This is a genomic window from Bradyrhizobium sp., assembly GCF_035935975.1.
Classification (GTDB): domain Bacteria; phylum Pseudomonadota; class Alphaproteobacteria; order Rhizobiales; family Xanthobacteraceae; genus Bradyrhizobium.
Genome location: NZ_DASYWN010000013.1, coordinates 279,337 through 334,105 on the forward strand (window position 1 = coordinate 279,337; position 54,769 = coordinate 334,105).

At 65.6% G+C, this 54,769-nt stretch carries 56 protein-coding genes and 1 riboswitch (2 of these 57 running past the window's edge); of the genes, 24 read left to right on the plus strand and 32 right to left on the minus strand.

Annotated features, from left to right (window positions below):
• Positions 1–157: the 3' end of an alpha/beta hydrolase gene (locus VGR99_RS07000; RefSeq protein ID WP_326897591.1), read on the plus strand. The gene continues 749 nt to the left of window position 1, outside the view; the window shows 157 of its 906 coding nt (coding positions 750–906); its start codon lies beyond the left edge, outside the window; it ends in the stop codon at positions 155–157.
• A 148-nt stretch (positions 158–305) separates the two neighbouring features.
• Here the strand turns inward: VGR99_RS07000 and VGR99_RS07005 are convergent, their stop codons facing one another.
• The gene (locus VGR99_RS07005) at positions 306–764 is read right to left on the minus strand and encodes a nucleoside deaminase (protein ID WP_326897592.1); all 459 of its coding nucleotides are present in this window, start codon (positions 762–764) and stop codon (positions 306–308) included.
• A 121-nt stretch (positions 765–885) separates the two neighbouring features.
• Between VGR99_RS07005 and VGR99_RS07010 the strand changes: the two genes are divergently transcribed.
• Entirely contained in the window at positions 886–2,916 is a 2,031-nt protein-coding gene (locus VGR99_RS07010) for a pseudouridine synthase (protein WP_326897593.1), read from the plus strand.
• A 1-nt stretch (position 2,917) separates the two neighbouring features.
• Positions 2,918–3,478 carry a 16S rRNA (guanine(966)-N(2))-methyltransferase RsmD gene (gene rsmD / locus VGR99_RS07015; RefSeq protein WP_326897594.1) on the plus strand — a complete coding sequence of 187 codons (561 nt, stop codon included), beginning with the start codon at positions 2,918–2,920 and terminating at the stop codon, positions 3,476–3,478.
• An 87-nt stretch (positions 3,479–3,565) separates the two neighbouring features.
• On the opposite strand, the gene mutL is transcribed toward rsmD, so the two are convergent.
• Entirely contained in the window at positions 3,566–5,380 is a 1,815-nt protein-coding gene (gene mutL / locus VGR99_RS07020) for a DNA mismatch repair endonuclease MutL (RefSeq protein ID WP_326897595.1), read from the minus strand.
• 230 nt (positions 5,381–5,610) lie between these two features.
• Here mutL and VGR99_RS07025 point away from each other — a divergent pair, with 230 nt between their 5' ends.
• Positions 5,611–5,928 carry a ribbon-helix-helix domain-containing protein gene (locus VGR99_RS07025; protein WP_326897596.1) on the plus strand — a complete coding sequence of 106 codons (318 nt, stop codon included), beginning with the start codon at positions 5,611–5,613 and terminating at the stop codon, positions 5,926–5,928.
• Positions 5,929–6,201: 273 nt separating this feature from the next.
• Here the strand turns inward: VGR99_RS07025 and VGR99_RS07030 are convergent, their stop codons facing one another.
• The 4 genes from VGR99_RS07030 to VGR99_RS07045 are packed head-to-tail and all read right to left on the minus strand — an operon-like array spanning position 6,202 to position 9,173.
• Complete coding sequence (locus tag VGR99_RS07030; RefSeq protein ID WP_326897597.1) at positions 6,202–7,770, minus strand: GMC family oxidoreductase; 1,569 nt, start codon at positions 7,768–7,770, stop codon at positions 6,202–6,204.
• Between the two features lie 27 nt (positions 7,771–7,797).
• The gene (locus tag VGR99_RS07035) at positions 7,798–8,346 is read right to left on the minus strand and encodes a gluconate 2-dehydrogenase subunit 3 family protein (protein ID WP_326897598.1); all 549 of its coding nucleotides are present in this window, start codon (positions 8,344–8,346) and stop codon (positions 7,798–7,800) included.
• Positions 8,347–8,390: 44 nt separating this feature from the next.
• Positions 8,391–8,786, minus strand: coding sequence for a VOC family protein (locus VGR99_RS07040; protein WP_326897599.1), 396 nt, complete (start codon positions 8,784–8,786; stop codon positions 8,391–8,393).
• Positions 8,787–9,173, minus strand: coding sequence for a c-type cytochrome (locus VGR99_RS07045; protein WP_326897600.1), 387 nt, complete (start codon positions 9,171–9,173; stop codon positions 8,787–8,789).
• Positions 9,174–9,363: 190 nt separating this feature from the next.
• Here VGR99_RS07045 and VGR99_RS07050 point away from each other — a divergent pair, with 190 nt between their 5' ends.
• On the plus strand, positions 9,364–9,780 hold the full coding sequence (locus VGR99_RS07050; protein ID WP_326897601.1) for a hypothetical protein: 417 nt from the start codon (positions 9,364–9,366) through the stop codon (positions 9,778–9,780).
• Between the two features lie 61 nt (positions 9,781–9,841).
• On the opposite strand, the gene arfB is transcribed toward VGR99_RS07050, so the two are convergent.
• The 7 genes from arfB to VGR99_RS07085 form a co-directional block, all read right to left on the minus strand.
• The gene (gene arfB / locus VGR99_RS07055; protein WP_326897602.1) at positions 9,842–10,258 is read right to left on the minus strand and encodes an alternative ribosome rescue aminoacyl-tRNA hydrolase ArfB; all 417 of its coding nucleotides are present in this window, start codon (positions 10,256–10,258) and stop codon (positions 9,842–9,844) included.
• 118 nt (positions 10,259–10,376) lie between these two features.
• Positions 10,377–11,744, minus strand: coding sequence for a pitrilysin family protein (locus tag VGR99_RS07060; protein ID WP_326897603.1), 1,368 nt, complete (start codon positions 11,742–11,744; stop codon positions 10,377–10,379).
• Positions 11,741–13,132: a pitrilysin family protein gene (locus tag VGR99_RS07065; protein WP_326897604.1), complete on the minus strand. Its 1,392-nt coding sequence runs from the start codon at positions 13,130–13,132 to the stop codon at positions 11,741–11,743. The genes VGR99_RS07060 and VGR99_RS07065 overlap by 4 nt, the downstream gene beginning before the upstream one ends.
• A 204-nt stretch (positions 13,133–13,336) precedes the next feature.
• Complete coding sequence (locus VGR99_RS07070; protein WP_326897605.1) at positions 13,337–14,062, minus strand: hypothetical protein; 726 nt, start codon at positions 14,060–14,062, stop codon at positions 13,337–13,339.
• A gap of 112 nt (positions 14,063–14,174) precedes the next feature.
• Entirely contained in the window at positions 14,175–14,669 is a 495-nt protein-coding gene (gene lspA / locus VGR99_RS07075; RefSeq protein ID WP_326897606.1) for a signal peptidase II, read from the minus strand.
• Positions 14,670–14,677: 8 nt separating this feature from the next.
• Entirely contained in the window at positions 14,678–17,686 is a 3,009-nt protein-coding gene (ileS, locus tag VGR99_RS07080) for an isoleucine--tRNA ligase (RefSeq protein ID WP_326897607.1), read from the minus strand.
• 203 nt (positions 17,687–17,889) lie between these two features.
• Positions 17,890–18,861 carry a bifunctional riboflavin kinase/FAD synthetase gene (locus tag VGR99_RS07085; RefSeq protein ID WP_326897608.1) on the minus strand — a complete coding sequence of 324 codons (972 nt, stop codon included), beginning with the start codon at positions 18,859–18,861 and terminating at the stop codon, positions 17,890–17,892.
• A 230-nt stretch (positions 18,862–19,091) separates the two neighbouring features.
• Here VGR99_RS07085 and VGR99_RS07090 point away from each other — a divergent pair, with 230 nt between their 5' ends.
• Positions 19,092–19,487, plus strand: coding sequence for a response regulator (locus VGR99_RS07090; RefSeq protein WP_007596883.1), 396 nt, complete (start codon positions 19,092–19,094; stop codon positions 19,485–19,487).
• Positions 19,488–19,672: 185 nt separating this feature from the next.
• Here the strand turns inward: VGR99_RS07090 and VGR99_RS07095 are convergent, their stop codons facing one another.
• From VGR99_RS07095 to VGR99_RS07105, 3 genes are all read right to left on the minus strand, one after another.
• On the minus strand, positions 19,673–20,527 hold the full coding sequence (locus VGR99_RS07095) for a TIGR01459 family HAD-type hydrolase (RefSeq protein ID WP_326897609.1): 855 nt from the start codon (positions 20,525–20,527) through the stop codon (positions 19,673–19,675).
• A gap of 15 nt (positions 20,528–20,542) precedes the next feature.
• Positions 20,543–22,036: an EAL domain-containing protein gene (locus VGR99_RS07100; RefSeq protein WP_326897610.1), complete on the minus strand. Its 1,494-nt coding sequence runs from the start codon at positions 22,034–22,036 to the stop codon at positions 20,543–20,545.
• 144 nt (positions 22,037–22,180) lie between these two features.
• On the minus strand, positions 22,181–23,743 hold the full coding sequence (locus tag VGR99_RS07105; RefSeq protein ID WP_326897611.1) for a winged helix-turn-helix domain-containing tetratricopeptide repeat protein: 1,563 nt from the start codon (positions 23,741–23,743) through the stop codon (positions 22,181–22,183).
• A gap of 122 nt (positions 23,744–23,865) precedes the next feature.
• Between VGR99_RS07105 and VGR99_RS07110 the strand changes: the two genes are divergently transcribed.
• Entirely contained in the window at positions 23,866–24,699 is an 834-nt protein-coding gene (locus tag VGR99_RS07110) for a class I SAM-dependent methyltransferase (RefSeq protein WP_326897612.1), read from the plus strand.
• Positions 24,700–24,740: 41 nt separating this feature from the next.
• On the opposite strand, the gene VGR99_RS07115 is transcribed toward VGR99_RS07110, so the two are convergent.
• From VGR99_RS07115 to uvrC, 7 genes are all read right to left on the minus strand, one after another.
• Positions 24,741–25,796, minus strand: a complete 1,056-nt coding sequence (locus tag VGR99_RS07115) for a YihY/virulence factor BrkB family protein (RefSeq protein ID WP_326897613.1) — start codon at positions 25,794–25,796, stop codon at positions 24,741–24,743.
• 1 nt (position 25,797) lies between these two features.
• The gene (locus tag VGR99_RS07120) at positions 25,798–26,397 is read right to left on the minus strand and encodes a phage holin family protein (RefSeq protein WP_326897614.1); all 600 of its coding nucleotides are present in this window, start codon (positions 26,395–26,397) and stop codon (positions 25,798–25,800) included.
• A 90-nt stretch (positions 26,398–26,487) separates the two neighbouring features.
• On the minus strand, positions 26,488–27,447 hold the full coding sequence (gene prmB, locus VGR99_RS07125; protein ID WP_326897615.1) for a 50S ribosomal protein L3 N(5)-glutamine methyltransferase: 960 nt from the start codon (positions 27,445–27,447) through the stop codon (positions 26,488–26,490).
• Positions 27,447–27,929: a molybdenum cofactor biosynthesis protein MoaE gene (locus VGR99_RS07130; protein ID WP_326897616.1), complete on the minus strand. Its 483-nt coding sequence runs from the start codon at positions 27,927–27,929 to the stop codon at positions 27,447–27,449. The genes prmB and VGR99_RS07130 overlap by 1 nt, the downstream gene beginning before the upstream one ends.
• A 4-nt stretch (positions 27,930–27,933) precedes the next feature.
• A complete protein-coding gene (gene moaD, locus VGR99_RS07135) occupies positions 27,934–28,185 on the minus strand; it encodes a molybdopterin converting factor subunit 1 (protein WP_011090205.1) in 252 nt (83 codons plus the stop codon).
• Complete coding sequence (gene pgsA / locus VGR99_RS07140) at positions 28,182–28,799, minus strand: CDP-diacylglycerol--glycerol-3-phosphate 3-phosphatidyltransferase (protein WP_326897617.1); 618 nt, start codon at positions 28,797–28,799, stop codon at positions 28,182–28,184. Before pgsA ends, moaD begins: the two co-directional genes overlap by 4 nt.
• Positions 28,800–28,894: 95 nt before the next feature.
• Positions 28,895–30,955, minus strand: coding sequence for an excinuclease ABC subunit UvrC (uvrC, locus tag VGR99_RS07145; protein WP_326897618.1), 2,061 nt, complete (start codon positions 30,953–30,955; stop codon positions 28,895–28,897).
• 246 nt (positions 30,956–31,201) lie between these two features.
• Here uvrC and VGR99_RS07150 point away from each other — a divergent pair, with 246 nt between their 5' ends.
• On the plus strand, positions 31,202–31,825 hold the full coding sequence (locus tag VGR99_RS07150; RefSeq protein ID WP_326897619.1) for an outer membrane protein: 624 nt from the start codon (positions 31,202–31,204) through the stop codon (positions 31,823–31,825).
• 102 nt (positions 31,826–31,927) lie between these two features.
• On the opposite strand, the gene VGR99_RS07155 is transcribed toward VGR99_RS07150, so the two are convergent.
• From VGR99_RS07155 to VGR99_RS07170, 4 genes are all read right to left on the minus strand, one after another.
• Positions 31,928–32,143: a cold-shock protein gene (locus tag VGR99_RS07155; RefSeq protein ID WP_008544396.1), complete on the minus strand. Its 216-nt coding sequence runs from the start codon at positions 32,141–32,143 to the stop codon at positions 31,928–31,930.
• Between the two features lie 251 nt (positions 32,144–32,394).
• Positions 32,395–33,255: a 23S rRNA (adenine(2030)-N(6))-methyltransferase RlmJ gene (locus VGR99_RS07160; RefSeq protein WP_326897620.1), complete on the minus strand. Its 861-nt coding sequence runs from the start codon at positions 33,253–33,255 to the stop codon at positions 32,395–32,397.
• A gap of 177 nt (positions 33,256–33,432) precedes the next feature.
• Entirely contained in the window at positions 33,433–34,134 is a 702-nt protein-coding gene (locus VGR99_RS07165) for a ribonuclease T2 (RefSeq protein ID WP_326897622.1), read from the minus strand.
• Between the two features lie 119 nt (positions 34,135–34,253).
• Positions 34,254–34,715 (minus strand): hypothetical protein, encoded by a 462-nt coding sequence (locus tag VGR99_RS07170; RefSeq protein WP_326897623.1) that lies wholly within the window; start codon positions 34,713–34,715, stop codon positions 34,254–34,256.
• Positions 34,716–34,897: 182 nt separating this feature from the next.
• Between VGR99_RS07170 and VGR99_RS07175 the strand changes: the two genes are divergently transcribed.
• Together VGR99_RS07175 and VGR99_RS07180 are read left to right on the plus strand one after the other, a co-directional pair.
• A complete protein-coding gene (locus tag VGR99_RS07175; RefSeq protein ID WP_194477821.1) occupies positions 34,898–35,191 on the plus strand; it encodes a hypothetical protein in 294 nt (97 codons plus the stop codon).
• 88 nt (positions 35,192–35,279) lie between these two features.
• Complete coding sequence (locus VGR99_RS07180; RefSeq protein WP_326897624.1) at positions 35,280–35,810, plus strand: DUF3617 domain-containing protein; 531 nt, start codon at positions 35,280–35,282, stop codon at positions 35,808–35,810.
• Positions 35,811–35,916: 106 nt separating this feature from the next.
• Here the strand turns inward: VGR99_RS07180 and VGR99_RS07185 are convergent, their stop codons facing one another.
• The 3 genes from VGR99_RS07185 to VGR99_RS07195 are packed head-to-tail and all read right to left on the minus strand — an operon-like array spanning position 35,917 to position 38,594.
• Positions 35,917–37,305, minus strand: a complete 1,389-nt coding sequence (locus VGR99_RS07185) for an ATP-binding protein (RefSeq protein ID WP_326897625.1) — start codon at positions 37,303–37,305, stop codon at positions 35,917–35,919.
• An 18-nt stretch (positions 37,306–37,323) separates the two neighbouring features.
• Complete coding sequence (locus VGR99_RS07190) at positions 37,324–38,055, minus strand: response regulator transcription factor (RefSeq protein WP_326897626.1); 732 nt, start codon at positions 38,053–38,055, stop codon at positions 37,324–37,326.
• Positions 38,052–38,594 carry a MarR family transcriptional regulator gene (locus tag VGR99_RS07195; protein WP_326897627.1) on the minus strand — a complete coding sequence of 181 codons (543 nt, stop codon included), beginning with the start codon at positions 38,592–38,594 and terminating at the stop codon, positions 38,052–38,054. The genes VGR99_RS07190 and VGR99_RS07195 overlap by 4 nt, the downstream gene beginning before the upstream one ends.
• A gap of 339 nt (positions 38,595–38,933) precedes the next feature.
• Here VGR99_RS07195 and VGR99_RS07200 point away from each other — a divergent pair, with 339 nt between their 5' ends.
• From VGR99_RS07200 to VGR99_RS07220, 5 genes are all read left to right on the plus strand, one after another.
• Positions 38,934–40,016 carry a branched-chain amino acid aminotransferase gene (locus VGR99_RS07200; RefSeq protein ID WP_326897628.1) on the plus strand — a complete coding sequence of 361 codons (1,083 nt, stop codon included), beginning with the start codon at positions 38,934–38,936 and terminating at the stop codon, positions 40,014–40,016.
• A gap of 135 nt (positions 40,017–40,151) precedes the next feature.
• The gene (locus VGR99_RS07205) at positions 40,152–40,676 is read left to right on the plus strand and encodes a YegJ family protein (RefSeq protein WP_326897629.1); all 525 of its coding nucleotides are present in this window, start codon (positions 40,152–40,154) and stop codon (positions 40,674–40,676) included.
• 190 nt (positions 40,677–40,866) lie between these two features.
• Positions 40,867–42,387 (plus strand): histidine--tRNA ligase, encoded by a 1,521-nt coding sequence (gene hisS, locus VGR99_RS07210; RefSeq protein WP_326897630.1) that lies wholly within the window; start codon positions 40,867–40,869, stop codon positions 42,385–42,387.
• 114 nt (positions 42,388–42,501) lie between these two features.
• A complete protein-coding gene (locus tag VGR99_RS07215; protein ID WP_008144861.1) occupies positions 42,502–42,705 on the plus strand; it encodes a tautomerase family protein in 204 nt (67 codons plus the stop codon).
• 132 nt (positions 42,706–42,837) lie between these two features.
• On the plus strand, positions 42,838–43,230 hold the full coding sequence (locus VGR99_RS07220) for a thioesterase family protein (protein ID WP_326897632.1): 393 nt from the start codon (positions 42,838–42,840) through the stop codon (positions 43,228–43,230).
• A gap of 114 nt (positions 43,231–43,344) precedes the next feature.
• On the opposite strand, the gene proC is transcribed toward VGR99_RS07220, so the two are convergent.
• Together proC and VGR99_RS07230 are read right to left on the minus strand one after the other, a co-directional pair.
• Positions 43,345–44,181, minus strand: coding sequence for a pyrroline-5-carboxylate reductase (gene proC / locus VGR99_RS07225; RefSeq protein ID WP_326897633.1), 837 nt, complete (start codon positions 44,179–44,181; stop codon positions 43,345–43,347).
• Positions 44,182–44,348: 167 nt separating this feature from the next.
• Positions 44,349–44,849 (minus strand): YbjN domain-containing protein, encoded by a 501-nt coding sequence (locus VGR99_RS07230; RefSeq protein ID WP_326897634.1) that lies wholly within the window; start codon positions 44,847–44,849, stop codon positions 44,349–44,351.
• 404 nt (positions 44,850–45,253) lie between these two features.
• Positions 45,254–45,414: riboswitch (FMN riboswitch) on the plus strand.
• Positions 45,415–45,488: 74 nt separating this feature from the next.
• Between VGR99_RS07230 and VGR99_RS07235 the strand changes: the two genes are divergently transcribed.
• From VGR99_RS07235 to VGR99_RS07275, 9 genes are all read left to right on the plus strand, one after another.
• A complete protein-coding gene (locus tag VGR99_RS07235) occupies positions 45,489–46,043 on the plus strand; it encodes a 6,7-dimethyl-8-ribityllumazine synthase (RefSeq protein WP_326897635.1) in 555 nt (184 codons plus the stop codon).
• A gap of 245 nt (positions 46,044–46,288) precedes the next feature.
• The gene (locus VGR99_RS07240) at positions 46,289–47,491 is read left to right on the plus strand and encodes an MHYT domain-containing protein (protein WP_326897711.1); all 1,203 of its coding nucleotides are present in this window, start codon (positions 46,289–46,291) and stop codon (positions 47,489–47,491) included.
• A gap of 346 nt (positions 47,492–47,837) precedes the next feature.
• Complete coding sequence (locus tag VGR99_RS07245; RefSeq protein WP_326897712.1) at positions 47,838–48,701, plus strand: xanthine dehydrogenase family protein subunit M; 864 nt, start codon at positions 47,838–47,840, stop codon at positions 48,699–48,701.
• Positions 48,702–48,714: 13 nt separating this feature from the next.
• Positions 48,715–49,215, plus strand: coding sequence for a (2Fe-2S)-binding protein (locus VGR99_RS07250; RefSeq protein ID WP_326897636.1), 501 nt, complete (start codon positions 48,715–48,717; stop codon positions 49,213–49,215).
• Positions 49,212–51,632 (plus strand): aerobic carbon-monoxide dehydrogenase large subunit, encoded by a 2,421-nt coding sequence (locus tag VGR99_RS07255; RefSeq protein ID WP_326897637.1) that lies wholly within the window; start codon positions 49,212–49,214, stop codon positions 51,630–51,632. Before VGR99_RS07250 ends, VGR99_RS07255 begins: the two co-directional genes overlap by 4 nt.
• Positions 51,633–51,738: 106 nt before the next feature.
• Positions 51,739–52,605, plus strand: coding sequence for a MoxR family ATPase (locus VGR99_RS07260; protein WP_326897638.1), 867 nt, complete (start codon positions 51,739–51,741; stop codon positions 52,603–52,605).
• Entirely contained in the window at positions 52,602–53,810 is a 1,209-nt protein-coding gene (locus tag VGR99_RS07265; RefSeq protein ID WP_326897639.1) for a VWA domain-containing protein, read from the plus strand. The genes VGR99_RS07260 and VGR99_RS07265 overlap by 4 nt, the downstream gene beginning before the upstream one ends.
• Positions 53,811–53,821: 11 nt before the next feature.
• Positions 53,822–54,661 (plus strand): XdhC family protein, encoded by an 840-nt coding sequence (locus VGR99_RS07270; RefSeq protein ID WP_326897640.1) that lies wholly within the window; start codon positions 53,822–53,824, stop codon positions 54,659–54,661.
• A 6-nt stretch (positions 54,662–54,667) separates the two neighbouring features.
• Positions 54,668–54,769, plus strand: partial view of a carbon monoxide dehydrogenase subunit G gene (locus VGR99_RS07275; RefSeq protein ID WP_326897641.1) — the 5' end (the start) only. The gene runs 357 nt beyond the window's last position; the window shows 102 of its 459 coding nt (coding positions 1–102); the start codon lies at positions 54,668–54,670; its stop codon lies beyond the right edge, outside the window.

Here is a 54,769-nt window from a genome sequence, read left to right on the forward strand (position 1 = left end):
TGCCGGCATCGCCCAGGCCGCCGCAACGCCGCTCGATACGTGGAAGCAATGGGCGACCAATGTCGACGGCATGCCGGTGGATTCCGGGCACTTCCTCACGGAGGAGAACCCGGACGTGACCGCGAAGGCGCTGCGTGAGTTTTTCCTGGCGCCTTAGCGCCCTGCTGCACGCCAAACATTCGACCGTCATCGCCCGGCTTGACCGGGCGATCCAGTATTCCAGAGACGGCAGTGATTGAGCTGAGAGGCCGCGGCGTACTGGATGCCCCGGTCAAGCCGGGGCATGACAGCGGAGTGTGGAGCAATCAGCGCCGCTCCCGGAAGAACTCCCGCAGCAGCCGCGCGGCCTCGCTCTCGCCGACGCCGGAATAGACATCCGGCGCGTGGTGGCAGGTCGGCGAGGCAAAGAACCGCACGCCGGACTCGACCGCGCCGCCCTTGGGATCGGCCGCGCCGTAATAGAGCCGGCGGACCCTTGCAAAGGAGATCGCGCCCGCACACATGGTGCAGGGCTCCAGCGTCACGTAGAGGTCGCAGTCGACCAAACGCTCGCTGCCGATCTTCCTGGCGGCCTCGCGCAGGGCGACGATCTCGGCATGGGCGGTGGGGTCGTGGTCCGTCAGCGTCCGGTTACCGGCGGTGGCGATGACCTCGTAATCCCGGACCACCACGCATCCGATCGGAACTTCGCCCGCCTTTCCGGCATTTTCGGCCGTCAGAAGCGCCAAATCCATGAAAGAGGGGGCTTTCAAGCCTCGTATCATCCGAAGAAACCTGCTAGTAGCTCCGCCTTCAGCAAGAGTGAATACCCGGTTTTGCCTGAGCATGCGGCTCGGAACGAGCGCGCGCATAGCTCCCGCGCCGCCCCCTTAAGTGAGATTATTCATGCCTCGCGACAGCGACAAAGACAACGATTCCCGCGGCCGGCGAGGCCCCCCCAAGGGACCATCGAAGGGCGGCCGCTCCGGCAAGCCGCGCGGTCCCGACAAGAAATTCGCCAAGCGCGGTTTTGAAGGCAAAGGCGACCGCGACAGCCGCCCGCCCCGCGGCGACCGCGATAGCCGCCCGTTCCGCCGCCGCGAGGAGGGCGATGCCCCGCGCCGCGATTTTTCCGACCGTCCCCGCTTCAAGCGCGACGAGCGTGGCGGCGAGAGCCGCGGCGAGCGCAGCTTCAAGCCGCGTGGCGACCGGCCGTTCTCCGATCGCGGATCGCGCGACGGCGAGAAGCGGCCGTTCAAGCCGCGCGGTGAGCGCCCCTCCTATGGCCGCGACGACCGTCCGCCGCGCAGCCGGGATCGCGACGATTCCCGTCCGGCCGGCCGCTCCGGCGAGCGGAAGTTCGGCGACAAGCGGCCCTATGCGCCGCGCGGCGATCGTCCGGAACGCAAGTTCGACGGCGAGCGGAAGTTTTCGCGTGGTGGTGACCGTGGGCCGCGCGAGGATCGTGGCGAACGCAGCTTCAAGCCGCGCGGAGACCGCCCGAATTTCGATCGCGGTGATCGCGCGCCCCGCGGCGAGCGCCCCGAACGCAAATTCGAGGACCGGAAATTTTCGCGTGGCGCACCGGATCGCGGGCCGCGCAAGGATTTTGGTGGTCGCGATCGCGGCGAGGACAAGCCCTGGCAAAAGCGCGACGATCGTCGCGACGGCGGCCGCGGTGAGGATCGTCCGCGCTTCTCGCGCTCGCGCGACGACCGTGCGTCCGGCGATCGTCCGTTCCGTGACCGCCCGAAATTCGATCGTCCGCGCGAGCGCTCTGAAGGGCGCTCGGACTGGCACGAGCATCCGCGCAGCGAAGGTCGCTTCGGCGACCGCCCGCGCCGCGACAACGAGGACGAGAGCAGGATCTTCGAGAAGCGCCCCGCCTTTGGCGGCCGCGGCGCCTATCGTGACCGCGATCGGGATTTCGAGGGCCGGCCGCGCCGCGACGAGGCTCCGAAGCCGAAGAAGACCGGCGAGCGCATCGCCAAGGCGCTGGCGCGCGCGGGGCTGGCCTCGCGCCGCGACGCCGAGGAGATGGTCACGGAGGGCCGCGTCACCGTCAACGGCCGCGTCATCAACTCGCCGGCGCTCGACATCACCAAGAACGACGTCGTCCTGGTCGACGGCAAGCCGTTGCCGGAGCGCGAGCGCACGCGGCTGTTCCTCTACCACAAACCGCGCGGGCTGATGACGACGCATGACGACCCCGAGGGTCGTCCGACCGTGTTCGACAATCTGCCCGAAGGCCTGCCGCGCCTGATCTCGGTTGGCCGGCTCGACTTCAACACCGAAGGCCTGTTGCTGCTCACCAATGACGGCGGCCTTGCGCGCACGCTCGAACTGCCCGACACCGGCTGGCTGCGCCGCTACCGCGTCCGCGCCCATGGCGAGGTCACCCAGGCGCAACTCGACGAGCTCAAGAACGGCATCGAGATCGAGGGCGTCAAATACGGTCCGATCGAGGCGTCGCTGGAGCGCGACCAGGGCGCCAATGTCTGGCTGGTGTTCGCGATCCGCGAGGGCAAGAACCGCGAGGTGCGCAACGTCTGCGCCCATCTCGGGCTCGAGGTGAACCGGCTGATCCGCGTCTCCTACGGTCCGTTCCAGCTCGGCGAGATTCCCGAAGGCCAGGTCGACGAGATCCGCTCGCGCGTGCTGCGCGAACAGCTCGGCGACAAGGTGATCGAGAAGTCGGGCGCCGAGTTCGACGTGCCCTCGAAGGCTTCGCGCGTCGACGACGCGCCGAGCGAAAAGAAGCCCGCCAGCAAGCGTGGGGTGATCAACGACCGCAAGGGCCGCCGCGTGCTGGTGCAGCGTACCGGCAGCGAGGAGGCGCGCGAGCGCAACGAGATGGAGGCGAGCGGCTATGGCCCGCCGCGCCGTCCCAAGCGCGGCTATCACGGCAAGCGCGATCTGACGCCGCGGGAGGACTAGCTTGCGCGTCGTCGGCGGCAGGTTGAAGGGGCGCAATCTCGCCTCACCGTCCTCGCGCGACATCCGCCCCACGGCGGACCGTCTGCGCGAGTCCGTGTTCAACATCCTCGTGCACGCTTACGATGATCCGATCGAGGATGAGCGCGTGCTCGATCTCTTCGCCGGCACCGGCGCGCTCGGCATCGAGGCATCGTCGCGCGGCGCGAAATTCGTGCTGTTCGTCGACAACGGCGCGGAAGCGCGGGCGCTGCTTCGCAACAATGTGGAGTCGCTCGGCCTCGGCGGCGTCACAAAGGTCTATCGCCGCGATGCGACCGACCTCGGCCCCGCGCATCCGGTCGAGCCGTTCTCGCTGGTGTTCCTCGATCCGCCCTACGGCAAGGGCTTTGCGGAAAAGGCGCTGGCGTCCTTGCGCGATGGCGGCTGGCTGACGCCGGGCGCGCTGCTGGTGGTGGAAGAGGCGAAGGCCGCGCAGTTCGTGACGCCGGAAGGATACGAAGAGCTGGAGCGGCGGGCTTATGACGACACGGAGTTCGTGTTTTTGAAGAGCACGGCTCCGTAGGGCGGATTAGCGAAGCGTAATCCGCCATCGGCTCGTTCCGCGGACGCAAAAGCGGCGGGTTACGCTTCGCTAACCCGCCCTACGAACTCACCTCCGCCCGAACAGCTTCTCCACGTCGCTCAGCTTCAGCTCGACATAGGTCGGCCGGCCGTGATTGCACTGGCCGGAGTTCGGCGTCTCCTCCATCTCGCGGAGCAGGGCGTTCATCTCCTCCGGCCGCAGCCTGCGGCCGGCGCGCACCGAGCCGTGGCAGGCCATGGTGGCGGCGACATGCATCAGGCGGCGCTCCAGCGGCAGCGCCTCGTCCCATTCGGCCATGTGCTCGGAGAGATCGCGCAAGAGCCCGCCCGCATTTGTCTTGCCGAGCAGCGATGGCGTTTCGCGCACCGCGACCGCGCCGGGGCCGAAGGATTCGATGGCGAGACCAAACGAGGCCAGTTCCTCGCTGCGCTCCAGCAGGCGCTCCACCGTCGCCTCGTCCATCTCGACGATCTCCGGGATCAGGAGGATCTGCCGCTGCACGCCGTTCTCGGCGAGTGACGCCTTCAGCCGCTCATAGACGATGCGCTCATGCGCGGCGTGCTGGTCGACGATGATCAGGCCGTCACGGGTCTGCGAGACGATATAGGTCTCGTGGATCTGCGTGCGCGCCGCGCCGAGCGGGCGGTCGACGAGGTCGGCGACCGGCTGCGTTTCGAACCTGATGTCCGCGCTGGGCGCGCCGACGTCGAAGGCCGCCTGCGCGCGCTCGGCGAAAGCGGGCGCGGCCGAGCCTTCGAATGACGGCATCGGCGCGACCGGAGCCGACGGCGAGGCCCGCCAGTCCCAGCTTGCCGGACGCGGCGGCGTGAAGGCCGGCCGGAACGACGACAATGCGCTCTCGCCGCTGTTGGCGGCAGTGCGGCGGCCCTCGCGCGCGAGGCCCTCCTTCAATCCGTGCACGATCAGCGCGCGGACGAGGCCGGCATTGCGGAAGCGTACCTCGGTCTTGGCCGGATGCACGTTGGCGTCGACCTCGCGCGGATCGAGCGTGACAAACAGCGCCAGCACCGGATGACGGTCGCGCGGCAGATAGTCGGCATAGGCGCCGCGCACCGCGCCGAGGATCAGCTTGTCGCGGACCGGACGGCCGTTGACGAAGAGATATTGCCCGAGCGCGTTGGCCTTGGTCAGCGCGGGGGCCGCGGCATAGCCGGAGACAACGACGCCCTCGCGCTCGGCATGGACCTCGAAAGCATGGCTGCGGAACTCCGCGCCCAGGATATCGCCGAGCCGGGTCAGGCGGCCGGCCGCGCCGGGCAGCGCGGCGGCCCAGGTCACCGGTGCGCGCTCCTCGCCGGCGAGCGTGAAGGCGACGTCGGGCCGCGCCATGGCGAGGCGGCGCACCACCTCGCGGATCGCTTCCGCCTCGGTACGGTCGGTCTTCAGAAATTTCAGTCGCGCCGGCGTCGCGTAGAAGAGATCGTTGACCTCGACGCGGGTGCCGTGGGCCAGCGCCGCCGGCATGATCTCGGACTTCTCGCCGCCCTCGACATTGAGCGCCCAGGCGTGCGGCTCGCTCGCGTGCCGGGTGGTAATGGACAGGCGCGCGACCGAGCCGATCGAGGGCAGCGCCTCGCCGCGGAACCCGAGGGTGCGGATCTGGAGCAGATCCTCGTCGTCGAGTTTTGACGTCGCATGGCGTTCGACCGCAAGCGCGAGGTCTTTTGCGGTCATGCCGCTGCCGTCGTCGGTGATGCCGATCCGCCGCCGGCCGCCGCCGTCGGTGAAGACGTCGATCCGGCTCGCGCCGGCATCGATGGCGTTCTCGACGAGTTCCTTGACCACGCTCGCCGGACGCTCGACCACCTCGCCGGCGGCGATGCGGTTGACGACCTGTTCTGGCAATTGGCGGACGGGCATGAGGCCTTCGATCTGGATTCGCTGGTAGCGCTATTCTAGGCCGTGTTGCGTCAAATGCATGTGTTGGGCAACAGCGACGTGGCGGCCTGGGGAAGAGGGCTGCCTATCACATTGAAGATATTGGACGTTCGAGAAAATCGCAGAGGCCGGATGGAGCCGTCGTCCTGATTGTGGGGGGCCGGACAGAAGTGTAGCATCGTGAAAAAATGGCAACAGGACGGGAGGACGCCATGTGCCATCTCTTCGCGCACCAGCCCCAACGTGACTATGAATCCCAGACCCGCTCTTTAAGGATCGGCGGGCACTGTACCTCGATCCGGCTCGAGATGGCGTTCTGGGACACGCTGGAGGAGATGGCGGCCAGGGAGAGCATGAGCCTCGGCAAGTTCCTGACCACGCTCTACACCGAGGTGCTCGACCATCACGGCGAGGTCAACAATTTCGCCTCGCTGCTGCGCTGCTCGTGTCTGATCTATCGCTCGAGGAGCATGGTGGCTGTGCCGGAGTTCAAGGCGACGCTGGCGCCGATTCTCGATGCGGCGGAATAGCCGTCCCAACAAAAGTGCGTAGCCCGGATGCAGCGCAGCGCAATCCGGGACTCGGGCCACAAGCGATAGCGGCCCCGGATTACGCTTCGCTCCATCCGGGCTACGAGGCTCCTTGGAGGCTACGGGACCGCCTCCACATCGTCATTGCGAGGAGCTCTTGCGACGAAGCAATCCAGGGTCTTTCCGCAGAGACATTTCTGGATTGCTTCCGCCTTCGCCAAAGGCTTCGGCGGACAAGTCGCTCCGCTCGCAATGACGGGGAGAGAGCAGGCCTCAAATCTCCTTCTTCTGCATCGCACCCGCGATGTAATCCGCCTGCCGGATCGCGAGTGCGACGATGGTCAGCGTAGGGTTGCAGGCCGCGCCGCTGGTGAACTGGCTGCCGTCGGAGACGAACAGGTTCTTGACGTCGTGGCTCTGGCCGAACTTGTTGACCACGCCATCCCGCGGCTTCTCGCTCATCCGGTTGGTGCCGAGATTGTGCGTGCTCGGATAGGGCGGGGTCGGATAGGTCACGGTGGCGCCGACGGCGTCGTAGACCGCGGCGCCCTGCTTGTAGGCGTGGGCCCGCATCGCGACGTCGTTGGGATGATCGTCGAAATGCACGCTTGCGACCGCTTGCCCATGCTTGTCCTTCACGACCGGGTCGAGCGTGATGCGGTTGGTCTCCTGCGGCATGTCCTCGCCGACCAGCCACATGCCGGCCATGCGCGGATAGCCGTCGAGCGCCGCAGTGAATGGACGGCCCCAGGCGCCGGGATTGAGGAACGCCGCCATGAAGGGCAGGCCGATCGACAGCGTCTCCATTTCGTAGCCGCCGACGAAGCCGCGCTTCGGATTGTTGACCGACTCATCCCGGATGATGCCGGCCATGGTGGTGCCGCGATACATGTGCACCGATTTCTCGAACACGGCATAGACGCTGCCGGTCATGTGCCGCATGTAGTTGCGGCCGACCTGACCCGATGAATTGCCGAGCCCGTCGGGGAACATGCTCGAGGCGCTGTTGAGCAGCAGCCGCGGGCTTTCGATGGAGTTGCCGGCGACCGCGACGATGCGGGCCTTCTGGCGCTGCATCGCGCCGGTCTCGTCGGCGTAGACGACGCCGGTCACCTTGCCGCCGGCATCATGCTCGACCTTGACCACCATGCTGCCGGGCCGGACTTCGAGATTGCCGGTCGCTTCACCCTTGGGGATCTCGGTGTAGAGCGTCGACCATTTCGCACCGGACTTGCAGCCCTGGAAGCAGAAGCCGATCTGCTGGCAGGAGCCGCGTCCGTCGCGTGGCTGGCTGTTGATCGCCATGTTGCCGGTGTGCACGGTCTTGTAGCCGAGCTTCTTCGCGCCGGCTTCCAGCACCTTGAAATTATTGTTGCCGGGAAGACCGGGAATGCCGTTGGTGCGGGTCACGCCCATCTTGTTCTCTGCCTTGGCGTACCACGGCTCCATCTCCGCAAGCGTCACCGGCCAGTCCAGCAGGTTCGCGCCGGGAATGTTGCCGTAGGTGCTCTTCACCTTGAACTCGTGCTCGTCGAAGCGCAGTGACGCGCCGGCCCAATGTGTCGTCGAGCCGCCGACCGCCTTGACGATCCAGGCGGGCAGGCCCGAAAAATCCTTGGCGACGCGCCATGTGCCCGACGTGGTGCGCGCGTCGGTCCAGGCGAGCTGCGAAAAACTCTCCCACTCGTCATTGACGAAGTCCTGGTTCTCGATGCGGGGGCCGGCTTCAAGGATCACCACCTTGACGCCCTTCTGCGCGAGCTCGTTGCCCAGCGTTCCGCCGCCGGCACCGGAGCCGACGATCACCACAACGCCAGAATCGTTCAGATCGAATTTTGCCATATGCGTTCTCCTGAACCTGGGTGCGACTTAGGCCTTCGGCAGCCAGTCGATGTCGGCGAAGCCGCGGTTGATGTAGCCGCCGTGCTCGGCGGAGGAGCCCTCGTAGCCGAACCGCGGCCAGACCTCTTTCTGGTTGTAGAGCGAGACGACGAGGTCGCCGCGCACCTTTTGAAAGAAGTCGCTCTGCTCTATCTCCTTTAGCAGCACGACGCGGTCGGCTTCCCATGGCACTTCGGCGTAGCCAACCTTGTGGCGATCGCGCGCGTTCTGGTCGAGCCGCGTGATGCCGTCGCTGATCAGCGACTTGACGGCCGGGTCCTTGGCCGCTTTGCCGTCCCAGGGCTTGATCGCGACGATGTAGTAACTGTCGCCGAGGACGTCGTGCGGATAGATGTCGCGCGCGACCTTCAGCAGCGTCTTCATCGTCGCCGGTGACAGTGTGCTGGCATCCTCGGCCCAGGCATCCTCGACGCTGACGGCGACGCTGGTCGCGACGGCGACGACCGGCACGGCGGTCGCCGCGCCCTTGAGAAAGACGCGGCGGCTGTGCTTGCTTCGACGATCGATTTCTCTCATGGCATTCCTCCTTGGATTTTTATGATTTGGATCTTTGTGATTGATCAGCCGAAACGTCCGCCCCGCTGGATCACCTCGATCTTGTAGCCGTCGGGATCGCTGACGAAGAAGAAGCGCGCCAACGTTTTTCCGTCATGCTTGAAGTCACGCAGCGGCCCAGGGGCGAGCTTCTCGCGCTCGAAGCGGGCGTGCTCGGCATCGAGATCCTCGACCACCACGGCGAGATGGCCGTAGCCGTCGCCGAGCGCGTACGGCTCCTTGCGATCGAAATTCACCGTCAGTTCGACCTCGAAAGGTGAGGAGGGATGACGCAGATAGATCAGGGCAAAGTCCGCGAATTTCAGGTGGTCGGCGACTTCGAGACCGAAGGCGCGCTTGTAGAAGTCGAGTGCACGAGCCTCGTCGAGCACGCGGATCATGGAATGAACGGGCTTTGCCATTCAGTTCTGCTCCTTCAAATAGGCGATGATGGCAGCGCGCGTCTCCGGCTTGGCCTGCCGGTAGACCATGGTCACGCCGGGAATGACGGCTTGCGGATTGGTCAGCCAGGCATCTAACCTGGTCTCGTCCCAGGCGAAGTCCGCCTTCGACAGCGCCTCCGAATATTTGAAGCCGTCGACCTTGCCGGCGGAGCGGCCGACGATCTTCACCAACGGCGGCCCTTGGCGCATCGGTTCCGACAGGCTCAACGTGTGGCACACCGCGCATTGCTGCTTGAACAGGGTCGTGCCATCCGGCGGCTTTGCGGCCGGCAAAGGCATTTGCGCATCGGCAACTCGCACCACCAGCACCATCGCGGTGCACAATCCCAGCACGATCGCGCGCATCGCCAAGAATCCGCCCATCCACATCAAATTGCGCAAAGACTAGGCGTCGGCAAAGATGCGGTGGTAGTAGCGGGCTATTTCGTCGCGCGCGGAGATGTTCGTCGGATGCGAAGCGCCGCCTTATATGCGGAGCACAATTCCGCGAAACCGCCGTCAAATCCCTAAACGTTCACCACACCATGCGCATTGCATGACGGTCGCGCCGCTTGAAATGTCTACGCGATGCAATGGTCCGGTGCAGACGAGCGGCGCAGCGAGCCGCCGTGCCATTCATCGCGAAAAAATCCAGGAGAAATGGATGAAGTTGGTGAAGACCTCGATGATCGCATGCGCTCTGTCGGCTCTCATTGCGACGCCCGTTCTCGCGCAAGGCGCGCCGCCCACCGCCAAGCCAGGCGGCACCGTGCAAAGCAAGCCCATGCAAGGCGGCACGATGGGCAGTGGCGATGAGGAGATGAATGCGCAGCCGGGCGCGGCGGGCGAGAAGACCGGCATGAAGTCCACCAAGGGCACCCGCGGTACGGTCGGGACCACGGGCAGTGCCGCGCATAAGGGAACGGCGGACGACACCGCGACGGGCGGCGCAGCCACGGGCAAACGCTACTAGCCTCACCAGATGACACGACAGAACTCCGGTCGCCCCCGTGGCCGGAGTTCTTGCTGCGCCGCTAGTCGTCGAAGCGGCCGCCGCGCCCGGCCTTGACGTCGCCGCGGCGCTTCTTGCCGTCGAGCCGGCGCTGCTTGGAGGCGTAGGTCGGCCGCGTCGCGCGGCGCGGCGTCGGCCGGACCATCGCATCGGTCAGGATATCGACGAGCCGGTCGATGGCATCCTGGCGATTACGCTCCTGGGTGCGGAAGCGCTGGGCGTGGATCACGATCACGCCGTCCTTGGTCATGCGCTGGCCGGCGATGCGGGCGAGCCGGATCGCTGCGTCCTCCGGGATGGTCAGCTTGCGCGTGTCGAAGCGCAACTGGGCCGAGGTCGAGACCTTGTTGACGTTCTGCCCGCCCGGGCCGGAGGCGCGGACAAAGCCGATCTCGATGTCGTCCTCGTCGATGACGAGATCGCGGGATATCCGCAGCATGATGGCACCATTGGTGATATCAGGACATATCGCGGAACATCCATGTTCGGCAATGGTGCATGGCGGAAACGAAAATGGCCGGGGCGAGCCCGGCCATTTCAGCAAACGTCAGTAGAGATCAGTTCGACTTCGTCGCCGGAGCCGCGGCCGGCTGTGCGGCGGCCTGCGGGGCGCGGCCGACGACGACGGTCAGGAGACCCTGGCCCCAGAGGCGCTTCGCGGCGGCCCTGGCGTCGTCGATGGTCACGGCATCGACGATGGCGTTGCGCTTCTCGATATAGTCGATCGGCAGCTTGTCCTGCTGGTATTGCAGCAGCGCCTGCGCGAGCTTCGAGGATGTATCCAGCGCCAGCATCTGCGAGCCCTTGAGGTAGGACTTGGCCTCGTCGAGCTCCTTCTGCGTCGGGCCCTCCTCGGCGATGCGGCGGACCTCCTTGTCGATGGCGTCGATGGTGTCGCCGGCACGGTCGGCGCGGGTGCCGGTATTGCCGATGAAGATCGCCGAATGCTCCATCCAGAGCAGGGATTCGAACACCGAATAGGCGAGCCCGCGCTTCTCGCGGACCTCGCGATAGAGCCGGGAGGACAATCCGCCGCCGCCCAGGATGTGGTTGACGACATAGGCTGCCATGAAGGTGGGATCGTTCCGCTTCACGCCCGGACCGCCGAAGGTGATGACGGTCTGCGGCACGTCGAGCGGCACGAAGGCGCGCTGCGGCGGCTTTGCAGCCTCGATGTCAGGCACCGGCGTCAGATTGGCCTTTGCGGGCAGGCTGCCGAAGGTGTGGTCGAGCAGCTTGCCGAGGGTGTCCGGATCGACGTCACCGACCACCGCGATCTTCAGCCCGTCCTTGGCGAGCACGCGGCCGACATAGTCCTTCATGTCGGCGACCGTGACGGTCGGTACGCTGTCGAGATTGCCGTTGGTCTGCCGCCCGTAGGGATGATCGCCGAACGCGACCTCGAGGAACTTGCGGCTCGCCAGCGACGACGGATTGGTGGTCTCGCGGCGCAGGCCGGAGATCACCTGCGAGCGGATGCGCTCAACGTCGGCGGTGTCGAAATGCGGCGAAGTCAGCGCGCTCCGGAGCAGGTCGAAGGCCTCCTCCTTGTTGTCGCGCAGCATGCGCAGGCTGCCGCGGAAGGTGTCGCGGGTGGCACTGAAGGACAGCTCGATGGCGCGGCGGTCGAGCCGCTCGTGGAAGGTCTTGGAGTCCATGTCGCCGGAGCCCTCGTCGAGCAGGTCGCCGACGAGATTGGCGACGCCCGACTTGTCCTTGGGGTCCTGCGCCGAGCCGCCGGCAAAGGAATATTCCATGGCGATCAGCGGCACGGTCGCATCCTGCACGAACCAGGCCTCGATGCCGCCGGGGGATACCAGGCGCTGGATCTTTGCCGCGGCCTGCGACGGCGAGACCGTCGCGAGCGCAAGCGCGGCGCCGGTGGCGAGCGAGAAGGCAATGCGTCGAAGGAAAGGATAGGTCACGAACGCTTCTCCTCGCGCTTGGCGGCACTGGTGTCCTTGATCAGATAGCCCGTCACCGAGCGCTTCTTTTCGAGCCATTTCTGCGCGACGGCGCGGACCTGCTCGGCGGTGACCGCGCGGATGCGGTCGGGCCAGCTTCGGATGTCCTCGATCGACAGGCCCGTGGTCAGCGCGCCGCCATACCAGCGCGCCAGCACCGCCTGGTTGTCCTGGGCGTAGATCGCTTCGGCGATGAGCTGGGTCTTCACGCGCTCCAGATCCTCGGCACGGATCGGGTTCTGCGCGATGTCGGCGATGACGCCGTCGATCACCTGCTCGACCTCGGTGAAGCTGACGCCCGGCTTCGGCGAGGCCGAGACCGCGAACTGGGTCGGGTCGAGCGAGATGCTCGAATAGCTGGCGCTGGCGGAGACCGCGAGCGGCTTGTCGACGACGAGGGCGCGGTAGAGATAGGAGTTGCTGCCGCTGCCCATCAGCTGCGCCAGCACGTCGAGGGCTGCGCTTTCACCGGCCGCGGCCGTCGTGGCGGAGGGCACGAGATAATAGCGGCGCAGGCCCGGCTGCTCGACGCGCGGGTCGGCCAGCGTGACGGTGCGCGGTGCGGCCGGCTCCGGCTCCTGCGGACGGATGCGGGCTGCCGGGATCGCGGGCTGGGCCGGGATCGCGCCGAAATTGCGCTCCACCAGCGGGCGTATGTCGGCGGCCTCGACGTCGCCGGCGATCACCAGGATCGCGTTGTTCGGCGCGTAGAAGCGGCGGTAGAAGGCGAGCGCGTCCTCGCGGTCGAGCTTCTCGATCTCCTGGTGCCAGCCGATCACCGGCCGGCCGTAGGGATGGTTGAGATAGAGCGCGGCCATGATCTGCTCGTTGAGCCGCGCGTCCGGATTGTTGGCGACGCGCATGTTGTATTCTTCGAGCACCACGTCGCGCTCGGGCAGCACGTTCTCGTCCTTGAGGATCAGGCCGGTCATGCGATCGGCCTCGAATTCCATCATGGTCGGCAGCTGCTCTTTCGGCACGCGCTGGTAGTAGTTGGTGTAGTCGACCGAGGTCGAGGCGTTCTCGTTGCCGCCGACGCGGAGCACTGTCTGGGAGAATTCGCCGACCGGATGCTTCGAGGTGCCCTTGAACATCAGGTGCTCGAGGAAGTGCGCGAGCCCCGATTTGCCCGGTGTCTCGTCGGCCGAGCCGACCTTGTACCAGATCATTTCGGTGACGACGGGCGTGCGGTGATCCGGGATCACCACGACCTGCATGCCGTTGCCAAGCGTGAAGCTGGCGGGCGGCGCCGATGTCACCGTGGTCTGGGCGAGGGCGGCGCCTGCGGAGAGGACGCTCGTCGAAAGCAGTGCGGCCAGGAGGCAGGCCGCCGATCGGTAAGAGGACATCGTCATCCTTATGAAAGGCCGAGCCCGGATGTCCGGCTCGGAGGGCACGGCATGCTACACCGCGCGGCTGAGGCTTCGCGTCACGAAGCAGAGAACTCAACGCGTAGGCAAGTTACTGATAAGCAATTTATCGGCCGCGACCGGCGGGCATCGGCCGCCGGCGCCAGATTGGCCTCTGTCAGGATGTCGCAGTGGACAGGAACGTTATTGTTCCTTGTCCTTGCCCGACATGATGTCGAAATAGGTCCGCCGCGACTTGTCCTCTCCGGCGCCATAAGCATAGCTCGGCGACGGCGTCTGGTAGCCCGGCGGCGGCTCGACCAGCGACTGGCGCGGCGGCTCGCTCGTGAATTGCTTGGTCTCGCCCTTGCCGCCCTTCAACATGCCCCAGAGGCCGCCGGAGAAACCGAGCTCGGCGGGGCTGAGGGATGGATTGCCGTTGGTGCCGGGCTGGATCGGATCGTTGCTCGTCCGCTCAGGCGCAGCCGTCTGGCCAACTTTCATCTCGGCCGGCGTCAGCGCCCGGCCCGCCTGCCAGCTCTCGGTCTGCTTGGTCGCCTTCTTGCGCGCCGCGATGGCTTCCTTGCGGCGCTTCTCCTCGGGGTCCTTGGGCCAGTTCGGCGCATTCTTGGCCTGGGTCGCGGGAGGCGGCAGGTCGAGCTTGGGCGGCACGACCAGCGGCGAGCGCTCGCGGTATTCGATGCCGGGCTTTTCCATGCTCTTGGCGCCGATGCCGGACATCAGATTGTCGATGATCTTCTCTTCGAAGGTCATCCCGTCATCTTCGTCGTCGTCGCCGTCACCGGCGCGGACCGGGCCGGCCGTCATGACGAGGCCGATGCCGAGCGCGACAGCGGACAATTTCAACGCCCGCCAGAAACCCGATTGGGGGTCTCGAACCGTCGATCCGCTGGTCTTCGAGCTGCGCATTGCTGTACCTGTCTCATATTGTGGCAGATTGCTGCTCATTGCCGACCGCTCGCACGCGGCCAATCCTCGCAAAAAAAGCAAGGTTCCGCCTGCCAGCCCGTATCGGCCGGGATCAGGGCGCTTTTGCGGCGGGTACCCCCAGGAAGGAATCATACAATAGGGCCGCCACCCCAGCAACGATGGCCACGTCCGCGAGGTTGAAAACGTACCAATTATAGGTCGTTCCGCCGATTTCGATGTGAAACAGGGCGAAATCGACCACCGCGCCATGGACCAGGCGGTCGATGCCGTTGCCGATGGCGCCGCCGATGATCAGCCCCAGCGCGACCGTCGCGAGGCGGGTGTGCGACCGGACCATCCAGACCGCCAGCGCCACCACCGCGATGGCCTTGACCGCCATCAGCGCGAGCTGGGCCGCCTGGCCGTCGTTCTGGAGCCAGCCGAAGCTGATGCCGACGTTCCAGGCCAGCCAGAGGTCGAAGAACGGCGTCACCTCGACCTTGCCGCGGCGGGCGAGGTCGAACACGTTCAGCAGCCAGAGTTTCGAGGCCTGGTCGGCCACCAGGGTGACCAGGGCCGCAAGGATGCCGGCGCGCAGCGGGGTCATGGCCGGGATCAGACGCTCACGCCCAACGCCTTCCATTCGCGCAGCGCCTGGGCGTCGCGCGGGGTGACGTCGGGATATTCGGCGTCCTCGCCGACCGTCGGCGAGATCTTCCAGGAACGGGCGCATTTGGTGCCGACCGCCTTCTCGACCACGACCGCGACACCCGGCACAGCGTCGAGACGGAATGCATTGGCCGGCGCCTCGCCCTCACGCACCTCGTAGTTCGAGGTGATGCAGACTTCGGCCAGATCGGTGTCGAACAGCACCATCAGCATGTCGCGGTCGGCGACATAGATCACCGGCGAAGCTTCCAGCGACGAACCGATGTTCTTGGCGGCACGCTCGAGCTCCAGCGCGCCGGTGACGACGCGGCGGACGTTGCGGATCGTTTCCCACTTCGCGGCGAGCCCGTCGTCGCGGAGCTTTTCGATACCTTCGGGGAACAAGGTCAGATGCACCGACGGCTCTGCGCTCGGGCGGAACATCCGCCACGCCTCGTCGGTGGTGAAGCTCAGGATCGGCGCCAGCCACTTCAGGATGGCATCGCACAGCATGTCGATCGTGGTCAGCGCGGCCTTGCGCGCCGCCGAGGACGGCGGATCGCAATACAGCGTGTCCTTGCGGATGTCGAAGTAGAACGCCGACAGCTCCGAGTTCATGAAGGCCGCAAGGCTCGCGACCACGGTCTTGTAGTCGAACGCGGCATAGGCGTTGCGAACCGTCTCGGCATGGCCGGCCAGCTCGTGCAGCATCAGCCGCTCGAGCTCGGGCATGTCGGCATAGGCGACCTTCTCGCTCGGCTTGAAGTGATGCAGCGTTCCCAGCATCCAGCGGATCGAGTTGCGCAGCTTGCGATAGGTCTCGATGGTGTTCTTCAGGATCTCCGGGCCGATGCGCTGGTCGTCGGCATAGTCGGTGGCGCAGACCCACAGGCGCAGGATGTCCGCGCCCGAATCCTTGATCACCTTCTGCGGCTCGACGGTGTTGCCGAGCGACTTCGACATCTTGCGGCCGTTCTCGTCGAGCGTGAAGCCGTGGGTCAGCACGATGTCGTAGGGCGCGCGGCCGCGCGTGCCGGCGCTCTCCAGCAGCGAGGAATGGAACCAGCCGCGATGCTGGTCGCTGCCTTCGAGATACATCACGGTGTCGTCGCCGCCGTCGATCTTGCGGACGATGTTGCCGAGCTGCGGGAAGTTCTGGCGATCTTCCAGCACGAAAGCGTGCGTGGAGCCGGAATCGAACCAGACGTCGCAGATGTCGTCGACTTTCTTCCAGTCTTCGGATGCGCGCGTTCCGAGGAAGCGCTCGCGGGCGCCATCCATGTACCAGGCGTCAGCACCTTCCTCCATGAAGGCTTCGGTGATGCGCTGGTTGACGATCTCGTCCTGCAGGATCTCGGCCGAGCCGTCGGCCTTCTCGCGCACGAACACGGCGATCGGCACGCCCCAGGCGCGCTGGCGCGAGATCACCCAGTCCGGACGGTTGGCGATCATGCCGTTGATGCGGTTCTCGCCCGACGGCGGCACCCATTGCGTGACCGAGATCGCACGCAGCGCGCGGGCGCGCAGCGTGTCGCCCTTCTTGGCATGGCCGTCCTCGCTGATGTCCTTATCCATCGCGATGAACCATTGCGGCGTGTTGCGGAAGATCACCGGCTTCTTCGAGCGCCACGAATGCGGATATTGGTGCTTGAGGCGGCCGCGCGCGAGCAGCTTGCCGCTCTCGATCAACGCCTTGATCACGGCCTCGTTGGCATCGCCCTTCTCGCCCTTGTCGTTGAGCACGCGCTTGCCGGTGAAGCCGGGGGCCTGTGCGGTGTAGGCGCCGTTCTCGTCGACGGTGTAGGGGATCGCGGTCGAGATGCCGCGCGCATCGAGCTCGCGGGTGTTGGCCGTCCAGACGTCGAAGTCCTCGCGGCCGTGGCTCGGCGCGGTGTGCACGAAGCCGGTACCGGTGTCGTCGGTGACATGCTCGCCGGCGAGCAGCGGCACGATGAACTCGTAGCCGCCATCGAGGCCCTTCAGCGGATGGGCGCATTCGACGGCATCCAGCGTGTCGCCGGGGATGTCGCGCACCTTCTCATAGGACGTGACGCGCGCCTGCTTGAACACTTCGGCGGCAAGCGCATCGGCGAGGATCAGGAGATCGCCGGTCTTGGCCCAATTGTCCGCGGGCGCATCCGTCACCTTGTAGAGGCCGTAGACGATCTTCGGCGAGAACGAGATGGCGCGGTTGCCGGGCAGCGTCCACGGCGTGGTGGTCCAGATCACGACGCTGGCGTTGGCGAGCGCGCCGTGCGCGGGCGAGGTGACCGGGAATTTCACCCAGACCATATCGGAGGTGTAATCCTCGTATTCGACCTCGGCTTCGGCGAGCGCGGTCTTCTCGACCACGCTCCACATCACCGGCTTGGAGCCGCGATAGAGCGTGCCGTTGGCGGCGAACTTCATCAGCTCGCGCGCGATCTGCGCTTCGGCGGGGTAGGTCATGGTCTCATAGGGATGATCCCAATCGCCGATGATGCCGAGCCGCTTGAATTCCTCGCGCTGCACGTTGATCCAGTGCGTCGCATAGGCGCGGCACTCTTTACGGAACGCCACCATCGCGGCGGAGTCGCGGAAGTCGGGCTTCTGCTTGCCCTTCTTGCGATAGTTCTCCTCCTCGATCTTCCATTCGATCGGCAGGCCGTGGCAATCCCAGCCGGGCACGTAATTGGAGTCGAAGCCGAGCATCTGCTGGCTCTTGGTCACGACGTCCTTGAGGATCTTGTTCAGCGCGTGCCCGATATGGATGTTGCCGTTGGCGTAGGGCGGGCCGTCATGCAGCACGAACTTGGCGCGGCCCCGGGCTTCCTGGCGCAGCTTGTCGTAGAGGCCGATATCGTTCCAGTATTTCAGCAGTTCCGGCTCGCGCTGCGGCAGGCCGGCGCGCATCGGGAATTCGGTCTGCGGCAGGTACAGGGTTTTCGAATAGTCGTTGACTTCAGACTTTTGGGACTTCTGCGGCTTTTCGGACATGAGGCTGACTGGCTCGGAAATGGCGCGGGAACGGATGGCGATGCGGAATCGCGGGGTGAAACGACGAAATCCCGGTCTTGCGCCGAGCCGAAGGCTCAGGCGGAAGCCGGGCCGCTAATCCCTATGATGCGCCGCGCAAACATGGGCTCTCCATAGCAGCCGGGCGGAGGAAGCGCAAAGGCTGGGCGGGCCGGCTTTCGGCCTCAATCGACCGCGCCGAGCCGCGGAAACGCGTCCGGGGCGGCGGCCAGCATGGCGCGGGAGCGGACGGAATCGTCGTCCATCTGGCGGATCAGGGCCTCCAGACTGTCGAATTTCAGCTCCTCGCGGATGAAGCCGACGAAGGCGCAGTCGAGCGCCTGCCCGTAGAGGTCGCCCTTGAAGTCGAACAGGAAGATCTCCAGCAGCGGGGCGCCATTATCAAAGGTCGGGCGGCGGCCGAAGCTTGCCACCCCGTCGAGGCGCTCGGCGCCGCGGCCGACCCGCACGGCATAGATGCCGTGCTTCAGTCCGCAATTGGCGTCCAGGCGGATATTGGCGGTGGGGTAGCCGAGGTCGCGGCCGCGCTTCTCGCCGTGAATGACCTCCCCGGTGATGAACCACGGCGCCCCCAGCATGGTGGTGGCTTCGTCGAGCTGGCCTTCGGCCAGCGCGATCCGGATCGCGCTGGAGGACACCGGCCGCTCGTCGATATCGACATGCGGCTGGACGTCGACCTCGATGCCGAGCCGGGGTGCCTCGTTCACGAGCAGGCCCGGGGAGCCGACCCGTCCCTTGCCGAAATGGAAGTCGTAGCCGACCGCGATGCCGCTGACGCCGAGCCGCCCGATCAGGTCATGGTGAATGAAATCTTGCGCGGTGGTGCCGGCCCGCGCCTTGTCGAAGGTCATGACCACGGCGCCGGCGAGCCCGGTGCCGGCCAGCAGCCGCAGCTTGGCCGGTTCGTCCGTCAGGCGGAATTGCGGGGTGTTGGGGCTGAAGAATCGCCGTGGATGTGGCTCGAAGGTCAACGCCAGCGCAGGGCGGCCATGCGCGCGGCCCATTTCCATGGCCGCTGCGATCACCGCGCGATGGCCAAGATGAACGCCGTCGAAATTGCCCATGGCGACCACGGCGCCCTTCAATATCGCGGAATCCGGCGTCGTATCGCGGATAACGGTAAAATGCGGGGCCATCAGGGGAATTCTCGAAGCGGCAGGACCGGTCCGGACCGTGGCTTGACCGGCCGGACGAAGTCAAGCGGCAGGGGGCGACCGGATTGAACGTGATTTCAGTCCTTCGGGGCCGCCTGCGATTAACGCGCTGTTTAACGCCTTGGTGCTAGTCCTTGAAACGTGGAACTGAGGGGCTGGAGCCCGACGGGTCCGATTGTAGCAATCCTGGGTTTGCGTTTGGGGGAGTCGAGATGGCGGTTGATTTGTCGATGTCGGTTCTGGTGGTGGACGATTACAGCACCATGATCCGTATCATCAGGAATCTGCTGAAGCAGCTTGGCTTCGAGAATATCGACGATGCCAGCGACGGTTCGGCAGCGCTGAACAAGATGCGCGGCAAGAAGTACGGGCTCGTGATTTCCGACTGGAACATGGAGCCGATGACGGGGTACGACCTGCTGCGCGAAGTGCGCGCGGATCCGAACCTCGCCACCACGCCCTTCATCATGATCACGGCGGAATCGAAGACCGAGAACGTGATCGCGGCGAAGAAGGCCGGCGTGAACAACTATATCGTCAAGCCGTTCAATGCGGCGACGCTGAAGACCAAGATCGAGGCGGTCTTCCCGGACATGGCGAGCGCGTAAGCGCGCGCCTGACCGCACAACAATCTTTCCATTTGGAACGTCATGCCCGGGCTTGGCCCGGGTATTCGGCGTTTGTGGATTGCAAGTGAAGTCGTGGATCGTGGATGGCCGGGGCGAGCCCGCCATGACGGCGACTGGGGCTAAGCAATTGGTCTAAGCCCGCGGCATCTGCGCGGGCTCTGCCATCACCACTTCAATTCGCGCATCAAGGCCTTCGGCGGGTGGCCGAACAATTCCATCACCGAGTTCGGGTCGAGCTGGTCGAGGCCCTCGAACTCCTCGGCGTGGATGCCGCGGGTGACGAACAGGCAGTCGATGCCGAATTCGCGCGCGCCGGTCAGGTCGGTGCGAACCGAATCGCCGATTGCCAGCACCTTCTTGCGGTCGATCTGGTGGCCCTGGCGTTCGCCGGCAAGCGCCATGGCGCGCTCGTAGATCGGCCGGTGCGGCTTGCCGTAGAAGATCACCTCGCCGCCGAGCTCGCGATAGAGCTCCGCGATCGCGCCGGCGCAATAGATCAGCCGGTCGCCGCGCTCAACCACGATGTCGGGGTTGGCGCAGACCAGCGTCAGCTTGCGCTCGCGCGCCTGCAGCATCATGCCGCGATAGTCTTCCGCCGTCTCGGTCTCGTCGTCATAGAGACCGGTGCAGACGATGTAGTCCGCCTCTTCCAGCGGTGCGGTGGTCGCATCGAGGCCGCGATAGATCGAGTTGTCGCGCTCGGGGCCGAGCCAGAACATCTTGCTGCCGGGATGCTCGGCGACATAGAGCCGGGTCAGATCGCCCGACGAGACGATCGCGTCATAGGTCTCGTCGGCGACGCCCAGCTTGCGCAACTGCCGCTGCACCGAGTCGGCCGGGCGCGGCGCGTTGGTGATCAGGATCACCGTACCGCCACGGCTGCGATAGGTGTGCAGCGCCTCGCAGGCTTCGGGGAAGGATTCCAGGCCGTTATGGACCACGCCCCAGATGTCGCTGAGCACGACGTCCACACCACCCACGAGCTCGCGCAGGCTTTCGGCGAAATGCAGCGTGGTCATGATGCGTGCGGCCGATCAGATGCGGCGCGCGAGCGCCGCGTTGCCGGTGATGCGTTGGGCTGGAGGCGCGGAAGACGCAGCGCCTGGGCTGGGGGAAGCGGAGCCATTGGATCCCTGAATGTCCTGCGCCTGGTTCGGCGAGGCCCCGCCGGTAGCAGAAGCCCCTTCCGGCCGCAATGGCCGGGGCGGCGCGAACAGGAATCCCTGGCCGAATCGCACGTCATAGTCGAGCAGATCGACCACCGCGCGCTCGCCCTCGATCCGCTCGGCGATCAGGTCGATGCCGAAGCGGCCGAGCAGGTCGGAGAGGTCGGACGGGTGGATGTCCGAGGTCGAAGCCTGCCTGGGATCGAGCAGCAGGTTGGCCGGCACCTTGATGAAGCGCACGCCGCGGTCGGCGAGCTCGCGCGGCTCGATCCTGAGGTCCGTGACATGGTCGATCGAGAAGCGGAAGCCGCGCTGGGCGAGCGCGGCGAGATTCTCGGTCTCGACCGGGCCGAGATTGCGGAAGGTCGATTGCTTGAACTCCAGCACCAGCGAGGGCGCCAGCGCGCGGTTGGCTTCGAGGAAGTCGAGGCATTGCCCGAAGGTGGTGGAATTGCCGAGCGTCGAGGCCGCGACGTTGCAGAACACGCCGACATCCTTGTTGCGCACCATCAGGCGGCGCAGCACCTGCACACAGCGCAGCATCACCATGTTGTCGATGCGCCCGATCAGCCCGGAGGCCTCTGCGATGCTGATGAATTCCTCGGCGGCAATCAGCTGGTCGCGCTCGTCGCGCACCCGCGTTACGGCCTCGTAGAACCGCACCTTGCGCTGCGGCAGCGTCACCATCGGCTGGAGGAAGATGTCGATGCGGTTCTCGTCGACGGCGTTGCGCAGCGTCGCCAGCATCTGGGTCTGGCCGCGGCCGTTGGCGGTTTGAGCCGGATTGGCGCCCTGGGTCTGAACCGCCGGTGCGGACCGCGACGGCACTATGGGGCGCTGCGGCGCTGCGGGAAGCGGCGGCGCAACCGGGCGTTCCTCGACCGCTGCGATCAGATCGATCGGCGCCTCCAGTTCCGGCCGCGTCACTGCCGCAGCCGGAGAGGGCGCCGGTGCTGCGCCGGCCAGCATGTCTTCATGGGCCGACACGGTGGTGGCGAGCTGCTTGACCAGCCCGCCGAGCTCGTTGATCTCGCCGACCACCGACTGGATGCGGTCGGAATTGGTCGAATTGGACGAGGCGATCCGTCCCTCGATGGCAGCCAACCGGCGGCCGAACTCGGCGACCTGGCGGGCGAGGTCGGCGGTGCCGCGGGAGAGGTCGGCGATCTGGCCGCCGACGTCGCTGCGGTCGCGCAGCCGCATCGACACCGCGTTGTAGAGGATCAGGAAGGTCAGCGCCGTCAGCGCCACAATCGCGGATTCAGTTCCGCTGATGCCGGCGACCGAGTAGAGCACCAGCCCGAGCGAAGCCGCGACCAGAACCATGCAGATGGCGATGAAGATCGTCGAAATGCGAATCATGCCGCGCGTTACGCCTCAAAGAGCTGACAGCCTCACCCCCGGGAAAACACGGGCCGCGTCCGGTCCCGTCACGCCTCATGCTCCCCCAAGCCGTATCACCCTAACATCATTGTTGATTCGAGGGGATAGCGGCCTCGTTGCGGCTCATGTCAGACCGGCCCGGCGAAAGCCTTCGAGATAGTGCTCGCGGTCGGAGGCGAGCTTCACCGGCATGAACTCCGCGATCCAGGCCAGCGACACGTTCGGCTGGGCGCGGCGGAGCTCCTTCAGGGCCGCGCGGGCGATCTCGGTCTGCCCGGCCATGCCGGCGGCGGCCGTCAGCACCCGGTGCGCGCCGACGAAGTCGCTGCGCTGGCGCAGCGACTCCTGAGCGAGCCGGATCGCCTCCTCGTAATCGCCGCCGAGATAGCGGGCATAGGCGGCGATGCCGAAATAGACCGGCGCATACGGATCGCGCGGGCTGAGGCGGATCGCCCGCCGCGCGGCTTCGTCGGCCTCCCGCCAGCGGCCGCAATAGCTGAGCGCCAGGCCGTAATAGCCCTGCGCCAGCGCGAAGTTGGGATTGAGCCGGAGCGCCGTCTCGAATTCGGCCAGCGAGTCCTCGAACCGCCGCGCGAACAGGTTGACGTGGCCGAGCGCATTATGGGCCCAGGCATCCTCGTTGTCGGCGCGGATGGCGGCCCGCGCCGCGCGCTCGGCGGCGGAGATGGCGGTCGCCATCTCCATCCAGCCCATATGCGCCGTGAACATGTAGCTGGTGCCGAGCAGGCCGAGCGCCTTGCCGTAGTTCGGGTCGAGCGCGATGGCCTTTTCGAGCAGGACCCGCGCGGCGATGTGATCCTGCTGCGTCACGCGCCAATAATGCGACAGCGCGCGCATCACGAGGTCCCATGCGTCCATGCTGTCGGGCGGCTTGCGCTGGGCGCGAAAACTTTCCGCCGCATAGAGCTGCGGCTCGATCGCGGCGACGATCGCTTCGGTGATCTCGTCCTGGACGGCGAAGACGTCGGCGAGCTCGCGGTCGTAGCGCTCGGCCCAGAGGTGGCTGCCGGTGGCGACGTCGTTGAGCTGGGCAGTGATGCGGACGCGGTCGCCGTCCTTGCGAACGCTGCCCTCGACGACGTAGCGCACGCCGAGCTCTTCGGCGACCTGGCGCAGATGAACCGTACGGCCCTTGTAGATGAAGGAGGAGTTGCGCGCGATCACGAAGAACCATCGCAATTTCGATAGCGCGGTGATGATGTCCTCGCTGATGCCGTCGGAGAAATAATCCTGCTCGGTCTCACCGCTCATGTTGTTGAAGGGCAGCACCGCGATCGCGGGACGATCGGGCAGCGGCAAGACGGCCGGCGTCGGCGCGGCCGGCTTGCTCGCCGCAGCGGGCGCGGCGTCTGAGGAAATCTCCGTGACCGCGCCGACGAACCGCACGCCCTTGCGCGCGATGGTTCGGATCAGCCGCTGCTCCTCGCCATTGTCGCCGACCGCGCGGCGAGCCGCGTTGATCCGGCTCGTCATCGTCGATTCCGAGACAACGCGCCCGTTCCAGATCGCATCGAGCAGATTGTCCCGCGTCACCACGCGCTCGCGATTGCGGACGAGATGAAGCAGCAGATCGAACACCTGGGGCTCGAGCGGGATCAACGTGTCCCCGCGCCGCAATTCGCGGCGCGCGGGGTCGAGCGAAAAATCCTCAAACCGAAGCGTCACGATTCCTCCTCGCTCCCGTCCGGAAATCAAGGGCGTCTCAGCGTAAAATAATGCCGCTCTCAAGGCCAGCGATGCGCATGCGCCCTATCGTCCCGGCGTTTTCAACCCCCAGGAGATTGCCCATGTCGACAGCCGCCGCACTCCAGCCTGCCGTCCCCGATCTTGCCGCCGTCAAGCAGCGCCAGCATGGCGCCTGGTCGTCCGGCGACTATGCCGTCGTCGGTACCACCTTGCAGATCGTCGGCGAGCAGCTCTGTGAGGCACTCGACTTACGCGCCGGCAGCAAGGTGCTGGACGTCGCCGCCGGCAACGGCAATGTGACGCTGGCCGCCGCACGGCGCTGGTGTGACGTCACATCTACCGATTATGTGCCGGCGCTGCTCAAGCGCGGGCGGGAGCGCGCGGCCGCGGAGCATCTGACGGTCCAATTCCGCGAGGCGGACGCCGAAGCGCTGCCGTTTGCCGACGCGAGCTACGACGTCGTGGTCTCGACCTTCGGTGTGATGTTCACGCCGGACCAGGACAAGGCGGCCTCCGAACTCGCGCGGGTCTGCAAATCCGGCGGCAAGATCGGCCTCGCCAACTGGACCCCGCAGGGCTTTATCGGCCAGCTCTTCAAGACCATCGGCAAACACTTGCCGCCGCCGGCCGGCATGAAGTCGCCGGCGCTGTGGGGCACGCCGGCGCGGCTCGAGGAGATGTTCGGCAGTATGGCCTCGGAGATCGTGGCGGAACCGCGCATGTTTGTGTTCCGCTACCGCTCGCCGGAGCACTGGCTCGAGATATTCAAGACGTTCTACGGACCCACGCTGAAGGCGTTTGCCGCACTCGACGAGCGCGGCCAGGCCGCGCTGCAGAGTGATCTCCTGGCGCTGCTCGGCGAGTTCAACCATGCCGATGACGGCACGATCGTCGTGCACAGCGAATATCTGGAAGCCGTCATCACCAAGCGCTGAGATGCTGATGGGGCAGGCCGGACGATCTCCGGCCTGACCGCTTAAGAAGCCATTGCTGACTGCCGCTCGATCTCCGAGTTCAGCTCGGCGCCGAACATGATGACGATCGCCGACATCCACATCCACGTCATCAGGCCGATCGCGGCGCCGAGCGATCCGTAGGTCGCGTTGTAATTGGCGAAGGCCGAGAGGTACCAGGACAGCAGCGACGAGCCGGCGATCCAGAGCAGGGCGGCCGTCACCGCGCCGATGCTCAGCCATTGCCAGCGCGGTGCGTCGCGGCTGGGCGCGAAGCGGTAGAGGACGGCCAGCGCCGCCAGCAGGATGACGAGCAGCAGTGGCCAGCGCGCCAGCGCGACGATCAGCTTGCTCTCCGGCGCAATGCCGAGATGGTCGAGCGCGAGCGGGAAGGCGACCACGGCGCCCACCATCAGCAGGAGCGCGACGATGGCGCCGACCGTGAAGCTCAGCGAAATCAGGTTCAGCTTGATGAAGCCGCGCTTCTCGCGCTCCTCATAGGCGACGTTGAGCGCGTCGAAGATGGATTTGACGCCGGCATTGGCGCTCCAGACCGCAAGCACGAGGCCGAACAGGAAGGCCGCGCCCAGCACGCTGTTGCCTTTCGAGACCACGCGCGCGACCTGGTCCTCGACGATCTCGAACGTGCCCGCGGGCAGCATCAGCGCCAACCTCTGGAGATTGTCACTGATGGTGGCGGGATCGGCGAACAATCCGTAGGACGAGACGAGCGCGGTCACCGCGGGGAAGATCGCGAGCAGCCCGAAGAAGACGACGCCGCCGGCGGTCGCCAGCAGGCGATCGTCGTCGATGCGCTTGTAGGTGCGCCAGAGGATGTCCTTCCAGCCCGCCCAGGGAATCGCGAACGGGCTCGTCGAGCGGCGGCCGCGGCCGGGCTGCATGGCGGCGCCTGTCGGGCTGGTTTCCGGTGAGTTGCCTTCCTTGTTGCGATGGTCTTGCGGAGGCCCCGATCCGATCAGGCCGGTCTCCTGGAAATAGCGCTCCGCCGTGAGGACGAAGACGGCGGTGGCGGCGACCAGCAGCCAGGAGTCGAGCTGCCCGGAGCGCCGCGCACGCATCTCAGGCGTCCAATCCGTGGCTGTGGTGCCGCCGGCGCGCGGCCGTGAAGCCCAGTAATCCGATCGCGGCGAGCATCAGGCCAAGCTGCACGGAGCGGTTGGTCCGGGCTGACGAGGCACTGCCGCCATGGCTGCGTTCATGGCCGCGTTCGCCCGGCGCGAGCGGCACCAGCGGGATCGTGGTCGCGACCTCCTTCACCGCCTGCTTGACCGTTCCGCGCGGGATCCGCGGCGTCGCGATCGCAACGCGCATGCGGCTGGCGAGCGGCACGATCGGGCGGGTCCGGCGATTCATCTGGGCCATGGCCACCCCGGCGCACATTGCGGCGAGCACCAGCAGCACGGCCGCGACGGCACCCAGACCCCAGAATTGGCCGTAAGCGATGGCGACCCAGCGGTAGAGCGCGACCAGGCCGACGAAGAAGGTCGCAATCAGGAACAGCGCGGCGACCGCGAACAGTCCCGCCGCCACCGCGTAGGAGGTCAGGCGCCCCGTGGTCTGGCTGGTGCGGTCGCGCAGGTAGGACCGGGCCGCGCGCTTGAGATGGTTGAGTTTCAGCGCCATGCCGGCGCGCAGCAATTCACCCGATGGCGCGAGCATGCGGACATCCTCCGAGAGCGAGACATTCGTCGGGGGATGAACGTGGCGGAATTTGACTGGTTCCGCCGGCGCGCGTTTTGCCGGACCGGATCAGCCGAGATCGGCGGCCGCGATCCAGAACACCTCGCCCTCGGAATCTTCGGTGTCGAGCCAGAGCAGTGGCAGTTCCGGGAAGGCCTCGTCGACCAGGTCGCGGCCGCGTCCGATTTCGCAGATCAGGCCGCCGTCCGGCGTGAGGTGATCGGGCGCGTCCTGCAGAATGCGCCGGACCACGTCGAGACCGTCCGCGCCGCCGTCGAAGGCGAGCTTGGGCTCGGCCCGGCATTCCGGCGGCAATGCCGCCATGCCTTCGGCATCCACGTAAGGCGGGTTGGTGATGATCAAGTCATACCGCGCATCGCCGAGCGGGGCGAACAAATCGCCGCGATGCAGCGTGATCCGCTCATCGAGCCCGAATTCGCTGACATTGCGGGCGGCGACTTCGAGTGCTCCCTTGGAGATGTCGACGGCGTCGACCGCGGCATTCGGGAAATGATGTGCGGCGAGGATCGCGAGGCATCCCGAGCCCGTGCAGAGATCGAGCACGCGCTCGACGGCGGTGGGATCGTCGATCAGCGAGCCGGGTTCGCCATCGCCGCCGAAATGCGACTCCAGGAGCTCGCCGATGAAGGAGCGCGGAACGATGACGCGCTCGTCCACATAGAAGGGCAGGCCGCGCATGTAGATCTTGTTGACAAGATAGGCGGCCGGTCTGCGCGTCGTGACGCGCTGATGGATCAGGTCGAGGATGGTCTTGCCTTCTGCGGCGGTGATGCGCGCGTGGGCAAACGTTTCGAGCTGGTCGGGATGCAGATGCAGGGCTTCGCAGACCAGGAAGGCGGCTTCGGCGACCGGATCGGTCGTGCCGTGCGCAAAGGCGAGCTTTGCTTCAACGAAGCGGCTCACCGCATAGCGGACGAAATCAAGCAGCGTGAGCAGCTCGCCGGGGCCGACCTTGGCGAGCTTTGGCGCGGCGCGGCCGCGCGCGGTCTTCTTCAGAGTTTTTGCCATCAGGATTTGGTCCAGCGTGCGGCGGCCTCGTCGTCACGGGCGTGGGCCTCGACCCAGCCGGTGCCGGTGGCGCTCTCTTCTTTCTTCCAGAACGGCGCGCTGGTCTTGAGGTAATCCATCAGGAACTCGGCGGCCTGGAATGCGGCCTGCCGATGTTGCGAGGCCGTGAGCACGAGCACGATGTTCTGCCCGGGCATGAAGCGACCGACGCGGTGGATGACGGTGACACCATTGAGCGGCCAGCGCGAAACGGCCTCGTCGGCATGGCGCCTGATCTCGTCCTCGGCCATGCCGGGATAATGCTCGAGCGTCAGCGCGGCGACCTTCGAGCTGTCCTCGTCCGCGCGGCAGATGCCGGAGAAGCTCACGACCGCGCCGATGTCGGTACGGCTTCCGGTCAGGACCGCGATCTCGCGCGCGATGTCGAAATCGTCTTCCTGGATACGGATGGTGATGGGGCAGCCGGTGGCAGGAGAGGTCATGGGCCTAGCCGCCGGTCATGGGCGGGAAGAATGCGATCTCGCGGGCACCCGCGATGGCGGCGTCCGACTTGACATGGGCATGGTCGATCGCGGCGCGGATCACCTTCGGCTTCTCGAAGGCGTAAGCATAGGCCTCGCTCCGGCCGGACAGCCAGGCGATCAGCTCTTCCACGGTACGCACGGTCGCGGGCGGCTCGATGGTCTCCTCGGCCTTGCCGACGCGCTCGCGCACCCAGGCGAAATACTTCACTTTCATCCCTCATCCTCCTTGATGAGGTGATGGATGCCGGCGCGGAAATAATCGTAGCCGGTGTAAATGGTCAGGATTGCCGAGGCCCACAGCAGCGCAAGTCCGATCATCGAGACGACGGGCACCACCTCGTCGCCGGCAGGTCCCGCGAGCAGGAAGCCGATCGCGACGAGCTGGACCGTGGTCTTCCACTTCGCAAGCTTGGTCACGGGCACGCTGACGCGTAGCGCGGCGAGGTATTCGCGCAGGCCCGAGACCAGGATCTCGCGGCACAGGATCACGATGGCGGCCCACAGCGACCAGCCGTGGATGATGCCGTCGGCGGCCAGCATCAGCAGGCACGAGGCGACCAGCAGCTTGTCGGCGATCGGGTCGAGCATCCGGCCGAATGCCGATTGCTGATTCCAGATCCGCGCGTAATAGCCGTCGAGGTAGTCGGTGACCGCGGCCGCGATGAAGATGGCGACGGCGACCCAGCGCAGCCACAGCGGCTGATCCATGATCGACTGCGCATAGATGCATCCGACCACGACCGGGATCGCGGCGATCCGGCCATAGGTCAGGATGTTGGGGAGGGACATCGCGCGGCTGGTGGTCCCTCGTGTCGTGGCGATGTTCATCCGTCCTACCAATACCGCTCAAGCCTGAAGGTCAACCGTCCCGCCCCCAAATGGGGTGCGGGATGCGACGACCTTATGACCGCGTCCCCTTTAGTTCACCCCGGCTGGGGATGGAAATAGTCGAAAATCCTGCGGGCGCTCTCGGCGCTCACCCCCGGAACCTTGCCGAGATCGGCAATCGAGGCCCGTTCGATCTCCTTCAGGGTTCCGAAATGATGCAGCAAGGCACGTTTGCGTGACGGGCCGATGCCCGGAATCTCCTGCAATCCGGCCTCGCGGATGTCCTTCTTGCGCAGCTTGCGGTGCGAGCCGATGACGAAGCGGTGGGCCTCGTCCCGCAGCCGCTGGATGAAATAGAGCACGGGGTCGCGCGGCTCCAGCTTGATCGCCTCGCGCTCCGGCATGAACAGGGTCTCGCGGCCGGCGTCCCGGTCCGGCCCCTTGGCGACCGACATCAGCGACACCTGGGTCAGGCCGAGATTCGTGAAGATCTCCCGGACGGCATTGAGCTGGCCGCGGCCGCCGTCGATGATGACGAGATCGGGCCATTGCGGGAAATCGTCGTCCTTGGCCTTGCCGGCGGCGTCCTCGGGCGGATTGATCAGGCGCTTGAAGCGGCGCTCCAGCACCTCGCGCATCATGCCGTAGTCGTCGCCGGGCGTGAGCCCTTCCGACTTGATGTTGAACTTGCGGTACTGGTTCTTCACGAAGCCATCGGGGCCGGCGACGATCATGGCGCCGACCGCGTTGGCGCCCTGGATGTGGCTGTTGTCGTAGACCTCGATCCGCTTGGGCGCGTGCGGCAGGCTCAGCGTCGTGGCCATCGCGTCGAGCAGGCGGCTTTGGGTCGCGGTGTCCGCCAGCTTGCGGCCGAGCGCTTCGCGCGCATTGGTCAGCGCGTGGGCGACGAGCTCCTTCTTCTCGCCGCGCTTGGGTGCGGTGACCTCGATCTTGTGCCCGGCCTTGATCGACAATGCGTTGGCGAGCAACTCGCTCTCCTCGATCTCATGCGAGAGCAGGATGACTTTCGGCGGCGGCTTGTCGTCGTAGAACTGGGCGAGGAAGGAGCCCAGCACTTCCTCCGGCGTATAAGTCTTCTCCGCGCGCGGGAAATAGGCGCGGTTGCCCCAGTTCTGGCCGGTGCGGAAGAAGAACACTTCGACGCAGGAGAAGCCGCCCTCCTGGTGGATGGCGAACACGTCGGCCTCTTCCACCGTGCGCGGATTGATGCCCTGCTGCGACTGGATCGCCGACAGCGCGGCGAGACGGTCGCGGTAGAGCGCGGCGCGCTCGAACTCGAGCTCGCCGGAGGCCTTCTCCATCTCGCCGGCAAGCTCCTGCTTCACCGCATGGCTCTTGCCCGACAGGAAGTCGGTCGCCTCGCGCACCAGCGTCGTATAGCCGCCGAAGTCGATCTCGCGGGTGCAGGGACCGGCGCAGCGGCGGATCTGGTAGAGCAGGCAGGGGCGGGTGCGGCTCTCGAAGAAGGAGTCCGTGCAGGAGCGGATCAGGAACGCGCGCTGAAGTGCGGTGATGGTGCGGTTGACGGCGCCGGCGGAGGCGAACGGGCCGAAATAGCGCCCGGGCCGGGTCTGCGCGCCGCGATGCTTCAGGATCTGCGGCGCCCAATGGTCGCCGGTGATCAGGATGTAGGGAAACGATTTGTCGTCGCGGAGCTGCACGTTGAAGCGCGGCCGCAGCTGCTTGATGAGGTTGGCTTCGAGCAGCAGCGCCTCGGTCTCGGTGTTGGTCGAGACGATCTCCACGGTCACCGTGGCCGCGATCATGCGCAGGATGCGCGCCGGCTGCGGCGCACTCTGGCGCGCATAGTTGGACAGGCGCTTTTTGACGTTCTTGGCCTTGCCGACATAGAGCACGTCGGCGTTCGCACTGAGCATGCGATAGACGCCGGGTGAGGTCGGGGCGAGGCGGACGGCGCGCTCGATCGCCTCGTGGCCGGTCGCCAGCGGCTCTTCGCCGACCGCGCCGCTCTCCTCCAGGATGTCGGGCAGCAGCGCCTCGTCCTCGTCGTCGCCGCCCGCTGCCGCGGGATCGACGTCCGGCGCCGCCAGGGCTTCGGCCGGGGCGTCTGTCGCAGCAGCGCGCGGCGTTTTGCGCGCGCGGTCGTCCGGATTGTCGGTGGAATCGTGAACCATGGTGCGAATTTAGGCGCTGGGGGTGCTGATTTGAAGTTCCGGCCGCGCGGCACGCACAGGATGGCGGTGCGGTTCCCGGTAACGCTTGCTTAAGCCTGTTAAGAGCGCGGTAACCCGGCTTAACAGGCCTTTAACTTAAAACTCTCGATAAATCTTACGCGAAAAGATGGTGGTTCCGTAACCATGCGGTTTTGCCTTGCGCGGAGGCGCGGGCATCGCGGGGCGGCAGTTGCGTTGGAGTGTGTGATGAAGGGGCTCGTTGTGGGCGCAGCCGCGTTGGTTGCTGCTGGCTGGACAGCTTCGGCCGAAGCTGCCGATTTCAACTACGGCCAGCGCGCGCCCTATACCGTCAACCAGCCGCTCAACGCCTACAGCTGGGCGGGTCCGTATCTCGGCGCCAATCTCGGCTACGAATGGGGCTCGGTCAGCAACTTGCCCGTGAAGCCTGCCGGCTTCGTCGGCGGCATTCAGGCCGGCTATAATTTCCAGACCGGCCCGTGGGTGTTCGGTGTCGAAGGCGATATCCAGGCCGCCGGTGCCGACGATACTTTTGCGCCATGGAAGTTTTCCAATCCCTGGTTCGGCACTTTGCGCGGTCGCGCCGGCTACACCTTCAGCAACGTGATGGTCTACGGCACCGCGGGTCTCGCCTTCGGCGAGCTGCGCGCGCAGACCTTCGGCTGGACCGAATCGCACACCAGTGCCGGCTGGACCATCGGTGCCGGTGCGGAAGTCGGCTTCGCGCCGAACTGGAGCGCCAAGCTCGAATATCTCTACATCGATTTGTCGACGAGCCAATTCGCAATCACAGGCGTGTCAAACGGCTATAGCGCCAGCGTTGTGCGCGCAGGCGTGAACTATCACTTCTGATAGCCAAAGAAGAAAATACCGGACAACAGCCTCCCGGCCGCTCGCGGCCGGGACTTTTTTTGCGCCAGTGCTTTTCGCGCCAAGCGTTCGCTTGAAAATGCGCTAGGAGAGGATGACTAAATTGACCGCCTTCGGTCCCTTCCCCTTCTTGTCCGGCTCGACTTCAAAAGTGATGCGCTGTCCCTCGGCAAGGTCTTTTAGTCCCGCCCGCTCCACAGCAGTAATGTGAACGAAAACATCGCGACCACCATCATCCGGCTTGATGAATCCGTAGCCGCGTTCGCCGTTGAAAAACTTAACCGTTCCCGTCATGGCCATCGGGAAACTCCCCCTCATTGCTCCTCCGTCGCGACGCAGACTCACGTCACGACATGACCGGGCATTACGAAGCCCGGGAGCTGGCCATCCTTGGGCGGGCCTCATCGGCCCGGTCGGATCTTTCTTAGGCCTTCACTCCGCCGCAACCATTCGCGGAAGCGGAACGTAAAGCCAGTCACGCAAACAGCATAATACGGTTCTTTGCAGATTGACTACCGCTACTGCATCTTTTTCCCAAAGATGACGGAGCATTACGGCTTCGGCACCTCTAATCGGAATCTGGCAGCTCCGCCCTGGCCGAGCGGCATTTCCAGCTCGGGAAGGATCGTCTTGAGCTCGCCTTGCAGCGTGTATGGCGGATTGACGATGAGGAGCCCGGTGGAGGCGAGAGCCGCACCATCGAGCTGCGGTGCAACGCTGAATTCGAGGCGCAGACATTTGCCCGGTGGTTTTGCTGCGGCTGCGAGCCGCGCCACGGATTGCGCCAGAGTGTCGGTGGCGCGCCGGTTCTTGGCGGGATACCAGATTACATAGATACCGGTCGGCCATTTCGCGAAGGCGGTCGAGAAGGCCTCGCCCAGCCGCTCGAACTCGTCCTTGGCCTCGAAAGGCGGGTCGATCAGCACGAGTCCGCGCCGTTCTTTCGGCGGCACGAAAGCCGGCAACGCCATCCAGCCGTCGAGATCGACCACGCGGGCCTGCTCGTCGCGGCGCAGCACGCCGATCAGCGCCTTGCGCGCTTTCGGCTCGAGTTCGCAGGCGACGAGGCGATCCTGCGGCCGCAGCAGGCCGCGCGCGATCAGCGGCGAGCCCGGATAGGCCTTGAGCTCGCCCTTCGGATTGAAGGCGCGGACGATGTCGAGATAGGGCTTCGTCAGCGCCGCGGTTTCGTTCGAGAGGCGCGCCTGCATCAGCCGCGCGATTCCGGTCAGCCACTCGCCGCCACGCCGCGCCTCGTCGCTTTCGAGATCGTAGAGGCCGGCGCCGGCGTGGGTGTCGATGACGCGGAACGCCCCCGGCTTGTCCTGCAGATAGGTGATGATGCGCGCCAGCACGATGTGCTTGATGACATCGGCGAAGTTTCCGGCGTGGAAGGCGTGGCGATAGTTCATGGTGGAGAGTTACGACATCGCGCGACGAAAGTAACTGCCGTCATTCCGGGGCGGTACGCAGCACCGAGCCCGGAAGCCATTATCCGCATTGTCGGTGGTGAAATGGGTTCTCCGATGCGCAATTGCGCATCGTAGTTCGCGCTTCCGCGCGCCCCGGAATGACTGATTGAGGTTGCTCTACCCGCCCCGGACCGGCGGCATCGTCACCTGCTCGCGGCGGCAGGCGCGGCGTTCGATTTCCTCGCAGGCGCGGAACTGCAAATCCTTGCTGAGGCAGATGCGGACTTCCGAGAGGCGGGTCCGGTTGCAGGTGACCGAGATGGCGGCATTGCTCAGGCCCGGATTGGCCTTGATGAAGGCTTCTTCCACCTCGCCCGGCGCCACGGTCTTGGTCTGCGACAGGTCGAGATATTCGGCCGGAATCTTGATCGCCGCGCGCGCCTTGCGGATCGTCTCGAAATAATTGCGGCCGTCGAGCCCGGAGCAGGTGCCGTGCTTGTCCCACTCGTTGAAGATCAGGCCCGGCGCCGGCATCAGATCGAGCATCGAGGAGACGATGTTGCGGTTCAGCCGCGGCGAGGGCCGCTGGCAGTATTCGGGGAAGCCATTCTCGTATTGCGGCCACAGCCCGTGTACCACGAACGAATAGGGCCGGCCGTTGCATTGCATCTGCGAGCGCCCGCCGCCACGGCCGCGCTCGGAGGCTTCCTCGCAGAACGACGGCGACCACGACAGCGACAGCACGTAGAAATCGAATTCGCCGGGCGCGTTCTGCCGCTTGTCCTGGGCCTTCGCACCGCCGGCCAGGGCGACCAGCCCGGCCGCCAGGGTCAGCGAGATCATCAGGCGGGAGAACGAATGCAATCTAAACTGAAACATGGCGACGCCCCTCAACCAGACTGTGCAATAAGCCTAGCAGGCAAAGAGAACATTTCAAGAACAAAATACAAGCGACCGTCGTCCGGCCGCTTGATCCGTCCGAATCAGGACTTTTCAGATCAGGGCCTGGCGGCGCGGCAGGCGGGATTGTAGGCCCAGTTGCGGTCGAGGCCGACCATGCACCATTCAACGCCATTGCCGTAACCGGCGAAGCCGCCATCCTCGACGATCGAGAAATGCACCTTGCGCACCTTGCCGTCGTTGAGCATGGCGTCGCCGGTGCAATAGCGGCGCGGAATGTTGTCGGACTGCCAGGGCCGGAACGCGGTCTCGTGAACGGCGGAGAAGCCGGTGATTTTCAACGAGGAATTCCAGAAGGAGCTTTCCTTCTCCCAGAACTGGGTGGCGATCGTCGGCAGCGCCTTGTCGCAGTCGGCGACGGCGCCGTCATAGCGCGGTCCGCTCAGCCAGAAGTTCAGCTCCAGCGGATTGGCGGCCTTGGCCTCGCCGAGCGACAGCGCCCCGAACATGAGGCCGAACACGGCGGCAAAGCGGAGCGATTTCAGGGAGAGGGCGCGCATGGGCAATCCGGACTGCTGGTCTTGCGAAGGCTGGACGGTGCCGCGAAGGCCGGGGGAGGTCAAGTGCAACGCGGCAACACTTCGCCAGGAGTTGACCCTAACGTCGCAGCCGGCGGGGCTTCAGTTCTTTTCACTTCCATCTCGGCACCGTAAACTGGGGCCAACCAATTGGAGTGACGGGAATGCGAATCATTGCGGCCGCGGGCCTTCTTGCCCTGGGTATGATGGCGAGCCAGTCGGCGCGCGCCGATCTGCTTCCGGTGCCTCCGTTCAAGGGTAACGACACCGGCGGCATCATCGCCTATTCGATGGCGACCCAGACCGATGCGCGGCAAGTCGCGGTCGATCACTGCGCGCGCTACGGCAAGGTCGTGAAATTCCTCGCGGTGCAGGCCTATGAGGGCGGCTACATCTCGTTCTCCTGCCGCTGGGTGCCGTATGGCGCCGCCGACCGGCCGATCCGCACGCTGTATTGATACGCTTTAGCGCCAAGGCCTTTTCGTCAAGGCGTTTTCGTCAAGGCGCGTTTCGTAACGTCGCAATCTCTCAGCCGGGAGCTTCCCCATGACGCGCAAACTCGCTTTGCTCGGCTCGAGCCTTTGTCTTGCCTTGTCGGCAGGGAGTGCCAGCGCCGACGACCTGCCGGTGCGCAAGGCCGGTCTTTGGGAAATGAAGATGGTCAGGAGCGGCTCGGCGATGCCGGAAATGACCATGCAGCACTGCACCGACGAGACCGTCGACAAGGAGATGAGCAACAACGTCTCCCCGATGGCCAAGCAGATCTGCGCCAAGCAGGACATCAAGAAGACCGCGACCGGCTATGTCAGCGATTCCGAGTGCAGCGTCGCCGGCATCAGCACGACCTCTCATGCCGAGATCACCGGCGATTTCAACTCGGTCTACACGGTGACGACCACCTCGCACGCGCAAGGCGGTGCCGCCGGTGCGGCAGGCCGCGATACGACGATGACGCTGGAAGCCAAGTGGCTCGGCGCCTGCAAGCCGGAGCAGAAGCCCGGCGACATCGTGATGCCCGGCGGCTTCAAGATGAACGTGCGCGACATCGACAAGCTCAAGGCGCTGCTGCCGAAGTAAGGCGCGGTGAGTCCGTAGCCCGGATGGAGCGCAGCGAAATCCGGGGCCCTTGCGTCGCGGAGAAAGAATCCCGGATTACGCTTGCGCTCCATCCGGGCTACGGCGCCTACACCGGTATCCTTACGCTCGCCCTCAATCCGCCCATCGGGCTGTCGCCGAGGGTGATGTCGCCGCCGTGCGAGCGGGCGATGTCGCGGGCGATGGCGAGGCCAAGGCCGGTGCCGCCCTCGTCCTGGTTGCGGGCATTGTCGAGCCGCAGGAACGGCTTGAACACCTCTTCGCGCAAATGCGCGGGAATGCCCGGCCCGTCGTCGTCGACAATGACGGTCAAATATCGGTGATCGCGCTGGCCGGTGATGGCGATGCTCTTGCCGTAGCGGGCGGCGTTGGTGACGAGGTTGGCGAGGCAGCGCTTGAACGAGGCCGGTTTCACCGTGACCACCGGTAGTCCGTTGAACGCCACGGTCGCCGTGTGGCCGTGGCGCTCGGCGTCGCTGCGCAGCTCCTCGAGCGCCTGCGACATGTCGGTCGGCTGCGACTGCTCGCCGGAATCGCCGCGGGCGAACGCAAGGTAGTCCTCCAGCATCATCGACATCTCGTCGACGTCCTTGCGCATGCCCTCCATTTCAGGACTGTCGCCGATCAGCGCAAGTTCGAGCTTGAAGCGGGTCAGGATGGTGCGCAGATCGTGGCTGACGCCGGCGAGCATCGCGGTGCGCTGCTCCATCGTTCGCTCGATGCGCGACTTCATTTCGAGGAAGGCAACCGACGCGCGCCGCACCTCGCGCGCGCCGCGCGGACGGAAATTCGGCGCCTCGCGGCCCTTGCCGAAACTTTCAGCGGCATCCGCAAGCCGCAGGATCGGCTTGATCTGGTTGCGCAGGAATAGCACCGCGACGATCAGGAGGATCGAGGACGTGCCGACCATCCAGAACAGGAAGATCTCGGAGTTCGAGGCATAGGCGGCACTGCGCTGTGCGAACACGCGCATCACGGCGTCGTCGAGCTGGATGCGGATCTCGACGAGGTTGGAACGGCCGACGGTGTCGATCCAGAATGAGCGACCGATCTGGCGGCCGAGCTGCACCGACAGCGTCTGGTCGAGCAGCGAGAAGAACGGTTTTGGTCCCGGCGGCGGCATGTCGCCGGCAGGCAGGAAGTCGACGACGAGGCCGAGCCGCTGCTGCGCGATGCGGCGGATCTGGTCGCGATCCTTGTCCTGCGGATAGCCCTTGTAGACGTCGATCAGCGCGGCGATGTCCTGCACGACAGCGGCCGACAAGCGCCGCGTCACCGTGTTCCAGTGCCGCTCCATGAACACGAAGGCGACGACGGATTGCAGGATCACCATCGGCACGATCATGATCAGCAGCGCACGGGCATAGAGGCCGGTCGGCATCCAGCCCTTGAACGCGTTGCCCATCCAGCCATTGGCGGCAGAGACGCGCCCGGCGGCGCTCTTGAGCAGCGTCAGGCCGGTATCGATCGTGCTCATCGGTCGCGCTTCACTGATTTATGGCGAGGCCACCAGGCGGTAGCCGATGCCGCGCACCGCCTGGAGGAACAGCGGATTGGCCGGGTCGGTCTCGATCTTGCGCCTGAGGCGGTTGATCTGCACGTCGACGGCGCGCTCGTTGACGGTGCCGTTGCCGGTCAACGCGCTGCGCGGCACGGTCTCGCCGGGTGTCTCCGAAAGAATGCGCAGCATCTCGCGCTCGCGGTCGGTGAGGTGGATGACCTCTTCGCCCTGGCGCAGCTCGCCGCGTTCGAGATGATAGACGTAAGGACCGAACGCGATCTTCTCGACGGTCACGGCCTGCGGCGGCGGCGCGGCGCGCTTGAGGATGTTGTTGATGCGCAGTGCCAGCTCGCGCGGCTCGAACGGCTTTGCGACGTAATCGTCGGCGCCGATCTGCAGGCCCTCGATGCGGGCTTCGGCTTCGTGCCGCGCGGTCAGCATCACGATCGGCACCGAGGAGGAGGTGCGGATGAAGCGGGCGAGGTCGAAGCCGGTCTCGCCGGGCATCATCACGTCGAGGATCAACAGGTCGAAATGCAGGCCCATCAGCTTCGAGCGCGCATCGCCGGCGCTCGCGGCGGTGGTGACGCGATAGCCTTCGGCGGCGAGGAAGCGCGAGAGCAGGTCGCGGATGCGGCGGTCGTCGTCGACCAGCAGCAGATGCGGGGCGTCGTCGGCCGGTTCAACCGGCGGACGGGCGAGCGTGGCTGCGAGCGGCACGGTCACTCCTTGCTGTCTTGATTGACGGAGGCGAAGATCGTCTCGAGCACCTTGTCCGGATCGTCGCGGTCGATCATCGCGCGCAGGAAGCGCTTCACCGTGTCGGCGTCCTGCGGGTTCATCTCGGCGAGCGCCTTGGTGATGCGCGTGGTCTGGAGCCCGGCGAGCTTCTGCACCAGCGCCTCGCCCTTGGGCGTTGCGTAGAGCAGTCGCTGGCGGCGGTCATTGTCGCCGGTCTTCTGCACGATGTAGCCCTCGTCCAGCAGCTGCTTGAGCACGCGGCCGAGCGACTGTTTTGTGATGCGCAGGACGTCGAGCAGGTCGGCAACCTTCAGGCCGGGATAGCGATAGACGAAGTGCATGACCCGGTGATGGGCCCGGCCGAAGCCGAACGCCTCCAGCTCCTGGTCGGGATCGCCGACGAAGTCGCGGTAGGCGAAGAACAGTAGCTCGATGATATCCCAGCGCAAATTGCCTCCATCGCCTGCGGCCGGCCGAGGCTCGGCAGCGTCTTGAGAGGGAGTCGCGAAATTTATGTCAGGCATATTGACGTATCTTGGGTTCAATGTTACAAAACGATCAGCCCGCACGAAATTTTAGATCGTATCGCGACGGGTGGCCTCGAAGCAGGGTCGGCCGGAGTGAGCCGGACAGGCGGCGACGGCCGACGCAGATCTACCGTGCGATTGTCGAGCGGCATTTCGGCAAAACATACTGGACTTCCGCCTTCCGCAAAAGCATGTCCTCGGAGACATGCTGGCCACGGAAACCGGCCGTAACAAGGCTGGCGGTGGTCCGGCCAGAAATCCAATCAAGCCAGCCGGGCCCGAACAGGATCGGCCGGCGCCAGAACAGCGCCGCCACCGGCAGCGGGAGGCAAGGAAATGAGCATGAAATTCGACATCCAGCCCGCATCCAATCCGACACCCGAAAAGGACCGCGTCGCCAAGCTGGTGGACCCGGGCTTCGGGCGGGTCTTCACCGACCACATGGCGATCGTCCGCTACAACCAGGCCAAGGGCGGCTGGTACGAGGCGAAGATCGAGGCCCGCGCCAACTTCCAGATGGATCCGGCCGGCGCGGTCCTGCACTACGCCCAGGAAATTTTCGAGGGCCTCAAGGCCTACAAGCGCGACGACGGCGGCGTGAACCTGTTCCGCCCCGATGCCAATGCGCGCCGCTTCAAGGATTCCGCCGACCGCATGGCGATGGCGCAGATCCCCGAGGACGTCTTCATCGAGGCGGTCGAGCAGGTCGTGCGCATCGATCGTGCCTGGATGCCGGGTGGCGAGGGCAGCCTCTACCTGCGCCCCTTCATGATCGCGAGCGAGACCTTCCTCGGCGTCAAGCCGTCGTCCGAATACATCTTTGCGGTGATCGCTTCGCCAGTCGGCTCCTACTTCAAGGGCGGACCCGCGCCGGTCTCGATCTGGGTCTCGGAGAACTACACGCGCGCCGCGATCGGCGGCACCGGCGCCGTCAAGTGCGGCGGCAACTATGCCGCAAGCCTGCGCGCCCAGGCCGAGGCGATCCAGCACGGCTGCGATCAGGTCGTCTTCCTCGATGCGGTCGAGCGCCGCTACATCGAGGAGCTCGGCGGCATGAACGTTTTCTTCGTGTTCGATGGCGGCTCGCTCTCGACGCCGCCGCTCGGAACCATCCTGCCCGGCATCACCCGCGACTCCATCATCACGCTCGCCCGCGATGCCGGCAAGACCGTGCGCGAGGAGCCGTATTCGATCGATCAGTGGCGCAAGGATGCGGCGTCCGGCAAGCTGAAGGAAGCGTTCGCCTGCGGTACTGCGGCCGTGATCTCGCCGATCGGCAAGGTGCGCTCGGTGAGCGGCGATTTCGAGATCAGCGGCGGCGCCGCCGGTCCCGTTGCCATGGGCCTGCGCAAGCAGCTCGTCGACATCCAGTACGGCCGCACCAACGATCCGCACAACTGGATCCGCAAGGTGTTTTGATCTGCGATGAGCGTTTCCCCTCTCTCGCGAGTGAGAGGGGAAATGCGCAACGTTTGTGGCTTATTGCGCTATGAACGTGCTGATGCCGACACGCGACAAAACCAGGACACATCAAGCATCCTGGACATCGCGAACATGGCAACAAAACTCTCCCAGCCCATGAAATGGGTCGTTCTCGCCGCGATCACCGGCGTCTCCGTTTTCGGCATCCTCACCATCGGACCCACGCCGGAAGTCGCAGCCCAAGACCGCTCGCCGATCGTCGACGTGCGCACCACCGATCCGGAAATGAATGCCGCGATCGCGCGCGCCCGCGGCACGCTCCCCACCTTCTGGGCCTCCTATGAGGCGCCCAAACCGTCAGAGACCGGCCACTCCCTGAAAGTGCGCTTTTCGACCCGCAAGGGCGGGGAGCACATCTGGATCGCCGACGTGAAGAAGCTGCCGAACGGGGCCTATTCCGGCTTCTTCGCCAACGAGCCGCGCGACCTGCCGGGCAAACGGGCAGGCGACCCGGTCAAGTTCAGCGAAGCCGACATCTCGGACTGGATGTTCATGCGCAACGGCAAAATCGTCGGCGGCGAAACCATCAGGCCGACGCTGAAGTCGCTGCCGAAGGCGGACGCCGATGCCCTCCGGGCCCGGATGGAGCAGCCGTAGGGATGCAGTCGTCATTCCGGGATGGTCCGAAGGACCAGACCTCAGGTGCGCAGTTGCGCACCGGGGAATCTCGAGATTTCGGCTTCGATGCTGCGCATCGCCCCGGAATGACGGCGAATGGGCTGGTCCTATGGGCTCCCGGAATGCCGCAGCGGTTGCCGCACCGCGCCCCGGCTGGTAAACGCCGCGCATGGCCGAGAAACCCAAAAAACCCCAGAAACTGAAGGCGCGCCTGCCGCGCGGGCTCGAGGATCGCGATCCTGCCGCGATCCGGGCGACGCGCGAGATGGTCGAGAAGATCCGCGCCGTCTACGAGCTCTACGGGTTCGAGCCCGTCGAGACGCCGGCGATGGAATACACCGACGCGCTCGGCAAGTTCCTGCCCGACCAGGACCGTCCGAACGAGGGCGTGTTCTCGTTCCAGGACGACGACGAGCAGTGGATCAGCCTGCGCTACGATCTGACCGCGCCGCTGGCACGCTATGTCGGCGAGCGCTACGGCACCGACGGTCTGGTCCTGCCCTATCGCAGCTACCGCGTCGGCTACGTCTTCCGCAACGAGAAGCCCGGCCCCGGCCGCTTCCGCCAGTTCATGCAGTTCGATGCCGACACGGTCGGCTCGGCGACGCCGGCGGCGGATGCCGAGATCTGCATGATGGCTGCTGATACGATGGAGGCGCTCGGCATTGCGCGCGGCTCCTACGTCGTGAAGGTCAACAACCGCAAAGTGCTCGACGGTGTTCTGGAGGCCATCGGCCTTGGCGGCGACGAGAACGCAGGCCGCAGGCTGACCGTACTGCGCGCGATCGACAAGCTCGACAAGTTTTCGGCCGACGAAGTGCGCAAGCTGCTCGGGCCCGGACGCTGGGATGGCGGCGAGGAAGGCAAGGGCGACTTCACCAAGGGCGCAAACCTGAGCGAAGCCGAAGCCGACGTCGTTCTGGCCATCACCAGGCCGCGCGACAATTGGAAAGACGCAATTGCTGCCGCAGAGACCTACCTCGCCAAGAGCGAAGTCGGTCAGGCCGGCGTGAGCGAGCTGGAAGAAATTGCCGAGCTGGTGACGGCGTCCGGTTACGGCGCGGATCGCATCAAGATCGATCCGTCGGTCGTGCGCGGCCTCGAATATTACACCGGACCCGTCTACGAGGTCGAGCTGCTGCTCGAGACCAAGGACGAGAAGGGGCGCCCGGTGCGGTTCGGCTCGGTTGGTGGCGGCGGACGTTACGACGGCCTCGTCTCGCGCTTCCGCGGCGAGCCGGTACCGGCGACCGGTTTCTCGATCGGTGTGTCGCGGCTGCAGGCCGCACTGACGCTGCTCGGCAAGCTCGACACCCGGCCTGAAGCCGGCCCCGTCGTCGTCACCGTGTTCGACCGCGACCGCGTCGCCGACTATCAGAAGATGGTCGCGAGCCTTCGCACCGCCGGCATTCGCGCCGAGCTCTATCTCGGCAATCCCAAGAACATGGGCAACCAGCTCAAATATGCCGACCGCCGCAACTCGCCTTGCGTGATCATTCAGGGCTCGGACGAAAAGGCGCGCGGCGAGCTGCAGATCAAGGACCTGATCGAGGGCGCCAAGGCGGCGGCCGCGATCGCCTCGAACCAGGAATGGCGCGAGACGCGGCCGGCGCAGTTCTCGTGCAGCGAAGCCGACCTCGTCACAAAAGTGCGTGAAGTCCTGGCCCGTCATGACGTGAGCTGGGGCTAGCCATTCGCGCATCGCCTCATGCCCGGGCTTGTCCCGGGCATCCACCTCCTGTTTGATGCGCACCTCATGAACGACCGGGGTGTGCCCGGTCATTGCGACAGCAGGGAGAAGACAATGCCTGAGATCACCGTCAGCATGGCCGAGGGCCGCACCGACGAGCAGAAGGCCGGCATGATGCGCGACATCACGCAGGCGCTGGTGAAGAATCTCGGCGTCGACGCCGATGCCGTCGTCATCCAGATCAACGAAGCCCCGCTCCGCCACAAGATGAAGGGCGGCAAGACGTTCGTGGAGCGCGCGGCGGCGGCGAAGAAGTGACGCGTTAGCGTCATTCCGGGGCAGCCCGCCAGGGCTGACCACAATGCGCAACTGCGCATTGGGGAATCTCGATCGACAATCTCTGGATTCCGGGTTCGCGCTTCGCGCGCCCCGGAATGACGAGCAAGCACCATGGACGCACGCGACTTCATCACAATCGGCATGAGCGCCGAGCGCACGCTGGTGGTCCCGGCGGAGCGCACGGTCGGGCATTTCGTGCCCGGCATGCCGATGGTCTATGCGACGCCGATGATGATCCTGGAAATGGAGATGACGTCGGGCGATGCGATCCGCGCCGCGTTGCAGCCGGGCTGGGTCACTGTCGGCACCGAGGTCGATATCCGTCATCTCGCGGCCGCGCTCGTCGGCGCGACCGTGCGGACCACCGCAAAAGTCGTCGCGGTTGAGCGCCGCGTCATCCGTTTCGAGGTCGAGGCGTTCGAGGGCACGCGCAGGCTCGGCGAAGGCCGCCACGCGCGCGGTCTCGTGAATGTTGAGATGTTCAATAAAAGGCTGGGGGCGTAGCCGAGAGCGCGGTGCCGTAGGGTGGGTTAGCGAAGCGTAACCCACCAAACTTGTTCCGCAAACGCAGAAGCATGGTGGGTTACGCCTTCGGCTAACCCACCCTACCAGAGCATCTTACTTCGCCAATTCCTTCGACCGTTTCGTCGCCGCCGCGATCGCGCGGATCATCAGGTCGCGCAGGCCCGGCTCGTCCATCAGCACGCCGAGCGCAGCGGCTGTGGTGCCGCCGGGCGAGGTGACGTTCTGGCGCAGCGTAGCGGAGGGAAGCTCGGACTGGTGCAGCAGCTCGCCGGAGCCTGCGACCGTCTCGCGCGCGAGCCTGGTTGCAAGCGCCTCGGGTAGGCCCGCTTCGACGCCGGCGCGCGCGAGCTCTTCGGCGAGCAGGAACACATAGGCCGGGCCAGAACCGGAGACCGCGGTCACCGCGTCCATCAGGCCTTCATCCTCGACCCATTCGACTGAGCCCGTGGCGCGCAGCAGCGCGTCGGCGAGCGCGCGCTGACCGGCATTGACGCTCTTCGCCGCAACCGCAACCGTGATGCCGCGGCCGATCGCCGCCGGCGTGTTCGGCATCGCGCGCACCACGGCGCCGCCACAGACGTCCTCGAGCGCAGCGATCGTGGTTCCCGCCATGATCGAGACCACCGAGGTCTTCTCCGAGACAAACGATTTCAGCTTCGCGCCGGCCTCGCGGAACATCTGCGGCTTCACTGCGACGACCATCGTCTCGACGAAGCCTGCCGCCTTTGCGTCGGGATTGAGCGCGACGCCCTTGACCGCAAGCGCGGTGATCTCCGGCGAGATGAAGGGATCGACCACCGCGACGCGGCGCGGATCGAGTCCGCCCGCCAGCCATCCGGTCAGCATCGCGCCGCCCATCTTGCCGGCGCCGGCGAGAAGGATGGTACCGGTGATGTTTTTGAGAGTGCTGCTGTCTGCCACTGTGATCACCCAATCAAAAGGTGTCGTCCCTGCGTGCGCAGGGACCCATAACCACGAGTGGTCTTAACGGATGGAGGTGTTGGCAACAAGCGGTGCGCTACAAACGGCACTGCGCGGTCTGGGTCCCGGATCTTCGCTGCGCTCGTCCGGGACGACAGCGGAGGGCTGGGCGAGCCTTACGCTTCGCCCACCGTATCGAACATCGCGGCGTCCATGGCCTGCGCGGTGGTCTTGCCGGCCCACACCACGAACTGGAACGCCGGGAAGTAGCGCTCGCAGGCGTGGATGGCGCCGGCGAGCATGGCTTCGCATTGCGCGGTCGAGGCGGTGAGCCCGCCCGGCAGCACCAGCGCCTGGCGGTGCATGATCATGCCGGTGTTGGTCCACAGGTCGAAATGGCCGACCCACAACTGCTCGTTGACGGCTGCAACGAGCCGCTGCACCTCGCCCCGCCGCGGCATCGGAATCTTCATGTCGAAGGCGCACGCCAGATGCAGCGCCTCGATCTCACTCATCCAGGTGAAGGAGATCTGGTAGTCGGTCCACTGTCCCTTGGAGACAATGGTCAGCTCGTCTTCGCCGGAGCGTTCGAACGGCCAGTTGTTGCTGGCAGCGATATCCTCCACCACCGCGAGCGGGTGATTTCGGGAATCGATATTGCCTTCGAGCAGGGACATGCCGTCTCGACCTCTTGCCTTCTTGTTGTCCTTGATACGCACGCGGTTGGGCCCGGCGCGCGCTCCCTAAACGTCGTCGATCTCGGGAGTCGCTTTCGTGATCTCCTGGGACCGGCGCGGCCTGTCGCGGATCAAGTGATGTGATTTGCGGAATCTGCGCAACTGGCTGCCGAGTCCGTCCACAAGCCAGGACTCGTTCGTCCACAGCTCATCTCGGCCACAATTGTTAACGAATAGAACAAACAGGAATCGGATTCCGAAGGCTGGCCGTTCGTTAATTCCGCCGCGCGATGGCTGGGTCGCCATCGCAGCATGGGACCATGCGGTTTTTTGCTGCGGAACACGCTTGCTGCGGCCCCGGACCGGCGTCATATTTCCACTCAGGTCGTTCAATCCCGAGCGGCCGATGTTCTCAGGGCGGGGTGAAAGTCCCCACCGGCGGTAAGGGCCGAAAGGCCTAAGCCCGCGAGCGCCTTCTCGAAGGATTTGTTTCCAACGGGAAGGGTCAGCAGATTCGGTGCAACTCCGAAGCCGACGGTTAAAGTCCGGATGAAAGAGAACGGTCGGTGGCAGACGCATCGCAGGATGCGGCTGTTTGTCGTTCCGTGTGCCCTGATTCTGGTCCTTTGAAGGAAAGCCATGAATCAGATGCTGCAAGATCCCCAAACCGAAACGTCCCAGACCCAACCGCCGGTTCCACAGGATCCGGGGAAGGAGCATCCGCGCTTCGCAAAGCCGCAGCGGGTGGCCTTCGTGCAGGCCTGCTGGCACCGCGACGTGGTCGAGGAAGCCCGCATTGCCTTCATGAAGGAGGCCGAGGCGCGCCACCTCACCCATGTCGACGTGTTCGAGGTGCCGGGCTCGTTCGAGATCCCGCTGCATGCGCAGGTCCTCGCCAAGACGCGGCGCTACACCGCGATCGTCGCGGCCGGCCTCGTCGTTGACGGCGGCATCTATCGTCACGAATTCGTCGCCGACACCGTGATCAAGGCGCTGATGGACGTGCAGCTGCGCACCGAAGTGCCGGTGTTCTCCGCCGTGCTGACGCCGCAGCAATTCCACGAGACCGAAGTGCACTACGATTTCTTCCGCAGGCATTTTACGATCAAGGGCATCGAGGTTGCGGCCGCCTGTGCCGAGACGTTGCACGGCCTGGAGCGCCTGCGCGGCCAGGTCGCGGCTGGAATTGTGTAGAAGTTAGAGGTCACAAAAGCTCTCGCCCCTCATCCTGAGGAGCGCGCAGCGCGTCTCGAAGGATGAAGGCCACAGCGGGGCCTGCATGGTTCGAGACGGCGCTGCGCGCCTCCTCACCATGAGGGTCTATTAGTGTCGCGGAGGCGTCGCCCTTCACACGCCGCTGATTGTCAATCCCGCCGCCGTCCCTATAAAGTCGGCGGCGGGAGGAGGCCGTGCCGTGGAGACGGGCGGCCGACAAGATCATGTTCGAAGGACACGATCCCTATCTCGTCGCGCTCTCTGTGGCGATCGCGAGTCTGGGTGGCTATACCGGCTTTGCGCTTGCTGCTCGCATCCGCAACACGCCCGGCGTCAGTAACCGCGTTCTGCTCGCGGGCGCGGCCGCGTTTCTGGCCGTCGGCATCTGGACCATGCATTTCGTCGGCATGCTGGCCGCGCCGCTGCCGCCCGACACGGTCTATCTGGTGCTCCCCACCATCATCTCGTTCCTGATCTGCGCGCTGGTGGTCGGCATCTCGCTGTTCTTTGTCTCGATCGGCGAGCCCACGCTGAAGCGGGTGGCATCGTCGGCCGTTCTGCTCGGCGTCGGCATCGCCAGCATGCATTATGTCGGCATCCATGGCCTCGCCGGTCACTTCAGCATCGTGCACGACAAGGCCATGGTGGCGCTGTCGGTCGTGGTGGCGATCGTCACCGCTTATGGCGGCCTGCGCGCCTTTCTGGCGCAGCAGGAAGGCGTCCGGCTGATCGTCAGCTCGATCGTGTTCGGCATCGCCGTCTCCGGCATGCATTACACCGCGATGCTTGGCATGCATTTCGAGCCGCTGACGGGCGCGGCGCATCACCACGCCGGCGGCGGCCTTGCCGCGTCGCAGCAAATCCTGTCGATCATCGTGGCCGTGCTGTGCTTCGTCATCGCGGCCGGCTTCCTGCTGTCGCTCGTCCCCGATCAACGGCGTCAGGCTTCGAACTCTGCGGCTGCCGAACCGGTTGCTTCGCCGGTCGCGGCGGCCGCCATTGAACTGATTGCTGCGCCGGCTGCAGCTCCGCGTCCTGTGGCCCCGCTCGGCGGTCTCGGTCAGCCGCCGCGTGCGCCCGTTCCCCGGTTGCCGGTCGAGAGCGCCGACGGCACGCACTTCATCGAGACGGCGAACGTCCGCAGCGTCCGGGCCGATGCCCACTACACCCGCGTCCATGACGGCACCCGTGAGCGGATGTGCCCGTGGTCGATCTCGGAAGCCGAGGCGCAGCTCGACCCCTCGTTGTTCCTCCGGGTCCACCGCAGCCATATCGTCGCGATCCCCCATGTCGCGCTGGTCCGGAAGGAGGGCGATGGCGCCGTGCTCGAGCTCGACGGCCCGTCGCCGCACCGGGTGCCGGTGAGCCGCGCCAAGATTGCCGAGGTGAAGGCCCGGCTGGGACTGGCGAACCGGCGGCAGGCGTAAAGTCTCGAAGCAAGCTCTCTCGCTCCCTCGCCCCGTTCTTACGGGGCCGCGACGAGCTTCGCTCGCGCTGAGAGGGGTGGGGTGAGGGGCCCTCTCCGTACGTGAGATCGCCGTGAGGCCTGTACCCCCTCACCCGGATTGCATCTTGCGATGCAATCCGACCTCTCCCCGCAAGCGGGGCGAGGTGAAGGGTCGCCCCACCTGACGCAATTCGTGCGTTCAGGGCCGCAACTCGTGCGAAATCCGCTGTTCCGTGCCCGAATGATTGCGGCTCGCCCGGTCCGGAGTGACCGTCCCCTCCAACGTCCGCGCCGTCACGCGCCAAGGACGAATGTGGGAGGAGATGATGATCCCGGGCTCATTCAGCTATCACCGGCCGGCGAGTGTCGCCGACGCCGTCAAGCTTCTATCCGACCTCGGCGAGGATGCGCGGCCACTGGCCGGCGGGCACAGCCTGGTGCCGATGATGAAGCTTCGGCTCGCCACCCCCGCCCATCTGATTGATCTGCACGGCATCGCCGCCCTCAAGGGCATCAGCCGCAGCGGCAATAATCTCGTCATCGGCGCGATGACCACCCAGCACGAGTTGCTGGCCTCGGATGAGGTCGCCAAGTCGATGCCGATCCTGCATGAGGCGGCGCTGCTGATCGCGGACCCGCAGGTGCGCTATCGCGGCACGATCGGCGGCAATGTCGCCAATGGCGATCCCGGCAACGACATGCCGGCGCTGGTGATGACGCTGGGTGCGACCTATCGCCTCGAAGGCGCCGGCGGCGCCCGTGACGTCGCTGCGGCCGACTTCTACCAGGGCGCCTATTTCACCGCGCTCGAGCCTGGCGAGATCCTCACCTCCGTTTCGGTCCCCGTGCCGGCGGCCGGCCACGGCTATGCCTATGAAAAGCTCAAGCGCAAGGTCGGTGACTACGCAACGGCGGCTGCCGCTGTCGTCCTGACCATGTCCGGCGGCAAGGTCGCGACCTGCTCGATCGGGCTCACCAATGTCCACGAGACGCCGCTACTCGCCGCCGACGCGGCCAAGGCAGTGATCGGCACCAGCCTCGACGCGGCGACGCTGAAGAAGGCCGCCGCGGCAGCCGAAGCGATCATGGCGCCGGCCGCGGATGCGCGCGGTCCGGTCGAATACCGAAAACATGTCGGCGGCATCATGGTGACGCGGGCGCTGCAGCGCGCAGCTAGCCGAGCGAAGTGAGGGGAGAGGATCGATGGCCAAAACACACGTCACCATGAAGGTGAACGGCGCCGAGGTCGAAGGCCTCGTCGAGCCGCGCACGCTGCTGGTGCATTTCATCCGCGAGAATCTGCAGATGACCGGCACCCATATCGGCTGCGAGACCACCCATTGCGGCGCCTGCACCGTCGATATCGACGGCATGTCGGTGAAATCCTGCACGATGTTCGCGGTGCAGGCCGAGGGCAGCGACATCACGACGGTCGAAGGCATGGCCAATGCCGACGGCACGTTGTCGGCGCTGCAAGAAGGCTTCCGCATGATGCACGGCCTGCAATGCGGCTTCTGCACCCCCGGCATGATCATGCGGGCGCATCGGCTGCTTAAGGAAAATCCGTCGCCGAGCGAGCAGGAGATCCGGATGGGCATCTCCGGCAATATCTGCCGCTGCACCGGCTACCAGAACATCGTCAAAGCCATTCAATACGCCGCCGCAAAGATCAACGGCGTGGAATTCCGGGAGGCCGCAGAATGAACGACATGACTCCCACGCGGGAACAACGCGAAGCCGCGCTCGAAGGCATGGGCTGCAAGCGCAAGCGCGTCGAGGACATCCGCTTCACCCAAGGCAAGGGCAATTACGTCGATGACGTCAAGCTGCCGGGCATGCTGCACGGCGACTTCGTTCGCTCGCCGCATCCGCATGCGCGCGTCAAGAAGATCGACGACAGCGCGGCGCTGAAGGTCCCCGGCGTGCTCGCGGTCATCACCGCCGAGACGCTGAAGACCGTCAACCTCGCCTGGATGCCGACGCTCGCCGGCGACGTGCAGATGGTGCTGGCCGACGGCAAGGTGCTGTTCCAGAACCAGGAGGTCGCCTTCGTCGTCGCCACCGACCGCTATGCGGCCGATGACGGCATCAACGCGGTCATCGTCGAATACGAGCCGCTGCCGCCGCTGGTCGACCCCTTCAAGTCGATGGACAAGGATGCGCCGGTGCTGCGCGAGGACCTCGTCGGCAAGATGTCCGGCGCGCATGGTCCGCGCAAGCACGACAACCACATCTTCGAGTGGACCGTCGGCGACAAGGAGTTGACCGATGCGGCCTTCAACAAGGCCGAGGTCAAGATCAAGGAGATGATCTCCTATCACCGCACCCATCCGTCGCCGCTGGAGACATGCCAGTGCGTCTGCTCTTTCGACAAGATCAAGGGCGAGCTGACGATCTATGGTACGTTCCAGGCCCCGCATGTGATCCGCACCGTGGTGGCGCTGATCGCAAAGCTGCCGGAGCAGAAGATCCACGTCATCGCCCCCGATATCGGCGGCGGCTTCGGCAACAAGGTCGGCGCCTATCCCGGCTATATCTGCGCGGCCGTGGCCTCCATTGTCACCGGCAAGCCGGTGAAATGGGTCGAGGACCGCATCGAGAACCTGACCGCGACCTCGTTCGCGCGCGATTATCACATGACCACCGAGATCGCCGCGACCAAGGACGGCAAGGTCACCGGGCTGCGCGTGCATGTGCTCGCCGATCACGGCGCGTTCGACGCCTGCGCCGACCCGTCGAAATGGCCGGCCGGCTTCTTCAACATCGTCACGGGCTCCTATGACTTCCCGACCGCGCATCTGGCAGTGGACGGCGTCTACACCAACAAGGCGCCCGGCGGCGTCGCCTACCGCTGCTCGTTCCGAGTCACCGAGGCCGCCTACTGCATCGAGCGCGCCATGGATATTCTGGCGCAGAAGCTCAACATGGATCCGGCCGAGCTGCGGCTGAAGAACTTCATCAAGCCGGAGCAGTTCCCGTATCACTCGGCGCTGGGTTGGGAATACGATTCCGGCGACTACCACACCGCCATGCGCAAGATGATGGAGACGACCGGCTACGCCGCGCTCCGCAAGGAGCAGGCGGAGAAGCGGGCCGCGTTCGCACGCGGCGAGACCCGCGAGATTATGGGGCTCGGCATCTCCTTCTTCACCGAGATCGTCGGCGCCGGCCCGTCGAAGAATTGCGACATCCTGGGCATCGCGATGTTCGATTCCTGTGAGATCCGCATGCACCCGACCGGTGCGGGCATCGCGCGGATGGGCACCAAGAGCCAGGGCCAGGGCCACGAGACCACCTGGGCCCAGATCATCGCGACCGAGATCGGCATTCCCGCCGACAACATCATGGTGGAAGAGGGCAACACCGACACTGCGCCTTACGGGCTCGGCACCTACGGTTCGCGCTCGACCCCGGTGGCGGGCGCCGCGATCGCGATGGCTGCGCGAAAGATCAAGGCCAAGGCGCAGATGATTGCGGCCTACAAGCTCGAGGTCCACGAGGACGATCTCGAATTCGACATCGACGGTTTCCGGGTGAAAGGCCTGCCGGAAAAATTCATGTCGATGAAGGATATCTGCTGGGCGGCGTACAACTCGGTTCCCCCTGGCATGGAGCCGGGGCTGGAGGCGGTCAGCTATTACGATCCGCCCAACATGACCTATCCGTTCGGCGCCTATCTCTGCGTGATGGACATCGACGTCGATACCGGCGTGTACAAGGTCCGGCGCTTCTATGCGCTCGACGATTGCGGCACCCGCATCAACCCGATGATCATCGAGGGCCAGGTCCATGGCGGCCTGACCGAGGCCTTCGCCATCGCGATGGGCCAGGAGATCCGCTACGACGACGTCGGTAACGTCGTCACCGGCTCGTTCATGGACTTCTTCATGCCGACCGCGGTGGAGACGCCGCATTGGGAGACCGACTTCACCGTCACCCCGTCGCCGCATCATCCGATCGGTGCCAAGGGCGTCGGCGAAAGCCCGAATGTCGGCGGCGTGCCGGCGTTCTCCAACGCCGTCAACGATGCGTTCTCGTTCCTGGGATCCACGCACATCCAGATGCCGCACGATTTCTGGCGCAACTGGAAGGCGGCGAAGGATCTGGGGGCGGTGGCGTAGTGTTGTCGTCATTGCGAGGAGCGAAGCGACGAAGCAATCCAGACTTTCTTTGCCGTGGCATTCCTGGATTGCTTCGCTTCGCTCGCAATGACGGAGGAATACGGAGATGAAAAACCGAGACGAGATCGCGCAAGCCTTGGCCGCATCGGGCTACATCGCCGATGCGGATCTCGCGACCGCGATCTCGCTGATGCAATTGTTGCGGCGTCCGCTGTTGCTGGAAGGCGAGGCGGGCGTCGGCAAGACCGAGGTGGCGAAGGCGCTGGCAAAAGTGCACGCGACCGAGCTGATCCGGCTGCAATGTTATGAAGGCCTCGATCAATCCGCCGCGCTTTACGAGTGGAACTACCAGCGGCAGTTGCTGGCGATCCAGGCGCATCGCGGCACCGACAGCATCGAGGACCAGGTGTTCTCGGAAAAATACCTGCTGGAGCGTCCCTTGCTCGCCGCGATCCGCCGGCCGCAGGCGCCGGTCCTGCTGATCGACGAGATCGATCGCGCCGACGACGAGTTCGAGGCCTTTCTGCTGGAGCTGCTGTCGGACTTCCAGGTCTCGATCCCCGAGCTCGGTACCATCCCTGCGGTCACCGTCCCGCATGTCGTGCTGACTTCGAACGGCACGCGCGAGCTCTCCGACGCCTTGCGCCGGCGCTGCCTCTATCACTATGTCGATTACCCCGACGTCGATCGCGAGACCCGCATCATTCTCGCGCGGGTCGCAGGCGCGAGCCCGTCGCTGTCGCTCCAGATCGCGCGCATGGTCGAGGGCGTGCGCAAGGAGGAGCTGCGCAAAGTCCCGGGTGTCGCGGAGACGCTGGATTGGGCAGCCGCTCTCGTCGGTCTCGACATCCGCGATCTCCACGACGCGCCCGAGATTGTGCAGGAGACGCTGGTCTGCCTGCTCAAGACCCACGAGGACCGCGCCCGCGTCACACCCGAGGTGACGCAGCGCCTGCTGGGGAGGGTCGCATGAGCTGCTGTGGCTCCAGCCCCGGATATGACGACCTCCACGAGGTCTCGCGCCTCGTGTCCGCGAGGCTTGCCGCCTTCCTGCGCACGCTGCGTGATGCCGGCTTCCGCGTTGGGCTGGCCGAAGGGCAGGATGCCGCGACGCTGATGTCGGCGGGCTATGCGGCGCGGCCGGGCCTGCTGCGCGCGGCGTTCAAGCACCTGTTCTCGGCGCGCAAATCCGACTGGGACAAGTTCGATGGGCTGTTCGATGCGTTCTGGCTGGGCAAGCGCGTGCGGTCGCGCTCTCGCACGATGGGTTCGGCCCCAGGCGCCAGCAATCCGTCGCTGAAGAGCCTGCAGGACAAGTCGGCGGAGCAGGGTGGCAGCCAGTCCGCCACCGACCAGCTTCCGTCCTCCGACGACGCGCCGGACGGCCGTTCCGGCGAGGGCCGCATGGAAGGCGCCTCGCGCGCCGAGAACTTTGCGGAGGTCGATTTCCGAAAGCTCAGCGATCCCGATCAGGTCGCGCAAGCCCATGAGGCCGCTGCGCAACTCGCCAAGGCCATGCGGACGCGGCTGACCCGGCGGGACCTCGCACGCCGGCGCGGCTACCGGCTCGATCTTCGCCGCACCATCCATCGCAATATCAGCCATGGCGGCGTGCCGATCACCCTCGTCAAGCGGCAGCGCAAGGACAAGCCGCTGCGGCTGGTCGTGCTGCTCGATGCCTCGGGCTCGATGAGCATGTACACAGCCGTGTTCCTGCGTTTCATCCACGGCGTGCTCGACCAGTTCCGCGAGGCCGAGGCGTTTTTGTTCCACACGCGCCTTGCCTATGTCTCCGATGCGATGAAGGAGAAGGACGCCGGCCGTGCGCTCGACCGTCTCTCCATCATGGCGCAGGGCGCGGGCGGCGGCACCAGGATCGGCGAGAGCCTGCAGACCTTCAACCGATGGCACGCCGCGCGCGTGATCCATTCGCGTAGCTGCGTGATGATCGTGTCCGACGGCTACGAGACCGGCGATGCCGCTTTGCTCGGCCGCGAGATGGCAGCGCTGCACCGGCGCTGCCGCCGTATCGTCTGGCTCAATCCGATGATGGCGTGGGAGGGCTACACGCCCGAGGCGCGCGGCATCAAGGCCGCACTGCCGCATGTCGATCTCTACGCGCCAGCCAATTCGCTGCAAAGCCTGCGCGCACTCGAGCCCTATCTGGCCAAGCTCTAGGGGATGTTGCGATGACCGCCCATGTGGAAGTGCTGGATCTCGTGGCGCAGATGAAGGCCGCCGAGCGCGCCTTCGTGCTGGCGACGGTGGTACGTACGGTCTCGGTGACCGCGGCGAAGGCTGGTGCCAAGGCGATCATCGCGGCCGACGGCACCATCGTCGCGGGCTGGATCGGCGGCGGTTGCGCCAAAGGCGCGGTGCTCAAGGCGGCGCGCGAGGCGCTGGCCGACGGCGAGCCGCGCATGGTGTCGGTGCAGCCGGAAAACCTGCTGGCCGAGCTCGGCGTCAGCGCCGGCGAGAGCCGCGACGGCATCCGCTTTGCCAGCAACATGTGCCCGAGCAAGGGGACGATGGACATCTTCGTCGAGCCGGTGCTGCCGCATCCGTCGCTGGTCATTCTGGGTGCAAGCCCTGTGGCACTGTCGCTCGCGGCGCAGGCGCGCGTGCTCGGCTATCACGTCACGCTGGCCGCACCCGCCACTGAGCTCACGGCGCAGCCGGATGCCGACGCCGTCATCGATGGTTATCAGCTCGGCGAGCTCAACGACGCCAAACGCTTCGTCGTCGTCTCGACGCAGGGCAAGGGCGACGAAGCCGCGCTGCGCGCCGCGGTCGCGACCAAAGCCCAATATCACGCCTTTGTCGGCAGCCGCCGCAAGATGGCCTCGCTCCGCGCCAAGCTTCTTGCAGAAGGCGCCAGCGCGGCTGCGATCGACGATTTCAAGGCGCCGGCCGGGCTCGATCTCGGCGCCATCACGCCGGAGGAGATCGCGATGTCGATCCTCGCCGAGATCACCAGGGAACGGCGGCGCGGTCAGCGCGCCGCCCAACAGCCAGCAAGCAGAGAGTGACCGACCATGCAGATGAACGACAGCCAGCGCATCCCCGCCTCGCGTGAACAGGTCTGGGCGGCGCTGAACGATCCCGCCGTGCTGAAGCAGTGCATCCCCGGCTGCCAG

Coding starts and splice junctions, on each gene's coding strand:
- VGR99_RS07005 (WP_326897592.1), bottom strand. CDS start 764: ATGATACGAGGCTTGAAAGCCCCCTCTTTCATGGATTTGGCGCTTCTG.
- VGR99_RS07010 (WP_326897593.1), top strand. CDS start 886: ATGCCTCGCGACAGCGACAAAGACAACGATTCCCGCGGCCGGCGAGGC.
- mutL (WP_326897595.1), bottom strand. CDS start 5,380: ATGCCCGTCCGCCAATTGCCAGAACAGGTCGTCAACCGCATCGCCGCC.
- VGR99_RS07025 (WP_326897596.1), top strand. CDS start 5,611: ATGTGCCATCTCTTCGCGCACCAGCCCCAACGTGACTATGAATCCCAG.
- VGR99_RS07030 (WP_326897597.1), bottom strand. CDS start 7,770: ATGGCAAAATTCGATCTGAACGATTCTGGCGTTGTGGTGATCGTCGGC.
- VGR99_RS07035 (WP_326897598.1), bottom strand. CDS start 8,346: ATGAGAGAAATCGATCGTCGAAGCAAGCACAGCCGCCGCGTCTTTCTC.
- VGR99_RS07040 (WP_326897599.1), bottom strand. CDS start 8,786: ATGGCAAAGCCCGTTCATTCCATGATCCGCGTGCTCGACGAGGCTCGT.
- VGR99_RS07045 (WP_326897600.1), bottom strand. CDS start 9,173: ATGCGCGCGATCGTGCTGGGATTGTGCACCGCGATGGTGCTGGTGGTG.
- VGR99_RS07050 (WP_326897601.1), top strand. CDS start 9,364: ATGACGGTCGCGCCGCTTGAAATGTCTACGCGATGCAATGGTCCGGTG.
- arfB (WP_326897602.1), bottom strand. CDS start 10,258: ATGCTGCGGATATCCCGCGATCTCGTCATCGACGAGGACGACATCGAG.
- VGR99_RS07065 (WP_326897604.1), bottom strand. CDS start 13,132: ATGTCCTCTTACCGATCGGCGGCCTGCCTCCTGGCCGCACTGCTTTCG.
- VGR99_RS07070 (WP_326897605.1), bottom strand. CDS start 14,062: ATGCGCAGCTCGAAGACCAGCGGATCGACGGTTCGAGACCCCCAATCG.
- lspA (WP_326897606.1), bottom strand. CDS start 14,669: ATGACCCCGCTGCGCGCCGGCATCCTTGCGGCCCTGGTCACCCTGGTG.
- ileS (WP_326897607.1), bottom strand. CDS start 17,686: ATGTCCGAAAAGCCGCAGAAGTCCCAAAAGTCTGAAGTCAACGACTAT.
- VGR99_RS07085 (WP_326897608.1), bottom strand. CDS start 18,861: ATGGCCCCGCATTTTACCGTTATCCGCGATACGACGCCGGATTCCGCG.
- VGR99_RS07090 (WP_007596883.1), top strand. CDS start 19,092: ATGGCGGTTGATTTGTCGATGTCGGTTCTGGTGGTGGACGATTACAGC.
- VGR99_RS07095 (WP_326897609.1), bottom strand. CDS start 20,527: ATGACCACGCTGCATTTCGCCGAAAGCCTGCGCGAGCTCGTGGGTGGT.
- VGR99_RS07100 (WP_326897610.1), bottom strand. CDS start 22,036: ATGATTCGCATTTCGACGATCTTCATCGCCATCTGCATGGTTCTGGTC.
- VGR99_RS07110 (WP_326897612.1), top strand. CDS start 23,866: ATGTCGACAGCCGCCGCACTCCAGCCTGCCGTCCCCGATCTTGCCGCC.
- VGR99_RS07115 (WP_326897613.1), bottom strand. CDS start 25,796: ATGCGTGCGCGGCGCTCCGGGCAGCTCGACTCCTGGCTGCTGGTCGCC.
- VGR99_RS07120 (WP_326897614.1), bottom strand. CDS start 26,397: ATGCTCGCGCCATCGGGTGAATTGCTGCGCGCCGGCATGGCGCTGAAA.
- prmB (WP_326897615.1), bottom strand. CDS start 27,447: ATGGCAAAAACTCTGAAGAAGACCGCGCGCGGCCGCGCCGCGCCAAAG.
- VGR99_RS07130 (WP_326897616.1), bottom strand. CDS start 27,929: ATGACCTCTCCTGCCACCGGCTGCCCCATCACCATCCGTATCCAGGAA.
- moaD (WP_011090205.1), bottom strand. CDS start 28,185: ATGAAAGTGAAGTATTTCGCCTGGGTGCGCGAGCGCGTCGGCAAGGCC.
- pgsA (WP_326897617.1), bottom strand. CDS start 28,799: ATGAACATCGCCACGACACGAGGGACCACCAGCCGCGCGATGTCCCTC.
- uvrC (WP_326897618.1), bottom strand. CDS start 30,955: ATGGTTCACGATTCCACCGACAATCCGGACGACCGCGCGCGCAAAACG.
- VGR99_RS07150 (WP_326897619.1), top strand. CDS start 31,202: ATGAAGGGGCTCGTTGTGGGCGCAGCCGCGTTGGTTGCTGCTGGCTGG.
- VGR99_RS07155 (WP_008544396.1), bottom strand. CDS start 32,143: ATGGCCATGACGGGAACGGTTAAGTTTTTCAACGGCGAACGCGGCTAC.
- VGR99_RS07160 (WP_326897620.1), bottom strand. CDS start 33,255: ATGAACTATCGCCACGCCTTCCACGCCGGAAACTTCGCCGATGTCATC.
- VGR99_RS07165 (WP_326897622.1), bottom strand. CDS start 34,134: ATGTTTCAGTTTAGATTGCATTCGTTCTCCCGCCTGATGATCTCGCTG.
- VGR99_RS07170 (WP_326897623.1), bottom strand. CDS start 34,715: ATGCGCGCCCTCTCCCTGAAATCGCTCCGCTTTGCCGCCGTGTTCGGC.
- VGR99_RS07175 (WP_194477821.1), top strand. CDS start 34,898: ATGCGAATCATTGCGGCCGCGGGCCTTCTTGCCCTGGGTATGATGGCG.
- VGR99_RS07180 (WP_326897624.1), top strand. CDS start 35,280: ATGACGCGCAAACTCGCTTTGCTCGGCTCGAGCCTTTGTCTTGCCTTG.
- VGR99_RS07185 (WP_326897625.1), bottom strand. CDS start 37,305: ATGAGCACGATCGATACCGGCCTGACGCTGCTCAAGAGCGCCGCCGGG.
- VGR99_RS07195 (WP_326897627.1), bottom strand. CDS start 38,594: ATGCCTGACATAAATTTCGCGACTCCCTCTCAAGACGCTGCCGAGCCT.
- VGR99_RS07200 (WP_326897628.1), top strand. CDS start 38,934: ATGAGCATGAAATTCGACATCCAGCCCGCATCCAATCCGACACCCGAA.
- VGR99_RS07205 (WP_326897629.1), top strand. CDS start 40,152: ATGGCAACAAAACTCTCCCAGCCCATGAAATGGGTCGTTCTCGCCGCG.
- hisS (WP_326897630.1), top strand. CDS start 40,867: ATGGCCGAGAAACCCAAAAAACCCCAGAAACTGAAGGCGCGCCTGCCG.
- VGR99_RS07215 (WP_008144861.1), top strand. CDS start 42,502: ATGCCTGAGATCACCGTCAGCATGGCCGAGGGCCGCACCGACGAGCAG.
- VGR99_RS07220 (WP_326897632.1), top strand. CDS start 42,838: ATGGACGCACGCGACTTCATCACAATCGGCATGAGCGCCGAGCGCACG.
- VGR99_RS07230 (WP_326897634.1), bottom strand. CDS start 44,849: ATGTCCCTGCTCGAAGGCAATATCGATTCCCGAAATCACCCGCTCGCG.
- VGR99_RS07235 (WP_326897635.1), top strand. CDS start 45,489: ATGAATCAGATGCTGCAAGATCCCCAAACCGAAACGTCCCAGACCCAA.
- VGR99_RS07240 (WP_326897711.1), top strand. CDS start 46,289: ATGTTCGAAGGACACGATCCCTATCTCGTCGCGCTCTCTGTGGCGATC.
- VGR99_RS07245 (WP_326897712.1), top strand. CDS start 47,838: ATGATCCCGGGCTCATTCAGCTATCACCGGCCGGCGAGTGTCGCCGAC.
- VGR99_RS07250 (WP_326897636.1), top strand. CDS start 48,715: ATGGCCAAAACACACGTCACCATGAAGGTGAACGGCGCCGAGGTCGAA.
- VGR99_RS07255 (WP_326897637.1), top strand. CDS start 49,212: ATGAACGACATGACTCCCACGCGGGAACAACGCGAAGCCGCGCTCGAA.
- VGR99_RS07260 (WP_326897638.1), top strand. CDS start 51,739: ATGAAAAACCGAGACGAGATCGCGCAAGCCTTGGCCGCATCGGGCTAC.
- VGR99_RS07265 (WP_326897639.1), top strand. CDS start 52,602: ATGAGCTGCTGTGGCTCCAGCCCCGGATATGACGACCTCCACGAGGTC.
- VGR99_RS07270 (WP_326897640.1), top strand. CDS start 53,822: ATGACCGCCCATGTGGAAGTGCTGGATCTCGTGGCGCAGATGAAGGCC.